Raw genomic sequence first — 57671 nt, 5'->3', positions numbered from 1 at the left:
TGTGTCTAGGCTAGGCAGCGTGCGAGGAATCGGGTCCCGCGGCGATACCCGGACCCGGGTACGGGCGGCGTCGGCGCTGGCGACGGCAATGGTCATGGCTCGGACCACCGGGGCGTTCTACGTCATGGGCGGGGTCCTGGGCCTGGTTCTGACTGCGGTCGCTCCGGGTGACGAGGGCAATCGGCCGCTGGTGGGTGCGGCGGCGTTCGTGGCGCTGCTGCTGGGTATCAGTCTGCTGATCTGGGGTCCGCGGCTGCCGCATTCGGTGCATCACGCGTATGTGGCGACCGCGACCGTGCTGGTGACCGTTGCGGTGCACTGGTTTCCGAATACGGTCGGCGCGATCAGTCTGGCGGCGTTCTATGTGTTCGTCGCCTGTGATGCCGCCATCTTCTTCTCCTGGCGCTGGCTGGGCGGGCACATAGCGTTCGCCATCGTCTGCTGTCTGTGGGTGGTGCCGTCGCGTGGGTTGCCGTGGTGGTCGGGCATCATTCCGGCGGGTATCACGTTCGGAATCGGCATCGTGGTCGGCATTTTGACGCGCATGGCGTCGGACGCCGATATCGATGTGCTGACCGGGCTGCTGAACCGGCGTGGTTTCGATCGGGCGCTGAGCAATGCCATCGCGCACGCCACCCGCACCGGCCAGGGCCTGGCCCTGGTGCTGGTGGACCTGGACCGCTTCCAGAAGATCAACGATCACCTCGGGCACCGGGCCGGTGACGCCGTGCTGCAGCGGGTGGCCGACTCCTGGTCGAAACTGCTTGCGCCGGAGCAGCGGCTGGCCCGCTATGGCGGTGACGCGTTCGCGCTGCTGCTGCCCGGGACCACCGAGCAGGCCGCGATCCTGCTGACCGAGGAGCTGCGCGCGGCCGTCACCACCGGCTGTTCCGCGGGTGTGACGTCCTGGCAGCCGGGCGAATCCGGGTCGCTGCTGGTGTCGCGTGCGGATGTGGGCCTGTACCGGGCCAAGCAGGCGGGCCGCAATCGCACCGTGCTGGAGTCCTCGCGGCAACTGCCGCTGGCGGTGGAGCTGCGGGAGGCCATCGATCGCGGCACCCTGGACGTGCAGTACCAGCCGATCGTGAGTCTCACCGACGGCGCGACCCGCGCGGTCGGCGTGGAAGCCCTGCTGCGCTGGTCTTCTCACGCGCAGCCCGATGTGACCACCGAGGGGCTGATTCGGGTCGCCGAGGAATACGACCTCATCTCCGATCTGGACGAGCTGGTGCTGCGGCGGGCCTGCGCCGATGCCGCCCGGTTGCAGGAGACCTTCGCCCAGCTGGATCTGACCCTGAACGTCAATGTGAGCGGGCTGGAGCTGGCCGAGACCGAGTACGCCGACCGGGTTTCCGGCATCCTCGCGGAAACCGGCTGGCCCGCCGAGCAACTCGTGCTCGAGGTGACCGAGAGCGAGCTGGCCGCCGAATCCGAGACGGCCATCGCGAACCTGCACAAGCTGCGCGAGTTCGGTGTCCGCATCGCCATCGATGATTTCGGCACCGGCTACTCCTCGCTCAGCCGGCTGGCCACGCTGCCGTCGGACATCCTCAAGGTGGACCAGTCCTTCGTGGCGTCGATCCAGTCGGATTCCCCCGCGCCGCCGCTGCTGGGCGTGATCGCGGCGCTGAGCAAGTCGCTGGACCTGCAGGTCATCGCCGAGGGCGTGGAGACCGAATACCAGGCCGCCGTGCTGACCGAGCTCGGTTTCGCGCTGGCCCAGGGCTACCACTACAGCGATTCGCACCCGGTGTCCGAGCTCATCAACGACCTCAATGACCGGCACGGTCTGGTCGGCGCGGCGGTGTCGGAGGGCGAGCCGTCCACCAATGGCTGGATACCGCTGGACAATCCGCTTGACGGTGGAGCGCCCGGCGCGCAGGGTTGATCTCATGCGGCTGCTCATCTACGCCTGTTGATTCGTACTCCGTAGTGCGCTGCCCCGGGCTCACGCCGAGCGCGTGGGTTCGACGCGCGCACCGACCCACTCGATACGGGTACCAACCCACTCGATACGCGCACTGACGCTGCGGGCGATGCTGTTCGCCGTCACGGCGGACCTGATCCCGCTCTACGCGATCTACGCGCTGTTGTTCGCCGACCACGGCCTGAACGCGGCGCAGATCTCGTCGCTGTTCGCCATCTGGTCCGGGACCTCGTTCCTGCTGGAGATTCCTTCCGGCGCCTGGGCCGACACGGTCTCGCGGCGCCGCCTGCTCGTGCTTTCGGGCGCGCTGCTGGCGGCGGGCTTCGCGGTGTGGACGCTGTACCCCTCCTACCTCGGATTCGCCGTCGGCTTCGTGCTCTGGGGTACTTCGGGCGCGCTCCGCTCGGGCACCTTCGAGGCGCTGATCTACGACGACCTGCACGCCCGTGCCGCGACCGCTGAATACCCGCGGCTGATGGGCTATGTCCGCGCCGCCACCGAATCGGCCGCGCTGGCGGGCATTCTGGTGGCGGCCCCGCTCTACGCGTGGGGCGGCTACGCGCTGGTCGCCTGGTCCAGCGTCGCGATCGCCGCCGTGCACACCGCCACCGCGGCCCTGCTGCCGACCGCACCGAAGTCGGTCTCCGCGGCACACGTCGAGGATCTCGAAGACACGGACGGTGGTGTCGAGGACCCGGATAACGATGCCGAGGACACAGCTGGCGGTGTGGCCGAGCAGGAGCCGGACAGCGTGCGAGCCGATGACCACGATCTCACGTCCGAAACCCGCACAGCCGCATCGGAATCCAGCGGCTACCTGGCCATGCTGCGCGCGGGTATGCGAGAGGCCCTGCGGGTCCGGGTGATTCGGCGCGGGGTCATCCTGGTGGCGCTGCTGAACGGCATCACCGCGTTCGACGAATACTTCGCCCTGCTGGCCGACCACGCCGGCGCCGGGCCGTCCCTGGCCGCGATCCTGGTGGGTGTCACGGTAGCCGGAGCCCTGGCCGGCGCGACATCGGCGGGCCGCACCGGGGGCATATCCGCCCGCGTGATGGCGTCGGCGCTGGCCGTAGCGGGTGTCCTGTTCATCGGTGGTGCGCTGCTGGCGGGCAGTGCCGCCGGCCACCCGCGAGCCCTGTATGTGCTGACCGCCGTGGGCTTTTCGGCGGTGGGCATCGCCTACGGCATCGACTACAACGCCGACGTCATCGCCTCGGCCCGCCTGCAGGACGCCATCTCGGGCCCGGCCCGTGCGACCGTGACCTCGGTGTCCGGCTTCGCCACCGAGGTGATCGCCCTGCTGGTCTTCGTTTTCGCCGCGGTGGCCACGACCTGGCTGTCCTTGCCGGTCATGGTCGCCCTGCTGGGGGTGCCGCTGCTACTGGCCGCGGCCCTGCTCCCCACCTGGCTGCCCCGGGCGGCAGCGGGCTCGGATCTGGTGCCGGGGCCTGCTGCACGAGATTCGGAGCAGCTCTGATCCGGAGCGGCAGGGCGGCGGAGGTCATCGGACGCTCGGGGTAGCGCCCGACCGTGGTTGCGGGTCGTCCTGTGCCGGAACGGGATCCGAGCTCAGTACGGTGCGGTGTGTCGGAGCGACGCGCGACATGATCCGGTCGGCCGGCTCTGTGCCGGGGAAGGCGGGGACAATCGGGCGGTGGCGATGCGGCAGTGGGCGGGGTTGGGGTTCGGGGGGTCCATCGGCGCGGCCGTGGCCCTGCAGGCGCGGATCAATGGGGAGCTGGGGCAGCGGCTGGGCGATGGGATTGCGGCGGCCACCATCAGTTTCGGGAGTGGACTGCTGATCCTGGCCGTCGTGTTCGCGGGCAGCGGGCGCTTGCGTGCGGGGGTCGGGCGGGTGCGGGCCGCGCTCGGTACCGGGGAGTTGCGATGGTGGCAGCTGCTGGGTGGGCTGTCGGGCGCGTATTTCGTTGCGTGTCAGGGGCTCACGGTGGCGACCATCGGGGTGACGGCGTTCACGGTGGCCGCGGTGGCCGGGCAGTTGGTGAGCAGCCTGGTGGTGGATCGACTGGGGTGGGGCCCGGGCGGACCGACGCCGGTGACGACCGGGCGGATCGGTGCGGCGGTGCTCGGGCTGGTCGCCGTGCTGCTCGCGGTGCTCGGCCGCAGCGGCACCGGCCCGGTCGCCGGGCATTCGACGGCCTCGATGCTGCTGGTGGCGTTACCGCTGGTCGCCGGCCTGCTGGTGGCTTGGCAGCAGGCGGTGAACGGCCGGGTGGGTGCGGTCGGCGGGCCGCTGTCGGCGACGCTGGGCAACTTCGCGACCGGCACGGCGGCGCTGGTGGTCATCGAGGCGGGCGTGCTGGTCCGGCGCGGTGGTCTCGGGTCGCTGCCGAGCGAACCGTGGCTGTATCTCGGTGGCCTGATCGGCATTTCGTTCGTGGCGCTGGCGGTGCTGGTGGTCCGCTGGATCGGGGTGCTGCTGCTGGGCCTGACCTCGGTGGCGGGCCAGCTGCTGGCATCCCTGGTGCTGGACGTGGTGGCGCCGACCGGGGTCGGGCTCTCGGTGTCGGCGATCATCGGCTGTGTGCTGACCTTCGTGGCGGTCGCCGTGGCCGCCCGATCGCGCGGATGAAATCTGTTCCCCGGATTCGTAATTCGCTGTCCACATGAGTGTGCGATGGTGCGATCATGGCTATCGACTACGTGGTGTGGGTCGCGCGTCTGGTGCTGGCCGTGGTGTTCGGCCTTTCGGCGTGGGGCAAGCTCGCCGATGGGCCCGGAACCCGGAAGGCGGTGGGGGAGTTCGGGATCCCGCTTGCCTGGATACCCGCGGTGGCCTGGGCGCTCCCGGCGGTGGAGGCCGTGGTGGCGGTGGCGCTGCTGCCGCCGTGGACCGCGGCCGGTGCGGCGCTGGTGGCGATACTGCTGCTGGGAATGTTCACCGGTGCGGTGGTGCGCCTGCTGCGCCAGGGAAAACGCCCCGTCTGTTCATGTTTCGGGGCCGCCAGCGCCGCCCCGATCGGGCGAGGCACGGTGGCGCGCAATATCGTGCTGATCGTCCTGGCCGGCGTGACGGCCGTGGCGACGCTGGCGGAGCCGCAGGTGCCGGGCGGCCTGCCGGTGGACCATGTGGTCGCGATGGGGGTGGCGGCCGGATTCGGTGCGGTGCTGGTTTCCCTCTGGGGTGAGCTGCGAGCCGTGCGCCGCCGCCTGGACGAGAAGGGGCTGCCGCCGGGTGCGGCCGCGCCGGAATTCGAGGTGCTGAAGACCGCGCGCGCCCGGGCCGGAGACCGCGCTGCGGTATCGCGTGCGCGGGACTCCCTCCGGCGTCCGCAGCACTGAGCAGGGCCGGTGGCGGCCGATGCACCGGGCATCGGCCGCTACCGGGTCAGACCAGTTTCTTCGAGCGCAGCTCGTGGCCCTTGGAGGTCTTGCAGCGGCCGGATTCCAGATCCCACTGCCAGCCGTGCAGGTTGCAGGTGAGCGTATTGCCCTCGACCACACCGAATTTCGACAGGTCGGCCTTGAGGTGGGGGCAGCGGCGCTGCACCTCCCAGCCGTCGAGCTCGGTGGAGGCGGAATCGTCGTGTGCCTCGGCGAACCAGCCGTCGGCGTAGGCGATGCGCTCGTCGGTGAGGCACTTGAAGAAGGTGTAGAGGAATTCGTTGTAGCCGCCGATGCGCCAGGTGGTGAAGCGCGTCGACAGGAAGATGGTGTTCACCCAGTCCGGCTCGTCGTCGCGCAGCACGGTGCGCACCAGCTGCGGGTCGATGCGGAATCCGTAGCGGTACTTGCCTTCTCCCTCGATGGGCTCGCGCACCACCCGCTTGGGGAAGTCGAGCACCACGGTCTCCTCGCCCATGACCAGGCCGACCGGGTAGCCGATGCCGTCGCAGATGAGGTCGCTCTGCGCCATGATCGGCTCGAACTTGGCCTGGAGCGCGGGCAGCAGCGGCTCGCCCTCGGCCGGGGCCCAGGTGGCCTTCTCGGCGGCCAGCACCGGCGCCATGCGCTGGGCCATGGCCTCGATGTAGGCGGCCTTGTCGCCGTAGATGGTGTCCGGGTGGACCGGGTGGGTGAGCGAATTCAGTTCCTTGCCACGCAGATCCGCGGTCGAGCCGGGGATCATGAGCAGCCCGCCCTCGTTGCCGTGAATCTTCATCTGATCCAGGAAGACGATCTGGTCGGGGAAGATATTGCCCTCGTCGCCGCGGTCGTCGTTGAGGTAGCGCAGCTCGTCGTCGAGGAAGACCGGCGGGCCGGCCGACGGGACGACCCAGGTGGCCCCGACCTGTTCGATGTAGGAGCGGCAACGGTCCATGCCGCGCTGACGCTTCTGCTTGCCGAAGTTGGCCTTGGTCTTGGTCGGAATGTCGTACACCATCGGATACCAGATGGCGCCGGAGTACTGCAGCAGGTGGATGTCCACATGCCCGAAGGCGTCGTGCAGCACGTCCATGTCGACGGGCCGGGCGTCGTTCATGTTGAAGCACACGGTTTCCCCGTCGGCGACGACCAGGGCGGAGTCGCCGATCGGGCCGTCGGCGGGCGCGCGCAGCGCGATGATCATGATGTCCAGGTCGCCGCCGGGACCGGTGACGGTGGTCTTGACCGAGTCCTCGGTCTCCACGAACTTGGTGAAGCCGAGCTTCTCGAGCTCCCGCTTGAGGTCCGGCACCGGGTAGTCGGGCAGCAGGACGGTGGCGTCCTTGTTGACCTTGTCGGCCAGGTGCTTGGCGTCCCAGTGGTCACGGTGCAGGTGCGAGACATAGAGGAAATCGCAGTTGCCGAGCTCGTCCCAGTCCAGCTGGGTGTTGTCGGGGAACGGGAACCACGATCCGAAATAGGCCGGATTGACCCACGGATCGCAGAGGATCGTTCCGGCAGCGGTTCGAATGTGGAATCCGGCGTGTCCGACGCTGGTGATCTGCACGAGCTTCATTCCTCCCTGACCGTTACCAGCCACCCAGAGTACTGGCTAGCCGGAGACGTCGCCGATGCAGTAACCCTCGGAGCCCGACTTCAAGGTGTATATCTGCTTTGTCTGGTCTCCGGCGCCGGTGGTGACCGGTACCGACACCGTGATGTACCCGCCGCGCGGCCACTCCGACCTGATGGACTGGTCCACGAAGGTCCTTACCTCCCCCGGCTTCGACGGGTTCACCGCCAGCGGCGCGGTGGCCGGTTTCCCGGTGCCGTCCGGATCCCAGGTCCGGCCCGCGGCGCAGACCAGTGGATACGCGTCCTCCCGGTCCGTGGGATGCAGCGGCCGGCCCATGGAGCGAGAGAGGAAGCGCCGCACCGTGTGTCGCGCGTCGGCGTCATTGAAGCCGAGTTCGCCCCCGGTCGGGTAGACGTGCGGGCAGGCATAGCCGGTGGCGATGTCGCGGTCCTGTGCGGTCACCGTGACCGCGGCGTTCTGCCAGGTCACGGACTGGCCGCTGGGGACGCCCGGTCCGGCGAGCGCATCGATGATGGCCCGCGGCTCGGCGTACATGCTCTGAATATTGGGCGGCGCCATGGTCCAGCAGCGGTCGGCCAGTTCGTCCAGCCCCCTTCCCTGCAGGTCGGCCACCCAGCGCGCGACGGCCGACGCCGCGTTCGGTTTCCCGGGCGCCGCCCCGACGCCGCCGCTCACCGCCGCGATAGGGCTGGGGCTACTGCTGGTTTCACTGGACATATCGAGGTCGGCCCCGAAATCCGTGCCCTCGATCCCGGCTTTCGAATCGCAGCCGCCGGCAAGGCAGGCCGCGCCGACTATCAGCGTCCCGAGCAACCTCTGGTGGATTTGTGCACGCAACGCTGTCCGGCCGTTTTCCACTCGTGCGAACCTCTTTCAGTGTCGAGAAGTCACATCAACTGAATTGCTGTTACCGGGATCACTGGATGCCGCGCGGGCAGCGACTAGGCTAGCGGAACTGTGGAACCCGTCTATTACCCCGTCATCGGCCTGGCCCGCACGATCTTCGCGCTGCAGGGCCTCAAGTTCACCGTCAAGGGCGACGAAAACATTCCGGCGACCGGTGGCGCGGTGATCGCGATCAACCACACCGGGTACCTGGACTTCACCTACGCCGGTCTGCCCGCGCGCACCACCGGGCGGTACATCCGCTTCATGGCCAAGAAGGAAGTCTTCGACAGCTCCGTCTCGGGGCCGATCATGCGTGCCCTCAAGCACATTCCGGTGGATCGTGCGGCGGGAGCGGAGTCCTACCACGAGGCCGTGAAGCGGCTGCGCGGCGGCGAACTGGTCGGCGTCTACCCCGAGGCCACCATCAGCCGCAGCTTCGAACTCAAGGAGTTCAAGTCCGGCGCGGCCCGCATGGCCATCGAGGCCGGCGTCCCCATCATCCCCATCGTCATCTGGGGCGCCCAGCGCGTGTGGACCAAGGGCTTCCCGAAGCGCCTGGGCCGCACCAACACCCCCATCTCCATCGCGGTCGGCAAGCCCATCCAGCCCTTCGAGCCCGCCGCCGCCCTCACCGACGAGCTCCACGCCACCATGTCCGACATGCTCCTGGACCTGCAAAAGGACTACGTCCACGAGCCCGGCGCGTACTGGGTGCCCGCGCGCCTGGGCGGCAGCGCCCCCACCCTCGAAGAGGCCAACGCCATGGACGCCGCCGAGGCCGAGGAGAAGGCCGCCCGCCGCGCACAGAAGCCGACCGAATAACACAGCCCTGCGTTCAACGGCCTGCTACGGGGAATCGGAGCCCCCGGAGCAGGCCGTTTCCGGTTCGGGCACGGAGCCCGGACGGCTTCGGCTCAGCTCGGGTCGGAGCCGCGAACAGCCGCCAGCCAGGTGGCCGCTGCCGCCGCCACCAGCGTCGCGACCGCGAAGGCCGGCCAGCCGCCGCCGGAGGAGTACACCCACAGCAGTCCCGCAAACGGCCCGACCACCGCGGACTGCGCATCCAGCAGGAGCCCGCGCCCGATCCCCGTCCGCCCCATCGCCTCCGGATCCGGCCGCACCGGATTATCGATCAGTTTCCCCACCGGCTCCGAATCCCGCAGTCGCCCAGCCGGATACATCCGGTGCGCCCCGACATGCACCGCCCGCCCGGCCAATTCGGCCGTGCCCGGCGTGAGCGTCACCAACATCGGATCGAAATACACCGGCAGCCAGCGATTCTTCCCCTCGATCGTGAACTCCAGCCACGACCGGCTGACCAGCCGATGCTGCTGCCGCACCCGCCGCACCGCCACCTCCCGCCGCTCCGGCCCGCCGGGCAACCCCGCGGGCAGCCACCCCAGCGCGACAGCGAACCGAAACCCGCTGTAGCCCAGAATGATCACGGCCACCGTGCCCAGCATGGCCACCTGCTCCGGATCGGCGAACGGGACCCAGGCGAGGGTGATCGCCAGGGTCCCGATCGTCATGAGCGCCGGATAGGCCAGGGGGTGGCCCGTCCGGGAATTCACTTCAGGAAGCCGATTTTGGTGTAGTCGAGGCTGGCCAGACCGGCCGCGCCGTAGTTGGCGAGGTTGGCGCGGACGCCGATGTTGGCGGGCGACTGGATGAGCGGCAGGGAGTGGCCCTCCTCGAAGACCTTCTTGTCGACCTGGTTGGCCATGCCGATGGCCTTCTGCGGGTCGAGCTCTGAGACGGTCTGCTCGATCAGGTTGTTGAGATCGTCGGAGCCGATACGGCCGTAGTTACCCTGGACGTCATCAGGGTGGTAACCCCAGATCTGGTCGAGGCTGCCGAGCGGGAACAGGTCACCCACCCAAACAAACTGCGCCACATCGAAATCGCCAGTCTTGATGTACTTGGGGAAGAAGTCCTGACCCGGCTTGGTGTCGATGGTCAGCTTCACGCCGATCCGGTCGAGATTCTGCTGAATGATCTGCGCCAGCTGCACCCAGTAGTCTTGGTTGTACATGACATCGCGGATCTCCAGCTTCCGGCCATCCTTCTCACGGGTGCCGCCGCCCGGCGGGACCTTCCAGCCGAGCGCGTCGAGTTCCTTGGCCGCGGCGTCGGGGTCGAAGCCGAGCGAATTGTCCTGGTAGCCCTTCTGGTTCGCCAGGTAGACGTGGTTGTTCAGCGCCTTGGGATCGATGACGAGACCGTTCTCCATGGCCGTCGCGATGCCCTGCCGGTCGATGGCCTTGCCGATGGCTACCCGCAGCGCCGGGTCGGCCAGGATGGAGCCGGGTGCACCATTGAAGGTCAGATGGGACCACTGGCTGCTGTTGGCCCGCCGAATGGCGATGCCAGCAGTGCCCTGGGCGGACTTGAGCTCGTCGCGGCTGGACAGTCCCACCGCGTCGATCTCATTGTTCTGCAGCGCGGGCACCGTGGCCGCGGCGTCGAGGATGCTGAAGGTGATGGTGTCCAGCTTCGGTGTGGCGCCCCACCACTTCGGATTGCGGCCCAGCGTGATTCGCCCCTGCGCGCGATCGACGGACTGGACGATGAACGGGCCCGCGCTGACGCCCATGGCGTTCACGAAACCCTTGTTGAAGGCATCGGGGGTCGCCGTCACGGACTTCGGGTAGAGGAAGCTGTTGCCCGCGAACTGGCCCTTCCACTCACCGAAATGCTTGTTGAAGGTGACGATGGCCTGCCGGTCGTCGACGCCGCGCTCGACCTTCTCGACCCGGTCCCAGCCCTGCGTGTTGCCGATCAGGAAGTCCTTGTTCCGACCGCTCAGCGCATTGGCTTGCGACGCGATATCCTCCCAGGTGATCGGGCTGCCGTCCGACCAGACCGCCTTGGGATTGATCGTGTAGACGACCGTCTCGGGGTTGGTATTGGTGAGCTGGACGTCGGTGAAGTAGTCGGTGTCGACCGAGAGATTGCCCGCCGCATCGGATTTGAACGCGCGCGGCATCGTCGGCCGTTCGACGCCCATGACCTCTGCGTCGTTGCCGTCGACCTCGAGGGTGTTCCAGTTGGACGGGAACGAGGAGACGGCCAGCCGCAGGTTGCCGCCGTCGCGCAGGTCCGCGACATTGTGCGGATTGATGTCGCTGGTGGCTCCGAGGTCGGACGCCACCGCATTGGAATTGTCGTTGCCGCCGCCACAGCCGGTCGCCATTATCGACACGGCCACCAGTGGGACCGCGAGCTTGATGCCGATCGAGCGAATCCTCACCGGTTGCTCCTTCCGTCGGAGTTCTGCTGGAACATTGTTCGCCCTATCCCGAGACGACCGGGACAGGTACGGCGTCGATGAGGGCACGGGTGTACTCATGCCGAGGATCGGTGAAAATCTGTTCGGCCGCACCGTATTCGACGATCTGACCGCGATACATGACGGCGATGTCGTGCGCGAGGTTGCGCACCACGGACAGATCGTGGGAGACGAACAGATAAGACAACCCGCGCTCGGCCTGCAAGTCGCGCAACAGGTTCAGCACACCTGCCTGGATGGAGACGTCCAGCGACGAGACCGGCTCGTCGAGCACCAGGATCTCCGGGTCCAGCGCAAGGGCCCGCGCGATATTGATGCGCTGTTTCTGCCCACCGGAGAAATCGGCAGGATATCGATCGGCGTGTTCGGGGCGCAAGCCGACCAGGCTCAGCAATTCCTTGACCCGGCGCTCGATTTCGTGGTTGGGACGGCTGTTCACGCGCAGCGGCTCGGCCAGGGCGTCGAAGATCGGCAGCCGGGGATCCAGCGACGCGGACGGGTCCTGGAATACGATCTGCATCTTGCGGCGAATCTCGCGGCGACGGACCTTGGTCAGCGTCGCGACATCGCTGCCGAGCACCTCGATGATGCCGCTCTCCGCTGGGATCAACTCCATGATCTGGGTCAACGTGGTCGATTTCCCGGAACCGGATTCGCCGACCAGGGCCAGGGTGCGGCCCGACTTGATCTCGAAGCTGACCCCGTCGACCGCCTTCACCTCACCGGTACGGCGTTTGAAGACCACGCCCTTGGTGAGTGGGAAGGTCTTCTTCAACTCCGAAACCCGCAGCACCACAGCTTCATCGGTGGGTTGGGGTTCCTCCGCGGGCGGCACCTCGTGGCGGTAGGCGGCGAACAGTTCCGCGGTTCCGATTTCGGCGACGCGGATGCACGCGGCTCGATGGCCCGGCTCGGTGTCCCGCAACGGCGGTTCCGCCGCGTGACAGTCGTCGATCGCGACCGGGCAGCGGGGCGCGAACGGGCAGCCGGGCGGCAGTGCGTGCATGGCGGGCGGCGCGCCCACGATCGGGACGAGCGGTGCCCGCGCCGGACCGTCCAATCGCGGAATGGAACCCAGCAGACCGACCGTGTACGGCATCCGAGGTGCGTTGAAAAGCTCTGCGGTGCGGGCAGTTTCGACAATCCGTCCGGCGTACATGACGGCCACCCGATCCGCCAGAGTGGCCGCGATACCCATGTCATGGGTGATGAAAACGACGCCCGCGCCCGTGATGTCGCGCGCCTTGCGCAGCAGATTCAGGATCTGCTTCTGTACGGTGACGTCCAATGCGGTGGTCGGCTCGTCGCAGATGATGAGCTCGGGGTCATTGGCGATGGCCATGGCGATCACCACGCGCTGGCGCATGCCGCCCGAGAACTCGTGCGGAAAAGCCTTGGCCCGAACCGAGGCATCAGGGATACCGACCAGATCGAGCAGCTCCACCGCTTTCTCGGCGGCTTCGCGCTTGCTCATCTTTCTGTGCGCGAGCAGGGCTTCCGCGATCTGGTCGCCGACCCGGTAAACGGGTGTCAGGGCCGAGAGCGGGTCCTGGAACACCATGGAGATCTTGCTGCCGCGCAAGGCGGACAGTTGCCGGTCGCCCATGCCGAGCAGTTCCTGCCCGCGCAGCCGGATGGAACCCTGCACGCGGGCCTGATCTGGGAGCAACCCCATGATCGCCATCGACGAAACCGATTTGCCGGAACCGGATTCACCGACGATGGCCAGCACCTCACCGTCCTGGACGGTGTAGTTGACTCCGCGCACCGCCTCGACGCGGCCTTCTTCGCTGGGGAAGCTCACCCGCAGATCGGAGATCTCGAGCAGCGGCGCGGTGGTGGGCCGGATTCCCTTGTCGGACATGCTTGCCTTGTCGGTCATGCCGCGGCCTTTCCGGCGGGCTTCGCTACCCGGTCCTTGCGGCGCGAGCGGGCGCGTTGTGAGCCGGGGTCGAAAGCATCGCGCAACCCATCACCGACCAGGTTCGTGCACAACACGGTCAGAATCAGAAACCCGCCCGCGAACAGGAACAACCAAGGGTAGGTGAGCGCAGACTTGGTGCCCGAGGCGATCAGCGTGCCCAACGAGACATCGGGTGGCTGCACACCGAATCCCAGGTAGCTCAGGCCGGTTTCGCCCATGATCGCCGCGCCCACGGCCAGCGTGGTGTCGATGATGAGGATGGAGGCGATGTTCGGGAGAATGTGGGTGGTAATGATCGTCCAGGTGGACGCGCCCATATATTTAGCGGCCCTGACGAATTCACGTTCCCGCAGACTGAGGGTCAGGCCGCGTATCAGCCTGGCGCTGATCATCCAGCCGAATCCAGCGAGCAGCACGATCAGCAATACGATGCTGCCGCTGCCCTTGGCACGCGGCGCGAACAGCGCGACGATGATGAAGCTGGGCATCACCAGCAGCAGGTCGACCAGCCACATGATGGCGGTATCGGTCCAGCCGCCCAGCAATCCCGCCACCGAGCCCGCGAAGGCCGCGATGAGGGCAGATATGAACGCCACGGAGAAACCGATGATCAGCGACTTCTGCAAGCCGCGCAGCGTCTGGGCGAGGACGTCCTGCCCGATCTGATTGGTGCCGAACGGATGCCGCCCGCTGGGTGGCTTCAGCAGCGCCGTGTAATCGAGCTGCTGGTAGTCGTATTTCAGCAGCGGTGGCAGCGCGAAACTGAGCACGAGCATCAACAGCAGAATGCTCAACCCGATCACCGCGGGCTTGTTGCGGAGGAACCGCCGCCACACCAGTTTGCGGCGTCCCGCGGCCGTGGGCTCCGGCGCGCCCTGAACGATCATTTCGGTTTCAGTCATCACGCACGCACCCTGGGGTCGAGAATCGCGTAGACGATGTCGGACAACAGGCCCGACAGCAGAATCACCAGTGCGACGAACGCGGTGATGGTCACCACGGGGTACAGGTCCTGGGCGTTGATCGAATCCACCAACCACTCACCGACGCCGTGCCAGCCGAAGATCTTCTCGGTGAAGGTCGCGCCGGTGATGAGTGCGCCGAAGCTGTACGCGAACAGCGTCGCCATTGGAATGAGCGCGGTCCGCAAGCCGTGCTTGTAGAGAGCCCGGGAGCGAGTGAGGCCCTTGGCGCGCGCGGTTCGGATGAAATCGCTCTGCAGGACGTCGAGCATGGCATTGCGCTGGTAACGGCTGTATCCGGCGGCGGCACTGAGGATCAGGCCCAGGGTCGGGACGATCATGTGCTGGAGGCGGTCGACGAACTGATTCCATGCCCCGTGGATCGCGTTCGCCGAGGTCTCGCCCGTGTAATAGAAGATCTGCTGTCCGGTCGCCGTATTGATCTCGAGCGCACCGTATTTCAACAGAGTCGCGAGCAGGAACACCGGCGTGCTGAGGATCAGCAGGGATAGCACCGTGGTCAGATAGTCGCTGATCTTGTATTGCCGGATAGCCCCGGCTGCGCCGACCATCACGCCCAGCGCCGTGCCCACGATCGAGCCGACGAGCAACAGCCGGAGACTGACCCCGATGCGACGCGGCAATTCCTGATTCACCGGCTGCCCGGCGAGGGTATGACCGAAATCGCCGTGTGTGACGATGCCTCCTACCCACTCCGCGTACCGCTGCGGGATCGGCACATCCAGCTTCAGCTCATCGCGTTTGGCGTCGATCACCGACTGCGGCGGCCGAGGATTGCGCTGCTCGAGGCTGTCCAGTGGATGAAACGTGAGCGACGCGAGACTGAAGGTCAGGAACGACGCCAGCACCAGCAGCACGACATAGTTCAGCGCACGTCGCAGCAGAAAACCGGCCATCATTCCCTTTCGGGGTCGAGTACTGACCCAGATCATAGGGAGTGAGAAGCGTAAACGCGGGGTACGGACCCCGGACGCCACGGCAATCCGTGTGTTATTACGCGCGTCCTGGTGGGTCTGGGGGTGCGGGGTGGTGCGGTGCGGAACGGTGTCCGAAAGGTCTCTTTTGTACGGCGAGGTCCGGAATCCACGGGCGCACCGGTTGTGGCTCGAGGCAGGATGGAGTAGGTGACGCTCTTTCACCTGCCCAAACCCAAGATGGTCGCCTCCGATGTGGACGGCACGCTCATCGACCACCGTGAGCAGGTGAGCGCCCGCACCAAGGCGGCGATCAACGCCCTCATCGCGGACGGGGTGCCGTTCGTGCTCGCCACCGGAAGGCCGCCGCGCTGGATCGATCCGGTCGTCGATGGGCTCGGCTTCTCGCCGCTGTGCGTGTGCGGCAACGGTGCGGTCATCTACGACAGTGCCGCGGATCGGGTGCTGGACACCCGCACCCTGGATATCGAAACCCTCACCTGGGCCGCCGATCTGGCCGAGCGCCTGCTGCCGGGCTGCGGCCTGGCCGCGGAACGGGTCGGTTCCAGCGCGCACGACGCGGCCACACCGCAGTTCGTCAGTTCGCCCGAATACGAGCACGCCTGGCTGAACCCGGACGACACCCAGGTCTCCCGCGCCGAAGTCATCTCCGCGCCCGCGATCAAGATGCTGATCCGCCTACCCGGCGCCGCCAGCGCGGACATGCGCGCCGTGCTGGACCCGCACCTGGCCGGCCGCGCCGACCTCACCTACTCCACGGACAACGGCCTGATCGAACTGTCCGCCCCCGGCGTGACGAAGGCCACCGGCCTCGCGACCATCGCACAGCGCCTGGGCGTCCAGCACAGCTCCCTCATCGCCTTCGGCGACATGCCGAACGACGTCCCCATGCTCCTCATGGCCGGTCACGGCGTCGCCATGGCCAATGCCCACCCCGAGGCCATCGCCGCCGCCGACGAGGTGGCCCCCTCCAATATCGAGGACGGCGTCGCCCGCACCCTCGAACGCTGGTGGTCCTGACCGTCTAGTTGGGCGCGGCCGCGGGAATGGGGGCGGCCTGGGCGGGCGTGCCGGGGGCGGGGATGGACTTGCCGGGGATGGGGTCCTGGACGGCGCCGTAGTTCTTCAGGACGGTGGTGACGATTCCGGTGAGCTTGTTGAAGATCAGGGCGCCGTTCTGGAAGTCGGTGCGGAGGCCGTCCTGGACCGGATATTCATTACTGGTGGGCAGGCCGAGAAGGCCTGTGCCCGCACCCAATTGCAGGAAGCGCTCCAGAATCTTCCCGACCACCGAGAAGATCTGACCGGTCGGCGAGGAATACACGTAGCCATTGGTGAATTGGCCGTACTGGCCGCCGTCCGCCAAGTCGATCGGTTCCGCTTTCGGTTGTCCCAGTGGGCCGTTCGCGCCACCCTGATCGTTCCAGTAGCGAGCCACCGGGCTGCGGTCGAGCATGTTCAGGATCTTCTGGGTGAGATCGGCCAGGGCGGCCAGATCCGCCTGACTGTCGGCGTCGGGAGCGGGGGCGGGCTGCGGATTGCCCGCGTTCTGGCCGGGACGGACCCGCGTCGGACCGGGATCCTCGGGCGTGTTCGTGCCGGCCGCCACGTCCTCGGCGATCTGCCGGATCTTGTCCATCAGGGCGTAGGCGGCGTCACCCGGGCAGGTGGTGTTGCCGACATCGCGGTGCGCGAAGATGTTCGGCAGCTTGACCGCCTGTCCCAGAGCGTATTTCGTGTAGTCACTGCCCTCGGAGTACATGGTGGTCTGACCCTCGGGATCGATGCCCGCCACCTTGGCCCGCCAGCCGATGTACTTGCCGATCGCCTGGATGGACACGTCCGTCGGCGCCTCGTCCTCGTAGTCGCCCATCAGCGCGACGCCCGCGGTATTGATATTGAAGCCGCCCGCGTGCGCGCCCTCGACCGGCCGGTCCAGGCCCCCGTAGCGGCCCTCGAAGATCTGCCCGTACTTGTCGACCAGGGCGTTGTAGCCGATGTCGCACCAGCCCAGCGTCTTCGCGTGATACGAGTAGATGGCGCGCACGATGCCCGCGGACTCGGCCTTGGTGTAATCGTTGCGACCCGCGGTGTGGTGCACCGTGATCGCGGAGACGCCGTCGTCGTAGGTGGGCTCCTCGCAGCGCAGCGATTCGTCCGCGCCCCACTGCGCGCGGGTGATCACCTTGGGCCCGCCGCCGGGCAGCGGCGCCGCCACCGTCTGCAGGTTCTCGTCGATGCTGCCGCGGCCCGGATCGATCAGCACCGCGGCCAGCTTCTCCAGATTGATCTGCGCCGGATCGGCCGATCCGTCGTCCAGCGGTTTGGGTTCGGCGGGCGCGGCGGCCGGCTTGCGGGTCACCAGCATCTGCACGGTCTTGGTATTGCCGACGTAGATCGGCTCGGTGCCGGTGCGCTTGCCCGGCGCGGGATGGTCCTTGCCGTTCTCGGTTTCGGCGTCGTACCAGGGTCCCCAGGTGCCGTCGGGACGCTGGGCGCGGAGCATGGTGGTGGTGCCGGCCAGGTCCGGCGCGGTGAGCGCGACCATGCTGAACGGGGTGTCCCGGGTCAGCTCCTTGACCTGTGCGCCGACCTTGTCGACCAGGTCGGCGGGCACCGCGCCCGCGTTCAGCGCGGGGGTGCGCAGGTCACCGGTGAGACCGGGCACGGGATGCGGGCCGGGCGCGGCCGGATTGTCGGCGGTCGGGATCGGCGCCGGAACCCCGGAATCGGCCGGGGCGACCGGTGTTCGACTGCCGGGAGCCGGTGTGGCCGCGGGAGCCACTGGCGCGGAAGGGGTTTCGGCGCCCGGCGGCCCGGAGACCTCGGGCCCGGGTTCGGCGATGAAGCCGGGCGCGCCCGCGGCCGGGCCGGTCGGCCGGGCGGAACCGGGGGTGACGATGGTGGCGTTGGGGAGCGAGCCCGGGAGGGTGGGTCGGGTGACGTGCGGCCCGGTGTCGGATGCGGGCCCGACGGGCTGCTGCGGCGAGTCGTTCAGCCGCGGTAGTGGAATCTCGCTGGGTAGTTGGACGCCCGGAATGAGATTCGGCGGGATCGGAATCGATTTGGGCAGCGGCAACATTCGCAGATCGGACAGGCGTAGGTCGGGCAGGTCCAGCCCGGTGAGCTCACGCAGCGGCAGCACGATGTCGGGCGCCGAGTCCAGGGCGAGTTCTGCCATTTGTGCAGGTATAGCTGCCCAATTGCTTTCATCGGTGTTCCGGACGTCCCGGGAATCGCTCAGCGCCAGAATGCCGACGGGAGCGGACAGCGCGAGGACGGTGATGACCGGGAGCGTATAGGCAGGTTTCGGTTTGCGATACGGCACAAGCATCTCCCATTCAGGTAAATCCGTCCAACCGCGCCCGGAGCACAGGCTTGCTACTTGGCGCATCAACGATCACACTAGTCCCTACTGTCACATTCCCTGAACGTATGGTTGAGGCTTAGCTTCGGGGTAACTCGAATGTAGCTTCGGCTCTCGACAGAACGGGTATGACATGCCGAACGGGTACCTAGCCAAGCGCCGTAGCCGGCGCGGTCTGCTCACCCTCTCCCTCGCCGTCGCGGCCACCGCCGGCGGCACCGCAGTACTGGTCTGGGCCTGGCCCGACAATGCCTTCCTCTTCACCGCCGGCGCCGGTCACGGGCGCGGCCTGAGCCAGAACGGCGCCTTCGACAAGGCCGTCGCGGGTTGGAACGCCGACCGCATCCTGGCCACCTACTACTCCGGAGCCGATCTCGCCGACGTCGGCCGGACCACGGTCCGCGTCCGCCTCATGGAGCAGGACGACAAGACCCTCGATCTCGCCTCCGACTCCGTCTTCTACGTCGCCGGCCGCCGTGTCATCCCCGGCCAGGCCGCGCATCTGACGCCCACCGCCACCGGCGCCGACGTCACCATCACCCAGGGCTGCGACGGAAACACCCTCTGGGAGGGCAGCACCGACGACCCGTGGGCCTACCCCGTCACCGACGGCACCGACCGCCCCGCCGGCGAACAACTCGAGATCTGCGGCGGCAACGCCTACCGTGGCGTCCTCGGCGTCGCCCTGGAGAACGGCTCCCCCCGCACCGTCAACGAGGTCGACCTCGACGACTACCTCAAGGGCGTCGTCCCCGCCGAAATGGTCCCCGGCTGGGCCGACCAGGGCGGCGCCGAGGCCCTGCGCGCCCAGGCCATCGCCGCCCGCTCCTACGCCCTCGCCGAAGACCGCTACTCCTACGCCCAGACCTGCGACACCACCGACTGCCAGATGTACCTCGGCACCGACAAGGAAGATTCCCGCACCACCAGCGCCGTCGAGGCCACCTCCGGCCGAGTCCTGGTGCGCGACAACCACATCCTGCGCGCCGAATACTCCGCCGCCCCCGACGGCGGCCTCCCCACCCCCGCCTCCGCCATGGAGGTCGGCCCCGCCCTCACCGACTTCCCCGCCGCCGCAACCCCCGCCGACCCCAACCTCCCCTTCCTCGACCCGCAGTCCACCCAAACCCAGCCCACCCCAACGGAATCCGACCCGGCAGCCCCCGCAACCCCGGACGCCACCACCACGAACCCCATCACGCCGGGCGCTGCGGCCCCGGACGCAATGGTCCCGACCTACACCGACCCGACCAACACCGTCCCCGGCACCCGAACTCCCGTCACCCCGGGCAATGTCCCCCCGGCGATTCCGCTGCGCCCCACCCCCGACGACCGCTCACGGATCACCATCCCCCTGCCGTCCCCCGGCAGCGCCGACCCCAACTCCACGCCTTCGAACCCCCGTACCGCCCCGGCACCAGCGAGCTCGGGCCCGGTCAACCTGGTGATCCGGACCGCGACTCCGGCCCCCCGGACCGCCTCCACACCCAACCCGCCGACCTCCCCGGCCCCTGTCCCGGCCGACGCTCCGGCGCAACCGATCCCTCCTGCCTTGGCGCACTAGCGGTTTCGGCCAGTAGTTCAGTCCAGGGTGAGGTCGCCGAGGGATTCGGCGAACTTGCGGAGTAGAGGGATCAGGGCCTTGCGGTCGGCCGGGGAGAGGTCGGCCAGGAGGCGTTGTTCGTTTTCCATGTGCAAGGGGAGGATTCGGTCGATCAGGGCTCGGCCGGAGTCGGTCAGGTGGACTTGGATGGCTCGGCGGTCCTTGGGGTCGGGGACGCGTTGTACCCAGCCTTTGGCGGTGAGGCGGTCGATGCGGTTGGTGATGGCGCCGGAGGTGATCATGGCGGCCTTGTTGAGGGCGCCTGCGCTGAGGCCGGATTCGTTGCCCGAGCGGCGGAGGGTGGCGAGGACGTCGAATTCCCAGCGTTCCAGGCCGTGGGTGCGGAAGAAGTCGGAGAGCTCGCGGTCGACGATGCGGCCCAGGCGGGCGAGGCGGCCGAAGATCTCCATGGGGGAGGTGTCGACGTCGGGGCGCTGCTGACGCCAGGCGGCGGTGATCTGGTCGACGGCGTCGGGCACCGGCGGTCTCCTCTCGGGGCGGAATAAATCTCAACATTGAGATACTTGACGGTGAGGTATCTGGATGGTGTTATCTCAACGTTGAGATTATCAATGAGGAGCTATCGATGACCACCACACGCGCCGGAGCCGCCGGACTCGCCGGGACGCTCGCCCTCACCGGGCTCGCGCCACTGGTCTGGGGGTCGACCTACGCCGTCACCACGACGTTCCTGCCGCCCGAGCGGCCCATGTTCACCGCGCTCATGCGGGTGCTGCCCGCGGGGCTGCTGTTGCTCGCCATCACGCGGAAACTGCCGCACGGGCAATGGATTCCACGCGCGCTGGTGCTGGGCGGGCTGAACATCGGAGTCTTCACCGCGCTGTTGTTCGTGGCCGCCTATCGGCTGCCGGGCGGGGTGGCGGCGGTACTCGCAGCGGCCGCGCCGCTGTTCGCGGTCGGGTTCGCCGCCCTCGGCCTCAATGAGCGGCTCACCGTGCGCAAGGTGGCGGCGGCGCTGATCGGGCTGGCCGGCGTGGCACTCGTAGTACTCAGGGCCACCGCCACTCTCGACACGCTCGGCATCATCGCCGGGCTGGTGGCCGCCATCGCCATGGCGGGGGGCACGGTGCTGACCAAGCGCTGGGGACGGCCCGAGGGCATCGGCCCGCTGGCCATGACGGGCTGGCAGCTCACCGCCGGCGGACTCCTGCTGCTGCCGGTCGCCGCCATCGCCGAGGGCGCGCCGCCCGCGCTGGACGGCCGGGCCATCGGCGGCTACCTCTACCTCGGCCTGATCGGCACCGCCGCTGCATACGCGCTGTGGTTCCGCGGCATCGCCAAGGCCAATGCCACCTCGGTGGCCTTCCTCGGTCTGCTCAGCCCGCTGTCGGCGGCCGTCATCGGCTGGGCCGCGCTCGGTCAGGCGCTGGCCCCGCTGCAGATCCTGGGCATGGCCATCGCGCTGGGCGGCACCCTGCTCGGCCAGACCGGATCCGCGCCCCGCACAACGGAACCCGCGCCGCAGACCGATGACGACACTCCCAAGAACCGCGTCGCGGCTTGATTCGAACCCTCGATAAGGAGCGAAAGACCATGCAGATCACAGTGTTCGGAGCGAGTGGAGACGCCGGGAGCCGGGTCGTGGCCGAGGCGCTGAGCCGGGGTCACCGGGTGCGGGCGGTCGCTCGCACCGCCGAGCGGCTGCGGGAGCTGCCCGCGCAGGTCGAGGTGTGGACCGGCAATGCCGCCGATCCCGCCGATGTCGAGAAGGCGGCGGCCGGCAGCGATGTCGTGGTCAGCGCGACCCGCCCGGCCCCGGGTCGCGAACACGAACTGGTCGAGGTCGCCGCCGCGCTGTTGGAAGGCTTGGCGGACAGCGGGATTCGGCTGCTGGTGATCGGCGGCGCGGGCAGCCTCACCGTCGCGGGGACCGGCAAGACCCTCACCGAGCAGCCGGGCTTCCCGGCCGAGCTGGTGCCCATTGCCGAGGGCGGCAGCCGCCAGCTCGAGGTGTTCCGGACGACCCCGCACGCGGTGAACTGGGCCTATGTCAGCCCGGCGGCACTGTTCGAACCCGGCGAGCGCACCGGCGCCTACCGCCTCGGCCGGGACGACCTGCTCACCGACGACCAGGGCAATTCGGCGATCTCCATGGAGGACATGGCCATCGCCCTGCTCGACGAGATCGAGCAGCCCGCGCACCACCGGACCCGGTTCACGGTCGGCTACTGAAGATTCACCGTCGGCTACTGAAAAGCCGCACGGCACAACCGAATACCTGTCGAACGCGCCGCGGGGCGTGACCGGAGTACCCGGTCACGCCCCGCGGCGTAGAACTGTCTCGGAGATCAGGCGACGTGGAAGCCCGCGCCCGCCCCGCCGTGGCGGTCGATATCCGCCAGCACGGTGCTGATATTGGTGGCCAGCTCCGGCTCGTGGATCAGGTTGCCGCCGCCGGTGCACAGCGGCAGCTCGATGCTGACCGGCCCGGCGTCGAAGTCGGTGCCCGCCACCACCATGCCGATCAGCTGGTCGCCGCGCAGCACCGGCGCGCCGGAGTCACCGTGGTTGGCGCACACCTGGCTGCGGAAGTAGGTGGACTTGGTCTCCCAGACCGGGCCGCAGGTGAAGCCGGTGGTGCGGCCGTTCTTGCAGACGTTCTCGCCGATCTGCGGCGGCGCGCCGACCGAATTGATGACCGACTGCGCGACCTGACGGGTCGGGTTCACCCGGTCCGGGTTGAACACGATGATGCCCCAGTCCATCTCCTCGCCCTTCTCGGCGACGACGCCGATGCCCCCGGAGCGGGTGTACTCGGCCGCGACGCGTGCGCCGACCTCGCCGCAGTGGCCGGCGGTCAGGCCCACGAGCTGGTTCTTGTTGTCGTAGCCGATGGCGGTGATGGTGCAGTCGTTGACCGAGCTGGAGTCGGTGAGGTCCTCGACGTAGACGCCGGAACCACCGCCGAGCACCACCGGTGCGGCCGCGTCCGCGGGCCCGGCGAACAGGAGCGTGGAGCTCACGGCGGTGGCGGCCACGGCCGCCCAGGACAGAACTCGGGCGCGGCCCGCAGACAACATTGGGTTTTCCTCATCCCCCGAATATCGAAATTCGTGCGCGCGCGGAAATCGGGAGTCCGGTTGCGCGCGCGTGGAGCATGTCACGCCCGTCTACCCGGCGCAAGTCACGTCCGGGCCGACCGATTCGACGGCCTATTCGGAACGCTTTGCGCGGCAGCGCGTTCCGGCGCGAAACCGACTTGGCCGTGTCGGTGGCCCGTGATAGAACTCCGGCAGTGGTGATCGCACCACGGGAGTGCAACCGGAGCGGCCATTTTCGCCGCTGCCGAATGGGGAGAATTTCCAATGGCTTTTTCGGGCAAACTCGCCCTGACCATGTTCGTTTCCGCCGCCGCGGTGCTGGTTTCGACGGTGGGGGCCGGCACCGCGAGCGCCGAGCGCGGACCGGACGGCTCGCTGTACGGCTCGCTCGCGATGAGCACCGACGGCGGCACCTTCTACGGCGCGGCCTGGAACTACCCGAGCTGGGGCCGCTCCGACGCCGACGCGCTGGGCCAGTGCGGGCACCGCGGCTGCAAGATCATGGTGCAGTTCCGGGACGGCTGCGGCGCCATCGCCGAGAGCGACGACCACACCTACTACTACGGCGGTTCGGGCAGCAACCGCGCCGACGCCGAGCAGGACGCCATGACCCGGCTGACCAACTGGCTGCCGTCGCCGCCCGCCATGTTCGGCAGCTCGGCCCCGGCGAAGCAGGGCGTGCACATCCGCTACTCCCAGTGCACCGACGGCGCCTAGGCTTGACCTTGACGCAACGTCAACTTGCATCCTGAATTCGTCGAGGAGAACGAGGGGAAACGAAAGGCCCGAACGTGGCAGCCGAATGGTCCATCCAGGAATTGGCCAAAATGGCCCGAACCACCAGCCGCACCCTGCGGCATTACGGTGACCTCGGGCTGCTGCCGCCCAGCCGGATCGGATCCAACGGCTATCGCTATTACGACCAGGAATCCCTCGTACGGTTGCAGCGCATCCTTTTGCTCCGGGAACTCGGCCTGGGCCTGCCGGCCATCGCCGAAGTCCTCGCCGGGCAAAAGGACACCGCTGCCGCCCTGCGCACCCATCTGGAATTGCTGAAACACGAGCAGGACCGGATCGCGCGGCAAATCACCTCGGTGCAAACCACATTGCGCAAAACGGAAGCAGGTGAGCAACTGATGGCGAACGAGGTATTCGACGGATTCGACCATGCTCGGTACCGGGACGAGGTCATCGAACGCTGGGGCAAGGACGCCTGGGAGAGTGGCGACCGCTGGTGGAACTCCATGAGCGAGGCCGAGAAGAAGGCCCACCTCCAGACCCACGTGGATATCGCCGCCGACTACGGCCGCGCCCACGCGGACGGAGTCCCGGTCGACAGCGACGAGGTACAGGCGATCGTGCAACGCCACTACGACTGGCTCGGTACGACTCCGACGGGCGGACCCGTCAATGCCCAGTACTTCAACGGTCTCGGTGACATGTACGTGGCCGACCCACGATTCGCGAAGAACTACGACAAGCACGGCGAGGGAACCGCCGAGTACGTCCGCGACGCGATGCGCGTGTACGCCGCACGACTGTGATCGGGCGACGCCGAGCCGGAAAACCAACAGCCGCCCGGTCCTTCGGCCGGGCGGCTGTTCCGTGTCGATGCCGGGTCAGGCCGCGCACACGGACTGCATGACACCGCGCAGGATCGGCGCACCGTAGGTGGCGGGCGCGAAGGCGATGGTCTGGGCGATGCCCAGCGGAGTCGTGATGGTCGAGGCCACGCCGGTGAATCCGGCGATCGTATTGCCGACGGTGAGCAGCAGGCTGGTGGTGTCGAGCGCGAAGGTGATGAGCGCGAAGACGTTCTCCACCTTCACATCCGCCAAGGGCACGGTGTTGAGGGCGCGGCCCTCGTAGATGTCGAAGCCCAGGTTGGCCAGGAAGGTGAGTGGGCCGTAGTCCAGCGCGTCCACGATCGGCCCGAGCTGCTCGGTGCGGCGCAGCATCATCACGTCGGCGACCCGGTTGCTCTGCAGGAAGCCTTGCAGCGCATCGGCATTGGCGTTCACGGCGGCCGGGTCGACGGGCAGCCCGGCGGCGGTGGTGAGGAAGTTGCGGGTGCGCTCGACCAGTTCGGAGGTCTTCAGCTCGGCCAGCGGGGTGCAGCTGCCGTCGGCCTTGATCAGCTGGTTGGCCAGGTCGATGAGCGGCTGCGGCACATCCACGTGCTCATCGGGCAGGTCGAGTTGCAGCTTCTGGTAGACGCCGTTGGCTCCGCAGCCCACCGACAGCTGCGACTGCACCGCGCGTGCCAGCGACTTCACGCCGTTGAACATGGCGCCCACGATGGGCTCGAGCACGAAGCCCACGGTCGGCACCAGGCTGGAGGCGAACTGCGCCGGAATCTTCACGATCCGGGTGGCCAGGATGAAGACCTCGACCACGTCGCGAACCTTCAGCTGCGAGAGCGCGATGGTCTGGTGCACCTGCCCGGTCTTGATGGCGTCGAGGTTGTTGACGATGTAGGTGACGATCGGGTCGTCGAGGAACTGGGTGCGATCGTTCACCTCGTCCGGGCTCAGCGGCAGGAAGCCGTGGCGGTGCACGTGGATCGCGGCGACGTTCTGCCGGAAGTCGTCGACGGACCGGTCGTAGGCGGTCTGCTGCTCGGCCGGGACCACCGTGCGGATGGCGGTGGCCGCTGCGGTGATGACGTCGTCGAAGGTGGCTGCGCCGGGCTCGCCGCAGACATCGCCGGCGTCGGCGATCTCGGCGGCGGCGAGGGTGGTGTCGCCGTCGCCGTCGTCGGCGCGGGCGGGGGCGGCGGCGGGGATCAGGGCGGCGGTGCCCAGCAGGGCGGTGATGGTCAGCGCGCCCACGAGCGGGGCGAGGCGTGCGAGGCGCATGTACGTGGTCTTCCGGGTCGAGCGAACGGCACGCGCGCGAAGCACACGGCACGGAACTGGTCAGACGTTCAATTTCGAGTCGATATGTAATACAGCTCCCGTGACGCCGCTGTCTGCGATTACGTGAACTCTGCGCAAAAACCTTGCGACCTTTCGCGCTCGCCGGGATGGCGCACGCCACTGAACCGAGCCCGCTGCACAACAGCCCACAGAGGGGCAAAGGCCCACAGAGGGGCAAAGGCCCACAGAGGGGCAAAAGCCCAAAGAGGGGCAAAAGCCCAAAGAGGGGCAAAACTGATGGTTCGCGGCCCGGCTCGGTCTGGACTGACGGAGCGGGGAGCGAAGCGGAGGAGCGGAGGAGGGAAGACCGAGCTTGCAGGGCCGCGAACCGCCCGGAGCGAAGCGGAGGGCAATTGGACACAGTAGTCTGGGCACCCGTGACCGTCGCATCCCCGTTCGATCTCATCGTCGTCGGCTCCGGCTTCTTCGGGCTGACCATCGCAGAACGCACCGCCAACCTGCTCGGCAAGCGAGTTCTGGTGGTGGAACGCCGCTATCACCTGGGTGGCAATGCGTACTCAGAGGCGGACCCGGAAACCGGCATCGAAATCCACAAGTACGGCGCCCACCTGTTCCACACCTCGAACAAGCGCGTGTGGGATTACGTCAACCAGTTCACCGAGTTCACCGGCTATCAGCATCGCGTCTTCGCCATGCACAAGGGCCAGGCGTACCAGTTCCCGATGGGACTGGGCCTGCTGTCGCAGTTCTTCGGCCGCTACTTCACCCCGGACGAGGCCCGCGCGCTGATCTCGGAGCAGTCCGCCGAGATCGAGACCCAGGGCGCCACCAATGTCGAGGAGAAGGCCGTCTCGCTGATCGGCCGCCCGCTCTACGAGGCGTTCATCCGCGACTACACCGCCAAGCAGTGGCAGACCGACCCGAAGGAGCTGCCCGCCGGGATCATCACCCGCCTGCCGGTCCGCTACACCTTCGACAACCGCTACTTCAACGACACCTACGAGGGCCTGCCGAAGAACGGCTACACCGCGTGGCTGTCGAAGATGGCCGAGAACGACCTCATCGAGGTCCGAGTGGACACCGACTGGTTCGAGGTGCGTGACGAGATCCGCGCCCAGAACCCGGACGCCCCGGTCGTCTACACCGGCCCGCTGGACCGCTACTTCGACTACGCCGAGGGCGAGCTCGGCTGGCGCACCATCGATTTCGAGTCCGAGGTGCTGGAAACCGGTGATTTCCAGGGCACCTCGGTCATGAACTACAACGATGCGGACGTCCCGTTCACCCGCATCATCGAGCCGCGCCACTTCCACCCCGAGCGCGACTACCCGACCGACAAGACGGTCATCATGCGCGAGTTCTCGCGCTTCGCCCAGACCGGCGACGAACCGTACTACCCGATCAACACCCCCGACGACCGCGCCAAGCTGCTGGCCTACCGGGAGCGCGCCAAGACCGAGACCACCGAGGCCAAGGTGCTGTTCGGTGGCCGCCTGGGCACCTACCAGTACCTGGACATGCACATGGCCATCGGCGCCGCGCTCAGCATGTTCGACAATGTGCTGCGCCCGCACCTGGAATCCGGTGCGCCGCTGGTGGACGTCGCCGAATGACCGCCCAACTCACGCGGGAAGACATGACCACCGAGACTCGCGCCGTATCCCTGCTCCAGCGCATCATCCTGCCCCGGCCGGGTGAACCCCTGGACGTGCGCAAGCTGTACCTCGAGGAATCCGAGACCAATTCCCGTCGCGCGCATGCCATTACGCGCACCGCGCTGGCCATCGGCGCGGAGTCGGAGGTTTCCTTCTGCACCTACTTCAACGCGGTCCCGGCCAGCTACTGGCGGCGCTGGAGCGTGCTGAAGTCGGTGGTGCTGAAGCTGGAGCTGTCCGGCCACGGTCGCGTGGACGTGTACCGCTCCAAGGCTGACGGTTCGCGAATCCACGTGCAGGGCAACGAGTTCAGCACGCCCGGTGAGGGCGCGGCGGCCGCCGCCTTCGTGGAGTTCGAGGTGGATCTGGGCCCGTTCGAGGACGGCGGCTGGATCTGGTTCGACATCACCACCGACAGCCATGTCGAAATGCGCAGCGGCGGTTGGTACGCGCCGATCGAGGCGCCGGGTGAGGGCAGCATCGCCGTCGGCATGCCGACCTTCAACCGCCCCACCGACGCGGTGAAAACCCTGACCGCCCTCGGCTCCGACCCGCTGGTGCTGGAGAAGATCAAGGCCGTCATCATTCCCGACCAGGGCACCCGCAAGGTGGTCGACGAGCCCGGCTTCACCGAGGCCGCGGCCCGCCTGGCCGGCCGGCTGGCCATCCACGACCAGCCCAACCTGGGCGGTTCCGGCGGATACAGCCGGGTCATGTACGAGGCGCTCGAGACCACCGACGCCGAATACATCGTCTACATGGACGACGACATCGAGATCGAGCCGGACTGCATCCTGCGCGCGCTGGCCTTCTCGCGATTCGCCAAGTCGCCCATCCTGACCGGTGGCCAGATGCTCAACCTGCAGGAGCGTTCGCACCTGCACGTCATGGGCGAGGTGGTGGACCGCTCCATCTTCATGTGGACCGCGGCCCCGAACGTGGAGTACGACCACGACTTCGCCAAGAACCCGCTGCGCGACCGCGACAACTCCAAGCTGCTGCACCGGCGCATCGACGTCGACTTCAACGGCTGGTGGACCTGCGTCATCCCGCGCCAGGTGGCCGAGGAGATCGGGCAGCCGCTGCCGCTGTTCCTCAAGTGGGACGACGCCGAATACGGTTTGCGCGCACGCGAACACGGCTACCCGACCGTCACCCTGCCGGGTGCGGCGGTGTGGCACATGGCCTGGTCCGACAAGGACGACGCCATCGACTGGCAGGCCTACTTCCACCTGCGCAACCGCCTGGTGGTGGCGTCGCTGCACCTGCCCAACGACGGCCGGCCGATGGTGGTCAACACCATCAAGGCCACGCTGAAACACCTGCTGTGCCTGGAGTATTCGACGGTCGCCATCCAGAACGAGGCGATCCGCGACTACCTGGCCGGACCGGACAAGCTGTTCGAGCTGCTGCCGACCGCGCTGGGCAAGGTGCATGCCATGCGCAAGGAGTACCCGGACGCGGTGATCGTGCCGTCCTCCACCGAACTGCCGCTGGCCTCGCACGCCGAGGTGGGCGCGGTCGGCGAGCCGGGCAATCCGATCGCCAAGGTGGCCCGGCTCGGCAAGGGTGTGCTGCACAACTTCCGCAAGGCCAACCCGAAGCACCATGAGACCCCGCAGCTGAATGTGCCCACGCTGGACGCGCGCTGGTTCCTGCTCTCGCAGGTGGACGGTGTCACCGTTACCACTGCCGACGGCCGCGGCGTCGTCTACCGTAAGCGGGATCCGCGAAAGGCCATGGAGCTGTTCAAGGAAGCGATGCGCCTGCGCAAGGAGCTGGCCGAGCGCTTCCCGGAGGTGCGCGAGCAGTACCGTCGCGCGCACGCGCAGCTCACGAGCAAGGCCGCGTGGGAGAACGTCTTCGGTATCGATACTGAATCAGGAAACGAACCCAAATGACCGCTGCTCATACTGCTTCCGGCCCGGACCGCGGCCTGCACGTGGTCCCGGACGCGCCGGCGGCCCCGGTCGCGTCGCCGGCCGAGGTCAAGATCATCAACCTGGTGCAGGGCACCATCGGGCAGCACCCGGCGGTCGTCAAGGCCGCGCGCGGTATGTCGCATTTCGGTGAGCACTCGCTGGGCTGGCTGGGCATCGCCGCGGCCGGAGCGCTGCTCGACAAGCCGCGCCGCCGCCAGTGGGCGGGCGTGGCCGTCGGTGCGTTCGGCGCGCACGCGGCCTCGGTGGTCATCAAGCGCATCGTCCGCCGCCCCCGCCCGCACGATCCGTCCGTGCAGGTCAACGTGTCGACGCCGTCGAAGCTCAGCTTCCCGTCCTCGCACGCCACCTCCACCACGGCGGCGGCTGTGTTGCTGGGCAGGCTCACCGGGCTACCCTTGCCTGCGGTGCTCGTCCCGCCGATGCTGCTCTCCCGGGTCGTCCTCGGCGTGCATTACCCCTCCGACGTGCTCGCGGGTTCCGCGCTGGGCGCAGCATCAGCCGCAGCCGTGCTCGCCGCCGAAAAGAGACTCGCCAAGTGACAGCCCAGGAAAGAGCCACCGTTGACATGAGCGAAGAGCCGACCACCACCGACCTGGCCGAGGCGGTCATCAAGGGACCGCCGAAGACGTTGGGCGGCGGCTTGATCAAGGCCATGCGCCCCCGGCAGTGGATCAAGAACGTGCTGGTGCTCGCCGCGCCGCTGGCCGCCGGGAAGACCGCCGGCGGCACGCTCGTGATCACCGACCTGTCGGTGCTCGGGCACGTCGCCATCGCCTTCGTGGTGTTCTGCATGGCCGCCTCGGGCATCTACCTGGTCAACGACGCGCTCGACGTGGAGGCCGACCGGGCGCACCCGACCAAGCGTTTCCGGCCCATCGCGGCCGGCGTGGTGCCGGTGAACCTGGCCTACGGGCTGTCGGCGGTGCTGCTGCTCGGCTCGATCCTGTTGTCCTTCACCGCGAACTGGCATCTGGCCGTGGTGATGGCGGTGTACATCGGCATCCAGCTGGCCTACTGCTTCGGTCTCAAGCACCAGGCGGTACTGGACATCTGCATCGTGTCCTCGGGCTTCCTGCTGCGCGCGGTCGCCGGTGGCGTCTCCTCGGATATCCGTCTCTCCCAGTGGTTCCTGCTGATCATGGCGTTCGGCTCGCTGTTCATGGCGGCCGGAAAGCGCTACGCCGAGCTGAAGATCGCGCTCGACACCGGCGCCAAGATCCGGAAGTCGCTGGAGTACTACACGCCGACCTACCTGCGTTTCGTCTGGACGCTGTCGGCCACCGCGGTTGTCGTGTTCTACGGTCTGTGGGCGTTCGAGCAGGATCGCGCCAAGGACACCATCTGGTTCGCCATCTCCATGATTCCGTTCGTCATCGCCATCATGCGGTACGCGGTGGACGTCGACGGCGGCGAAGCGGGTGAGCCGGAAGAGATCGCCCTGGGGGACCGTGTCCTCCAGTTCCTCGCAGTCGCCTTGATCGGAGCCCTGGGTGTCGCTGTCTATCTCACCTGACGTGGTAGAGGGAGAAGAGCGAGAGACGGGCGCACCGACGGCACAATTGCCGGTCGGTCGCGCCCGTCGGCGTGCGGATGCCTCCGCACGCTTCTCGCGACTATCCCGCGTCACGTTCATCGGTGGGATCGTGCTGACCACGACACTGTTCGCGGCCGGCGCGTGGCAGCGGCGCTGGATCGCCGACGACGGCCTGATCGTCCTGCGCACGGTGCGAAACCTGATGGCGGGCAACGGTCCGGTCTTCAATGCGGGCGAACGCGTCGAGACCAATACCAGCGCGGCCTGGACCTACGTCGTCTGGTTCTTCAGCTGGCTGACGCACATGCGGCTGGAGTACGTGGTGCTCGGCATCACGCTCACGCTCTCGGTGCTGGCCATGGTGTTCGCCATGCTGGGCGCGGCCCGGCTGTGGGGCGGCACCCGGTCCGCGCTGCTGGTGCCCGCGGGCGCGCTGGTCTACATCGCGCTGCCCCCGGCCCGCGACTACGCCACCTCCGGACTGGAGAACTGCCTGGTCATCTTCTGGCTGGCGGTGCTGTGGTGGGGGCTGATTCGCTGGAGTCAGGCCGAACGGGTGCGTCCCGCAGGCTTTTTCGGCCTGGTGTTCTTCGCCGGGCTGGCGCCGCTGGTGCGGCCGGAGATGACGGTGGTCGGCGCCCCGGCGCTGCTGATCCTGTTCTGCGCGCCGGTGCCGCAAACCCGGCTGCGGCCCTGGGTTTTCCGCTCCCTGGTGGTGGCGGTGGCCGGCCTGGTGCCGCTGGGATACCAGATCTGGCGGATGGGCTACTACGGCCTGCCCTATCCGAACACCGCCGTGGCCAAGGACGCCGGTGGCGCGAAGTGGCACCAGGGCGTCATCTACATGTGGGACCTGGTGGGTCCGTACTGGTTGTGGCTGCCGCTGCTGGTGCTGGCGATCGCCGCGATCGTGCTGGTCCGGCAGCGCCGGGCCGAGCAGCCGGCCGCCGCAGACGCGACCGCCGGCGCCGGAGACAAGAACTGGCGCGCCCGGATTCACCGTTTCAGCGTGTGGCTGCGCACCCCCGCCGCGATCGTGACGCTCATGGTCGGCAGCGGTGTGCTGCTCACCGTCTACGAGATTCGCGTCGGCGGCGACTTCATGCACGGCCGCATGCTGCTGCCGCAGCTGTTCCTGCTGCTCCTGCCGGTGTCGGTGCTGCCACTGCGGCCCGCGCGGGGCTTCGGCCGGGGTGAGTCCGGAATGCGCGGCCTGGACTGGGCTTTCGTACTCGTGGCGGCCGCCTTCGTGGGCACGGCGGGCTGGGCGCTGTTCGCGGCGAACACCACCGCCATCACCACCGGGACCAAGATCCGCGCCAACGGCATTGTCGACGAGCGCATCTACTACGTGCTCAATACCGGGCACGACCACCCGATCCGCGCCGAGGACTACCTGGATTATCCGCGCATGCGCGCCATGGTCCGGGACATCGCCAACTCGCCGGACGGTGCGCTGCTGATCAACTCGCCTTCGTTCATGAACTGGTATCTGGTGCCCGCGCCAGTGCCGGAGGGCAATGGCGAGCACGTGGTCTTCTTCCTGAATCTGGGCATGACCAGCATGAACGTCCCACTGGACGTGCGTGTCATCGACCAGATGGGTCTGGCGTATCCGCTTGCCTCGCATACCGATCGGCTCACCGACGGCCGCATCGGACATGACAAGAACCTCTACCCCGACTGGGTGGTCGAGGACACCGGCATGGTGGACCGGCACCCGTGGATGCCGTGGTTCCTGGACGAGAAGTGGAGCGACCAGGCCCGAACGGCGCTGTCCTGCCCGGATACTCAGGCGATGCTGGCCTCCTCGCGGGCGCCGCTGACCTTCGACCGCTGGCGGCACAACCTGATGCAGGCGTTCGACTTCGCCAAGTACCGCATCGACCGGGTGCCGAAGTACGAGATCCAGCGCTGCCATCTGGAGGATCCGACCCAGCCGGCGCCGCCCGCGCCGCCCAGGTGATCGGCGCGCTGCAGGTGTGAAAAGACCCCGCATCCTGTCCGGATGCGGGGTCTTCGCTTGTCCGTGCGGGGGTTTGACCGAAACGTCACGTTCAGGGGTGCGAGTTGTGGTTAGCTATCTCGATTTGGTAACACCCCGGCGTGGGTTTCGCGATAGGCTCCGCGAGTACTCCCGGCGCCGACCAGAAACCCGCTGTGCGGCAACGGTTGTCGCAATACGAACCCGGGCGGGTGGACAGTGAGGCCCGGGGCGCACGGACGGAAGGCCGAATATGCGGGGCGTGACGGTTCAGGGTGGGGCGCGGAGCTGGTTGCGGAAGTCGGTGCTGGCCTTGGCATTGGCGACCATGGTGCCGATGGGGCTGGCGGTCCTGGGCGCGCCCGCCGCGCAGGCCGCGTTCGGTCCGGACGGAATGGATTTCTACGTCGACTCCAGCATGGGCCCGATCAAGTCGCGCGTATTCCGTGCGGCAGACGGCAATACCAACCGAGTGGTCTACGCGCTGGACGGTGAACGCGCGCGCGAGGACGACAACGGCTGGGAGATCAATACCGATGTCGCCCACGCGCTGACGGCCGCCAATATCAATGTCGTCATGCCGGTCGGCGGCCAATCCAGCTGGTACGCCGACTGGAACTCGCCGAGCACCTTCCTCGGCGTGCCGGCGGGCACCGCCTCCGTGCAGTCCGGATCCGGTGCCACCCAGGTACTTTCCGGCGGTCCCGGCAAGTCCTACACCTACAGGTGGGAAACCTTCCTCACCACCGATCTGCCCAACGCGCTGCGGGATCGCCTGGGCTTCAGCACGACTCGCAACGGCATCTTCGGCCTGTCCATGAGTGGCGGTTCCGCGCTGATGATGGCGGCCTTCCACCCGAACCAATTCGCCTACGCCGGTTCGCTGTCCGGTGCGCTGGACCTGTCGCTGCCCGAAATGCGCACCGCCGTCCGGCTGGCCATGGTGGACGCCGGCGGCTACAACATCGATGCGCTGGCCGGGCCGAAGGACCTCAAGTGGCAGCACCTGGATCCGTTCCAGTTCGCGCCCAAGCTGAAGGCCGACGGCACCAAGATGTTCATCTCGGCGGGCAGCGGCCTGCCCGCGTCCACCGACGCCATCAATGCCTCGACCATCGAGGCCATGGGTATCGAGGCGGTGGCGCTGGTCGGTACCAAGGCCTTCCAGGCCCGCTGGGCAGCGCTGGGTGGCGGCAATGTCGTCTACGACTTCCCGGCCGTCGGCGTGCACAACTGGCGCAATTGGGAAGCCGAGCTGAATCGGATGCTCCCGGACCTGTCCGCGAACATCGGGTGAACCGGGCCGGCCGGCGGTGAGTTCTCTGAGAGTTTCGAGAATCGCAGCGCGCCTTCGGTATTCGCGTTGTGTTATCGGGGATGCTGAAGTCGCGCAGAGTGGTTCGCGCAATTTGGAGTGATAGTTGATGTGCATGAGTCTGTGGGGGCGGAATTCGACTCTCGAGTCGCAAGCTGGCGCTGATGTGCGCCACATTCCTCGCCGACAGTGGCGCTCGTCACTTTTGTCACGATCCGATAACGTCTCGTTGGCCCAGACACGATAGGGTCGCCGAGACCTCAAACGTGGTTACGAGCACACGGTGAGACCGAACGACCGGAAAGGCCGGACAAATAAATGCGAGGCGATAGACGTCACAGATCCCGCGGTTGGCTCAAGAATTCCGTGGTCGGATTGGCGCTGGCGATTGCACTGCCGTTCGGGGTGTCGGCGGTCGGCGTCGGCACAGCGAACGCGGCACTGGACCCCGACGGGTTCGACTTCTACGTCGACTCGGCATCCATGGGCCCGGTCAAGTCGCGCGTCTTCCGCGCGGCCGACGGCAATACCTCCCGCGTCGTCTATGCCCTCGACGGCATGCGCGCCCAGCAGGACCTGAGCGGCTGGGAGATCAACACCGACATCGCGCACGCGCTGACCGCGGCGAACATCAATGTGGTGATGCCGATCGGCGGCCAGTCCAGCTTCTACGCCGACTGGAACGCGCCCAGCAGCGTGCTCGGCGTGGGTGACGGCGCCGGCTCGTCCTCCGGCTCCTCCAAGCTGGCCTCCGGCTCGGCATCGGGCTCGTCCTCGGGCTCGGGCGCCTTCCAGATCCTGGGTGGCGGCCCCGGCAAGAGCTACCGCTACACCTGGGAGACCTTCCTGTCCCAGGACCTGCCCAACGCGCTGCAGAGCCGGCTCGGCTTCAGCCGCACCCGCAACGGCGTCTTCGGTCTCTCCATGGGTGGTTCCGGCGCGCTGACCCTGGCCGCCTACCACCCGGATCAGTTCAGCTTCGCGGGCTCGTACTCCGGCTACCTGAACATCTCCGCGCCCGGCATGCGTGAGGCCATTCGCGTCGCCATGATCGACGCCGGCGGCTACAACGTGGATTCCATGGCTCCGCCGTGGGGGCCGCAGTGGCTGCACATGGACCCGTTCGTCTTCGCGCCGCGCCTGAAGGACAACAACACCCGGCTGTGGATCTCGGCCGCGAGCGCGCTGCCCGGTCCGGGTGACGTCTCGGGTGTGATGTCGGTGCTCCAGGGCATGCCGCTGGAGGCCCTCGCGCTGGTGAACACCCGGGCGTTCCAGGCGCGGATGGCGTCCCTGGGCGCCGGCAACGTCACCTACGACTTCCCGGCGACCGGTGTCCACAACTGGAACAACTGGAACGCCGAGGTCTACCGGATGCTGCCGGATCTCTCGGCCAATATCGGCTGACACCGCCGGCTCTCCACGCTGCAGAAAGCCCCCGCCTTCTCGGGCGGGGGCTTTTCGCATGTCTTGACATCCTCTCATTGAGACTATAGTTTCGTGCCAGAGAAACGGTATCAATGAGATTATGGAGCGATCGTGAACAGTCTGGCCGTCCATCCCGAACTCGCGGACGTCCTCGCCGCGATGCCCGAGCGCCCGAACTTCTTCGATGACCTCGCGGCCACCCGCCGCAACTTCGAGGCGACGATGGATCGGTTGCCGCTGGACAGCTCGCGGGTCGAGATCGAGAACCTCGAAATCGACGGGCCCGACGGCAATCTCGTGCCGATCAGCGTGTACCGGCCGAAGGGTCTGGCGGACGTGCTGCCCGCGGTGCTGCACATCCACGGCGGCAGCTTCGCCTTCGGCCGATCCCGGCCCGGCGAGGATCGGACCGCCATCGCCATCGCGGAACAGGTTGGCGCGGTGGCCGTTTCGGTGGACTACCGGCTCGCTCCGGAGCATCGGTACCCGGCGGGCATGGAGGACTGCTACGCGGCGCTGGAGTGGATTGCCGAGAACGCCGATGACCTTCGCGTGGATCCGGAGCGGATCGCGGTCACCGGGAAGTCGGCGGGCGGCGGTCTGACCGCGGCGCTGGCGCTGCTGTCCCGGGATCGCGGCGGGCCGGCCATCGCCCACCAGTCGATGTACATCCCGACTGTCGACCACCGGCACGACACCGAGTCGGCCCGGGCGATCACCGACCGCCGGTTCCTCAACAACACCGATATGACCCAGACCTACGCGCACTACCTGCCGCAGCCGGTCGCCGACGCGGTCCCGGTCTACGCCAGCCCGGCGCAAGCGACCGATCTGTCCGGTCTTCCGTCCACCTTCGTCCTGGTCTGCGACCTGGATCCGCTCCGCGACGAGGCGCTGGGATATGCCCGCCGGCTCATGGATTCCGGCACTTCGGTTACGGTGTGCAATGTGCCGGGCGCCTGGCACATGTTCGAACTTTCGGCCCCCGATTCCGCGCTCGCCAGGGATGCGCAGCGGAAATGGCTGGGAGACCTGCGCGTGGCTCTGGATCGCTGAGGGCGCGGTACCGAATCGTTGAGGATCGATTCGCGACTCGCCGCAGCGACCGCACCGGACACGCCCAGTTGGGCATCCGATACTCAGGTTGTACCGAAGATCTGTTCTGCGTGATCAATGTTCTGCTCAAACCGAGAAGGGCTGGGTCGATGCGGGTTCGAGGCTTCACACGGAAGGTATTGGGCGTCGCCGCTGCCGCCCTGCTGGCTCCCCTGATGGCGGTGATCGAATCGCCACCGGCCACCGCGGCGTTCGACCCGGCCATCTTCGATTTCTGGGTCGATTCCCCGACCATGGGCCCGATCAAGACCCGCGTCCTGCGCGCTCGCGACGGCAATACCCAGCGCGTCGCCTACGTCCTGGACGGGATGCGCGCCCAGCAGGATCTGAGCGGCTGGGAGATCAACACCAATATCGCCGAGGTGATGGCGGACCAGAACATCAATGTGGTGATGCCGGTCGGCGGCGAGTCCAGCTTCTACGCCGACTGGGATGCGCCCAGTTCGTTCTTCGGAGCCGCGCCGGGCACCGGATCCGCGGCCTACGGCACCGGGTCGGGCGTCACCGAGTCCATGGGCGGCGGCCCGGGCAAGAGCTACCGCTACGCCTGGGAGGACTTCCTCGCCAACCACCTGCGCTGGGAGCTGCAGAACCGCCTGGGCTTCAACCCGTATCGCAACGGCGTGTTCGGGTTGTCCATGGGCGGCAGCGCCGCGCTCACCCTGGCCGCGTACCACCCCGACTTCTTCAGCTACGCCGGTTCGTACTCCGGCTACCTGAACATCTCGGCACCCGGTATGCGCGAGGCGATCCGGAGCGCCATGCTCGACGCGGGCGGCTACAACGTGGACTCCATGGCTCCGCCGTGGGGGCCGCAGTGGCTGCGCATGGACCCGTTCGTCTTCGCACCCACCCTGATCGCCAACAACACCCGGCTGTGGATCTCCGCCGGCAGTGGCGCGCCCAGGCCCGACGATCTGAACATCCCGCTCGGCGTGGCGGCCGACCGGCTGATCCGCGGCGCGCCGCTGGAAACGTTGGCGCTGGCCAATACTCGCGCCTTCCAGGTCCGCATGCTCTCCCTGGGCGCGCAGAACATTGTCTGGGACTTTCCGGCCACCGGGCTGCACGCCTGGACGAACTGGCAGGACGACGCCTATCGAATGATCCCGGATATGTCCGCGCACATCGGATAGACCCGACTCCCGGATGCGGCCGCCGTCCGCGCGGACGGCGGCCGTCGGGTGTTTCGCACCAGGGCGGTGATCCATCACGGTTTGGTCGCGGGGGGTGTTTCGCCGCCTGTCGACTCCGAATATGCGCCTAAGAAAGATCCTGCGACAACAGCTTCTGCATTTCGGATGTGGTCATCGGAGACCACGCTCGTGAAAGGCGAGTCGATGCGGTCTGTTCGGGTACGCGAGTGGGTGCAGCGGTCAATGGCCGGTTCGGTCCGGGCGGTTTTGGCGGTTTTGGCTGTGGCGGTGACGGTTCCGCTGGCTGGGACAATCGGGGGGATGGCGCCTGCGCATGCGTCATTCGATCCGGGTGGTTACGACTTCTGGGTCGATTCCGACATGGGCCCGATCAAGTCGCGCATCTTCCGCGCCCATGACGGCAATACCCGCCGGGTGGTGTACGCGCTGGACGGATTGCGCGCCCGCAACGACCTTTCCGGCTGGGAGCTCAACACCGATATCGAGCGGGCGCTCACCGCGTGGAACATCAATGTGGTGATGCCGGTGGGCGGCCAGTCCAGCTTCTATTCGGATTGGGTGGCCCCGTCCGATACCAATGGCCAGACCGTGCCGTATGCCTGGGAGACCTTCCTGACCCGGGACCTGCGCCGAGCGCTCGCCGCCCGGCTGGGCTTCAATCCGCGCGGGAACGGGGTGTTCGGGCTGTCCATGGGCGGTGGTGCGGCTCTGGTGCTGGCGGCCTATCACCCGGATCAGTTCCGTTATGCCGGATCGTATTCCGGCTATTTGAACATTTCAGGTCCGGGTATGCGGGAGGCCCTGCGGGCGGCGCTGCTGGACGCGGGCGGCTTCAACATCGACGACATGTGGGGGCCGCCCTGGAGCGAATTGTGGCTGCGCAACGATCCTTTCGTAATCGCGCCGATGCTGCGGGACAACGGCACCAGGATGTGGATCTCCAGCGGCAGCGGTGTTCCGGGTCCGCGGGATGTCGTGGAAACCCCGCTGGACGCGTACAACGTGACGGTCGGGATGGGTCTGGAATCCATAGCGCTTACGAATACTCGCGCGTTCCAGGCGCGCATGGACTCCCTGGGCCCCAGCAATGCGGTGTTCGACTACACCGCCGAGGGTGTGCACGCCTGGCCCTACTGGTCGGATCAGGTCTACAAGATGCTGCCCGACCTGAGCGCCAACCTCGGCTGAGCGAAACCGCCAAGGTTGCTTGCGGCGTAAGGGATTTGCACGTTGCCGCGACATCACGAGGGATTCGCGATATGGTCACCGCACCATTACGGTCGTATGCGATAGTGACTGAGTTGATTCACTGAACCAGCCACTCATTAGCGTGGCCTTGCCAACCGCTCGGAGCGTCGAATACCCTCCAGCGAGCAAGTGTGACCAACCCGTGGTAGCGCTTCACTCACAGGGAAGTGTCGGGATTCGCTGTGAGCGGTGATTGCGTATGTCCGCGCATGGCTTTGTCATGCCGGGGGTACGCGATTGACAACTTAAGACACCGCAGCAGCGCAGTGCTGCGGTAGAGAAGGAGCAATATCCATGCGTTTCGGCAGGTCTGCCGTGCCGGGAGGAGTTTCGTCGCGACGCCGTGCGCAGAGTGCTTGGCGCACACGGCTTGTCGCGGCCACCGTCACCGCGGCGGCGCTCGCGGTCCCGACCGCCTCCCTGGCCGTCCCGTCCATCGCCTCGGCTGCCCCGGCGTTCGGCCCGATGCACCGCGGTATTCCGGGCAGCTTCGAAGAGCTGATGGTGCCGTCCAGCATGGGCCCGATCAAGGTCCAGGTGCAGTGGGCCAAGAACGGTGGCAGCTCCGCGGTCTACATGCTCGACGGCATGCGTGCCCGCGATGATCGCAATGCGTGGGCCAATGCCGATGAGGGCGACGCCCCCGGCATCTTCGCGAACGACGACGTGAACGTCATCATGCCGGTCGGCGGTCAGTCCAGCTTCTACGCCGACTGGGTGTCGCCGTCCAACACCAACGGTCAGAAGTACACCTACAAGTGGGAGACCTTCCTGACCAGGGAACTCCCCGATTTCCTTTCCGGCTACGGTGTTTCGCGCAACAACACCGCCATCGCGGGGCTGTCCATGGGTGGTTCGGCCGCCCTCATGATGGCCGCCTACCACCGCGACATGTTCAAGCAGGCCACCTCGATGTCGGGCTACCTGAACCTGTCCGCGCCGGGCATGCGTGAGGCCATCCGTCTGGCCATGCTGGACGCCGGCCGCTTCAATGTCGACTCGATGGCCGCGCCGTGGAGCCCGGCCTGGCTGCGCATGGACCCGTTCGTGTTCGCGCCGCAGCTCAAGGGTCTGCCGATGTACATCTCGTCCGGTAACGGTATCCCCGGCCCGTACGACGGCGTCGGTTCCGCCGCAGACGTTTTCAACACCGGTAACGCCATCGCGCTGGAGGCGCTGGCGAGCGTGAACACCCGTGCCTTCCAGGCGCGGCTGGGGCAGATCAGCATTCCGGCCCAGTTCGACTTCACCGCGACCGGTACCCACAAGTGGCGCTACTGGCACGACGAGCTGGTGAAGGCCCGCCCGCAGATGCTGAGCGCGCTGGGTCTCGCCTAGTAGGAACCACCGCTGCTCGCCCCGGGCGATAGCGTGAACGAATGAACCGGCCATCCGACAGGGTGGCCGGTTCTTTTATGCCTCCCCATCATTCGCCGCGACGCGGTAGAAACCTACTGTGACAGCTGTGGCAATTGGTAGATGGGGGAGGGGCGGCCGCAGAGGGCTGGTCGCGCTCGCGGTAGCCACGACAGCCTTGCTGACGGGTGGGGTTGCCGGTTGGGGCGCAACGGCATTCGCGGAACCGGGGGCCGCTCCACCAGCGGGTGAACCGGTGAAGCCCACCAAACCCGATATTCGAAATGTGGTGTGGCTGAGCGACAGACGCGTGGCCCTGTGGGTGGATTCCCCCGCCATGGGCACCCAGATCCAGGTGCAACTGCTGCTGGCCAGAGACTGGAAAGCCGAGCCGGACAGCAAATTTCCCGTGCTCTACCTGCTCGACGGTCTGCGTGCGGGCGACGATCAGAGCGGGTGGACCAAAGACGCTGGGGCGGAAGGCTTCTACGCCGACAAGAACATCACCGTGGTGCTGCCCGTCGGCGGCGCGGCCAGCTTCTATTCCGATTGGAAGCAGCCCGACAACGGCAAGACCTACAAGTGGGAAACCTTCCTCACCAGGGAATTGCCGCCGCTGCTGGACCGCGACTGGCGAACCACGAATGTGCGCGGCCTGACCGGGCTCTCCATGGGCGGCACCGCGGCCATGATGCTGGCATCCCGCAACCCCGGATTCGTGCGCTACGCGGCCTCCTTCTCCGGCTTCCTCGCGCTGACGACTCTCGGTATGCCGCAGGCGATCGCGTACGCCATGCGGGACGCGGGCGGCTACAACGCCGACGCCATGTACGGTCCACCCACCGACGCGGAATGGGAATCGCACGATCCGTACGCTCTCGCGGAAAAACTGAAGGGCCTCAGCCTGTATGTGTCCAGCGGCAGCGGCCTGGCAGGCGTCCACGACATTCCGGCCGGGGTTCCGGGCGTGAGCACCAACTGGGTCGGCATGGCGCTGGAAGTGTTGTCGCGCTTCTCTTCTTAGCAGTTCGTGGCCAAGCTGGACAAGCTCAGCATTCCGGTGCAGGTGAACTACCGGCCCTCCGGCACGCATTCCTGGCCGTACTGGGATTTCGAGATGCGGCAGTCCTGGTCGCAGGCGGCGGCCGCGCTGGGCGTGGAGGCGAGCAAGCCGGACTGCGCCGCGGCGGGCGCGATTCAGACTGTGGCGCTGGCGAAGTCGTGGCTCGGTGACTGCCTGACCGCGGAGTATCCGCTGGCCGGTGGTGCGGCGCAGGACTTCCGGGGCGGGCGGGTGGTGTGGTCGGCTGCCACCGGCGCGCATCCGGTGGGCGGCATGATCGGCGGCGCGTACCAGGGCGCGGCGGGACCCGCTGGCGCACTCGGTTTTCCCACCTCCGATGAAACGCCCATACCGGGCGGAGCGCAGCAGGCTTTCCAGCACGGCACCATCGTTTTCCACGACGGCAGGGCCGAGATACACGCCAGCTGAACCGGATACCCGCCGATTACCTCCGGATCGACGGTAGAGTGCACCGTTGTCCGTGACTCCCGTCACGTCGGTGTGGTTCCCCCTGCGGTTCAGGAGATCGATCTCTATGGCAGTACAGGGCGCTTCGTCATGCCCGCAGCACGGTTCGATTCGGATGTCCGGACGCGCCCGCGTCAGACGCGGCTGGCGGCGCGCCCTCGCGGTCGTCGCGGCCGTGCTGGCGCTCCCGGCGCTGGCGGCGCCCGCCCTCGCCGCGCCCGCGCATCCTCAGCACCGCGCCCGCGAGGGCGGCTTCGAGGAGCTGATGGTGCCCTCCAGCATGGGCCCGATCAAGGTGCAGGTGCAGTGGGCCGCGCACGGCGGCGACGCGGCGCTGTACCTGCTCGACGGCCTGCGCGCCCGCGACGACTTCAATGCCTGGAGCTTCGAGACCAATGCCCTGCATCAATTCGCCAATGACAATGTCACCCTGGTGATGCCGGTCGGCGGGCAGTCCAGCTTCTATACCGACTGGCGCTCGCCCTCGAACACCAACGGGCAGAAGTTCACCTACCGGTGGGAGACCTTCCTGACCGACGAGCTGCCCGCCTTCCTCGAGGGCTACGGCGTCTCCCGGACCAACAATGCGGTGGCCGGACTGTCCATGGGCGGGTCGGCGGCACTGGCGCTGGCCGCTTATCACCGCGACCAGTTCAAGCACGCCTCCTCGTTCTCGGGCTACCTGAACATCTCCGCGCCCGGCATGCGCGAGGCCATCCGCATCGCCATGCTCGACGCCGGCCGTTTCAATGTCGACTCCATGGCCTGGCCCTGGAGCCCGCAGTGGCTGCGCATGGACCCGTTCGTCTTCGCACCGCAGCTCCGCAACCTGCCCATGTTCATCTCCGCGTCCTGGGGCGTGCTCGGCCCGCACGACCACCCGGACTCACCAGTCGGCATCTTCAACACCACGAATGCCGTTGCGCTGGAGGCCCTGTCGATGGTGAACACCCTCTCGTTCGTGGGCCGGATGACCCAGCTCGGCATCGGCGCCCACTACAACCTCCAGGTCGCGGGCACCCACTCCTGGCCCTACTGGCAGGACCAACTGGCCACCGCCCGCCCCGACATCCTCGCCGCACTGGGGGTTTGACTCTGGACGTATGCCAACGCAGCAGCTGATTTCGTGGCGGTCGGGGTAACTCCTGGGGCACGCCCGAAATCGGTTTGCCACTTGACCGCCGGCACGCGTGTGGGACGCCGACGGATCTCAGCTGTGCGCTGAAGGCGCGGGGAGGCGGGAAAGAAACTGGACGTTTGCTGTGGAACGGTCCGTTTCCGTGTGTCCTGCCGGGACTGGCGGGCTTGCGGAGGTACAACACTTGTGTGGCTAGAGTTGTCCGTGGGATCAAAAGAAGGCGCATGCGCTGGATGGCATGTGCTGTAGCGGCGCTGTTTCCGCTGGCCGCGGGCACTTTCGCGCAGTGCGGACCGGCAAGCGCGGCACCGGATGCGCCCGCCGCTCCCGCGGCGTCCATCCAGAAGATGTCGTGGCTCAACGACCACCGGGTCGCCCTGTGGGTGAATTCGCCGGCCACCGGCGCACCCGTCGAAGTCCAGTTGCTGCTGCCGCGGGACTGGAACGCCAAGCCGGACGCCAGGTTCCCCGTCGTCTACATGCTCGACGGTCTGCGGGCCACCGACGACGAGAACGGCTGGACCAAGGACGCGGGCGCGGCCGGCTTCTACGCCGACAAGAATTCCCTGGTGGTGCTGCCGATCGGCGGCCAGTCCAGCTTCTACGCCGACTGGCTGGCCCCCGACAACGGCCACAACTACCAGTGGGAGACCTTCCTGGTGAAGGAGCTCCCGCCGTTGCTGGAGAGCCAGTTCCGCGCCACCGATGCGCGTGCGGTGGAGGGACTCTCGATGGGCGGCACCGCGGCCATGATGCTGGCCGCCCGCAATCCCGGCTGGGTGCGCTCGGCCGCCTCCTACTCCGGCTTTCTCACCCTGACATCGCTCGGTATGCCGCAGGCGGTCGATTTCGCCATGCACGACGCGGGCGGCTTCGACTCGGCGAAGATGTTCGGCCCGCCGGGCAGCCCGGCCTGGAAGGAACACGACCCCTACGAGCTGGCCGACAAGCTCAAGGGCGTGGCCCTCTACGTCTCCAGCGGCAACGGCGTCGCGGGCACGACCGACCCGCTCTCCGACATTCCGGGCATAACAAGCAATTACGCGGGCCTGAGCCTCGAGGTGCTGTCCCGGCTGAGCACCCAGAACTTCGTGGCCAAGCTCAACAAGCTGAACATCCCCGTCTCGGTGAACTACCGCCAGTCCGGCACCCACACCTGGCCGTACTGGGATTTCGAGATGCGCCAGGCCTGGCCGCAGACGGCCACCGCGCTGGGCGTGGACGCGACCCCCGTCGACTGCAGGACCGGTGGCGCGATCGCGCCGGTGGCGCAGGGCAACTCCTGGCTCGGTGACTGCCTCACCGCGGAGTACCCGCTGCCCGGCGGCGTGGCCCAGGACTTCCGCGGCGGCAAGGTGTTCTTCTCGCCGGCCACCGGCGCCCAGACGGTCGCGGGTGCGATCGGCGGCAGCTATGGCGGACTGGGCACGGCGGCAAGCGCTCTGGGCTTCCCGATCGCGGGCGAGGGCGGCCTGCCCGACGGCCGCGGCCGACTGCAGCCGTTCCAGCACGGGTCGATCTACTGGACTCCGCAGACCGGTGCGCAGGCGGTGCGCGGGGCCATCCTCGACGAATGGGCCAGGCAGGGCTACGAGCGGGGCCCGGCCGGGTACCCCACCGGCCAGGAGGCCCGGACGCCCCAGAAGGACGGTGCGGTACAGGGTTTCGAGAACGGGCCCATGTACTTCAGCGCCAGGACCGGCGCGCACCTGGTGCAGGGCCTGATCCTGGGCAAGTACGCGCAGCTCGGATTCGAGAACAGCCCTTACGGATTCCCGACCTCGGGTGAGCAGCCGGTGCGCGACTTCGGCCGCTGGTCCGGCTTCGAGGGCGGCAATATCTACTGGAGCCCGCTCTCGGGCGCCTGGGGCGTGCGGACCGGTCCGATCATGGACGCCTGGGGCGCAACCGGATTCGAGAACGGACCGCTCGGCTACCCGATCTCCGACGAGAGCCCGACCCCGGGCGGCACCCAGCAGACCTTCCAGGGCGGCACCATCACCACCCGCGACGGCCGAGCCGCCGCGGCCACCCACGACGGCCGCCCGATCGCCATCCCCGGCGCCGAGCAGCCCAAGCCGGACCCGGCCAAGCCGGCCGCCCAGCAGCCCGCACTCCCGCTGCCGGGCCTGCCCGTCCTGCCGCAGCCGGTGCCGCCGGCCCCCGCCCCCGAGGCTCCGGTCCCCGTGCCGGCGACCCCGGCCGCCGCCCCTGCCGCGCCGGCCCCGGCCGCGACCCTTGCACCTGCTCCGGCACCCGCCACGGCTCCGGCACCTGCACCCGGCATGGCTCCGGCCCCTGCACCCGCCGCGGCCCCTGCACCTGCTGCGGCTCCGGCACCCGCCACGGCTCCGGCCCCGGCATCCGTGCTCCCACCTGCCGATCCGGCGCAGCCCGCGCCCATTCCGGCGCTGGGTCCGGAGGTCCGTCCCAACTGAGACTTTCCGGCCAAACAGCCCTAATCGGCCCTAAGAAGTAGATGTGGTTCCGTTGTGGCCCGGGACTCCGTCCCGGGTTGCGGCTAGCCTGGGGGCGACCTCTTGCCCCTGGACAGATATAGGAAGCGAATTGATGCACGGTACCCGTGGAAAGGTATTCGGCGTGGTGGCCGCCATCGCCGCCGCTGGACTGCTCGCCGCTTGCGGTAGCAATGACTCGACCGCCAAGAGCACGCCCACGCTGACAACAACCAAGACCACGGCCGCCGCGCCCGCCACCCCGGGCGAGGCGACGCCGTCCACGGATCAGCAGGCTCCGCAGGCCACGCCGGATGCCGGGACCCCCAGCTCCACGGCCGAGCGCCCGGCTCCGGTGCCGAGCCAGTTCATCACCACCCCGAACGGCTCCCCGGCGCTGTCGGACAAGGAGAAGAGCTTCCTCGACGACCTGAAGAAGGCCGGTATCACCCCGGGTTCCCCGGATATCGCCGTCACCGCGGCCAATCTGGTGTGCCAGGGTAAGTCGGAGAACGCCCCGCAGGATCAGATCATCACCTATGTGACCGCGATCGCCGGTTCCGATCCGTCCTTCGATCCGTCCAAGATGACGGTCGAGCAGGCGGGCAAGATCTACTACGACGTCGCCTCGAAGAGCTACTGCAACAAGTGACGACGCGACGCCGAATCGGACAGACCCGGTCGCGGCCAGTGGGTTGCCTGCTGCTCGCCATCGCCGCGATCGTGATCGTGGTCGTGGTGGCGCTGCTGTTGTGGTACCTGCTGGCCGGCCGGTTGCGGCTGCCCGGCCCCAAGCCGCCGGCCCCGCCCCGTCCGAGTTCGCAGCCGGCCACCTGCCCGGACGTGTTCATGCTGTCCGTGCCGGGCACCTGGGAGTCGAACAGCCACGACGACCCCTACAGCCCGGCCGCGAACCCGGCGTCGCTGATGCTGAACATCTCCAACCCGATTCGGGCCAAGTTCCCCGATGAGCGGGTCGAGGTCTACACCGTCCCGTACGTCGCGCAGTTCTCCAATCCGGTCGCCATTCCGCCGGACGGGCAGTCCTCCTACAACAACAGCCGTTCCGAGGGCGCCAAGCGGGCCACCGACAAGCTCGCGCAGACCGCCGCTCAATGTCCGCTCACCACTTACGTTCTGGCGGGTTTCTCGCAGGGCGCGGTGATCGTCGGTGACATCGCCGCGCAGATCGGCGCGGGCAAGGGCCCGGTGGCCGAGGACCTGGTGCTGGGCGTGACCACCATCGCCGACGGGCGCCGCGATGTCGGCGATCCGGGCGAGGCCGTCGAGATCGGCCCGACCCCGCCCGGCGTGGGCGCGGAGGTGGCGCTCAAGGGCCTGAACGTCCCCGGTATCACCATGACCGGACCGCGTGGCGGCTACGGCAAGCTCACCGGCCGCACCTTCACCATCTGTGCCGCAGGCGATCTGATCTGTGATTCCCCTCGCCAGGCACTGAGCCCGAACAATATCCTCGGCAGCCTGAACATCCTGGTCCGCGCCGCGGGCAATCCGGTGCACAGCCTCTACAACGGCTACCAGGTGGACGACAACGGCACCACCGCCACCGAGTGGACGGTGAACTGGGCGTCGGGTCTCATCGAAAACGCTCCGCACCCTGCACATACGTAAGCCGTTACTCAGCGAACCTTATGCGTTCGGGCGCACCCTGGTCGATGGGTACTTCACCGGCGGTGTGACCCCCACCGACCGACCCCCCAGTTTCGGGGTCACCCGGTAAAGTGCTCCGGGTTGCGACACTGCCGAGACCCGGTGCGTGCGGCAACTCACATCCAGTCCTAGTTGTGTCCTATGTGGGGCGCTCCCCACCCATTTGGAGGCATTCGCGCCGGTGAAGCACTAGTCCAGAGGTGTGAGCTGGGAGATGTTCGGCCGCTCCGAAGCATGGCCGGGCGGCTCCTCTGTAACATGTCCCTGGTTTGAGAACATCTAGCCATTAGACGGTCACCGCGCAGACCGCAACACAATTCTGCAGGTTGGCTCTCGCATGGAGCTCCCGCGGGCGAAGAGAGTCGGGGCCTCACAGGTAACAGCGGCAATGCATGCCGTCTCATGCCGCGTGTGCCTCGGAGGAGAAGAAGGAATGGACGAGACTTTCGACGATTACCTCGACGAAACGGGGAACATCACGATTCCCGAGGGACGCACCCTCGTCGACTACGTCGAGAAGCACACTCACGGTAACGACGCCAATGACTTGGCCTACCGCTACATCGACTACTCACGCGAGCGCGACGGTGAGTACCAGGACCTCACTTGGAGTCAGTTCGGTACGCGGCTGCGCGCGGTGGCCGCCCGACTGCAGCAGGTGACCAAGCGGGGCGATCGGGTCGCGATCCTGGCTCCGCAGGGCCTGGATTACGTCATCTCCTTCTTCGCCGCCATCTACGCGGGCACCATCTCCGTGCCGCTGTTCGATCCGGACGAACCGGGCCACACCGATCGCCTGCACGCGGTCCTCGGTGACTGCACGCCCGCCGCGATCCTGACGGCGAGCTCCTCCGCCGCCGGTGTCCGCCAGTTCTTCCGGTCGCTGCCCGCGGCCCAGCGCCCGCGCATCATCGCCGTCGACGCGATTCCCGACAGCGTCGGGGAGTCCTGGATCCGCCCCGACATCGTGGTCGACGACATCGCCTACCTGCAGTACACCTCCGGCTCCACCCGGGTGCCCGCCGGTGTCGAGATCACCCACCGCGGTGTCGGCACCAATGTGCTGCAGATGGTGAACGCGCTTGATCTGAACGAGAATTCGCGCGGCGTGACCTGGCTGCCGCTGTACCACGACATGGGTCTGCTGACGGTGATCCTGCCCGCCGTGGGCGGCAAGTACATCACCATCATGTCCCCGGCCTCGTTCGTGCGCCGGCCCTCGCGCTGGATCAACGAGCTGGCCGCGGTGTCCGACGGCGCCGGAACCTTCGCCGCCGCACCGAACTTCGCCTTCGAGCACGCCGCCGTGCGCGGCCTGCCCAAGCCGGGCGAGTCGCTGGACCTGTCGAACGTGCTCGGCCTGATCAACGGCTCCGAGCCGGTGACCACCACCTCGATGAAGAAGTTCAACGAGGCGTTCGCCCCGTACGGCCTGCCCAAGACCGCCATCAAGCCGTGCTACGGCATGGCCGAGGCCACCCTGTTCGTGTCGGCCACCCGGCACGAGGACGAGGCCAAGGTCATCTACGTGGACCGGCTGGAGCTCAATGCCGGTCGCGTGAAGAAGGTCGAGCAGGGCACGGAGAACTCCATCGCCCAGGTGTCCTGCGGTTACATCGCGCTGTCGCAGTGGGCGACCATCGTGGACGGCGACTCCATCGACTCGCCCGAGGGCGCGCGTGAGCTGCCCGACGGGCAGGTCGGCGAGATCTGGCTGCACGGCAACAACATCGGCATCGGCTACTGGGGCCGCTCCGAGGAGACCCAGAAGACCTTCCGTAACCAGCTCGCGCATCGACTGTCCGAGGACAGCCACGCGGAGGGCGTGCCGGCCGACGGCATCTGGCTGCGCACCGGTGACTACGGCGTCTACGTGGACGGCGAGCTCTACATCACCGGCCGCGTCAAGGACCTGGTCATCGTGGACGGCCGCAACCACTACCCGCAGGATCTCGAGTACTCCGCCCAGGAGGCCTCGACCATGCTGCGCCCCGGTTTCATCGCCGCCTTTGCGGTGCCCGCCAACCAGCTGCCCGCCGAAGTCTTTGCGCAGGACAGCCATTCGGGCCTGCAATACGACGCCGACGACGCCAGCGAGCAGCTGGTCATCGTGGCCGAGCGCGGCCCGGGCGCGGGCAAGGCCGATCCGGGGCCCATCGCGGATGCGGTCCGCGCGGCCATCTCGTCCCGGCACGGTGTCACCGCGCGTGACATCCTCCTCGTTCCGGCCGGTTCGATTCCGCGTACCTCCAGCGGCAAGATCGCCCGTCGCGCCTGCAAGGCGGAGTACATCGGCGGCACGCTGCGTGGTGGTTACACGCAGCAGGCCTTCCCCGATGCACCGGACGAGGAGTGAGACGACCGTCTCGAAGTTGGATGGCGCGAGCCCGTTCGGTTCGCGCCATTCATGCATGAAAGGCAGTGCCGTTCCGGCACGCGAAGACAGAGCCGTTCGGGCAGGGAACGGCGAGAGTCTCGATAAGAACGCCGCGCACCGTGAGCAGACAGGTAGCTTGAGGAACTGATGGCTGAGAACGAGGGCACGGACCCCACCCAGACGACCGAGAACGCACCGGCGGCCGAAGGTGCGGCCACGCAGAAACCTGCCGCGGCCGACATGTCGGTGGCCGACCTGCGGGAATGGCTGCGCCGCTGGGTCGCCGATGCGACCGGGCAGCCGATCGAGAACATCACCGTGGACCGGCCGATGGAGGAGTTCGGCCTGGCCTCGCGCGATGCCCTCGCACTCGGTGGCGATATCGAGGAGCTGACGGGGGTCCTGCTGAACGCGACAATCGTCTACCAGCACCCGACCATCGCCTCGCTGGCCGAGCGAATCATCAATGGGGAGCCCGACCTTCCTGCCGACGTGGCCGACGACTCGTTCTACACCCAGGGTTTCCAGCCGGGCGAGGCGCACGATGTCGCCATCGTCGGTCTGTCCACCCGCCTGCCGGGTGCGGGCGATACGCCCGAATCCACCTGGGACTTCCTGATCAACCGCGGTGACGCGATTCGCGACCTACCCGAGGGCCGCTGGGCGGAGTTCCTCGACGATCCGCGCCTCGTGGAGCAGATCGCCAAGTCCAACACCAAGGGCGGCTACCTCGACCAGGACGTCCTCAAGAACTTCGACGCCGAGTTCTTCGCCATCTCCCCGGTCGAGGTGGAGCGCATGGACCCGCAGCAGCGGATGGCGCTCGAGCTGACCTGGGAAGCGCTGGAGCACGCCAGGATTCCCGCCAACACCCTCAAGGGTGAGCAGGTCGGCGTCTTCATCGGTTCGACCAGCACCGAGTTCATGATCATCGCGGGCATGGCGGTCGGGAACACCGATCCCGGCACGCCGCTCTCGGCCGAGGGCTACGGCATCATGGGCAGCGTCTCGGCCATCATCCCCAACCGGGTCTCGTACTTCTACGACTTCCGTGGCCCGTCGGTGGCCGTCGACACCGCGTGCTCGTCCTCGCTGGTAGCGGTGCACCAGGCCGTTCGGGCGCTGCGCAACGGCGAGGCCGATCTGGCGCTGGCCGGTGGCACGAACGTGCTGCTGTCCCCGGCCGCGACGCTGGCCTTCGACGCCAATGGCGGTGTGTCGAAGGACGGTCACATCAAGGCGTTCTCGTCGGACGCCGACGGCATGGTCCGCTCCGAGGGCGGCGGTCTGGTCGTGCTCAAGCGGCTGGCCGATGCCGAGCGCGACGGCGACACCATCTACGCGGTCGTCAAGGGCTCCGCGGTCAACAGCGACGGCCGGTCCAACGGCCTGCTGGCCCCGAACCCGGACGCGCAGGCCGATGTGCTGCGCAGCGCCTACCGGGATGCCGGAATCCCGCCGTCCCAGGTCGACTACATCGAGGCGCACGGCACCGGCACCCCCATCGGCGACCCGATCGAGGCGGATGCGCTCGGTCGCGTCATCGGCCGGGGCCGTGAGGCCGACAAGCCCGCCCTGCTGGGTTCGGCCAAGACCAATTTCGGTCACCTGGAGGCCGCGGCCGGCGCCGCGGCCCTCGCGAAGGTCATCATGGCGTTGCAGCACAACGTCATTCCGCCGCACCTCAACTTCGCGGGTCCCAGCCCCTTCATTCCGTTCGACCAGGCGCATCTGAAGGTCACCGACCAGCCCACCGAATTCCCGCGTTACAGCGGCAAGGCCACCATCGGCGTCTCCGGCTTCGGCTTCGGTGGCACCAATGCGCACGTGGTCATCCAGGAGTACGTGCCGGCCCTCGCCGCAGCGGGGGTTTCCGAGACCACCGGCCTCGACAACGAGACCACCGACGTGGTCGCCGAGGCCATCACCGAAACCGTTGCGCCGGAACCGGAGTGGGGCAATCGCGAAGAGCCGATGCCGCTGATCCTCCCGGTGTCGGGTTACCTGCCGTCGCGGCGCAAGCGCGCCGCCAAGGATCTGGCCGACTGGCTGGAATCCGAAGCGGGACAGGCGACTCCGCTGGCGGATGTGGCCCGGACGCTGGCCAAGCGCAACCACGGCCGTTCGCGCGGCGTGGTCGTGGCCAAGACCCATGACGAGGCCATCGCGGGCCTGCGGGCCATCGCCGAGGGCAAGCCGGGCAATGGCGTCTGGACCGCCGATTCCCCCGCCGCCAAGGGCGCGCTGTGGGTGATGGCCGGTTTCGGTGCGCAGCACCGCAAGATGGGCAAGCAGCTCTACACCGAGAACTCGATCTTCCGTAAGGCCGTCGATCAGGTCGACGAGCTGGTCATGGACGAGGCCGGGTACTCGGTCAAGGAGATGATCCTCGACGACTCCATGGACTGGGACATCGGCACCGGCCAGGTCGGTACCTTCACCATCCAGGTGGGTCTGGCCTCGATCCTGCGCGCGCACGGCGCCGAGCCCGAGGGCGTGGTCGGCCACTCCCAGGGTGAGGTTGCGGGAGCGTACATTTCGGGCGGTCTGCCGCTCGAGGACGCGGTCCGGGTGATCTGCGCGCGCTCGCGGCTGATGGCCGAGGGCGAGGCCATGCTCACCGACGACCAGGTCCGCAATATGGCGCTGCTGGAGTACTCCGCCGAGGAGATCGCCAAGCTGGTCGAGACCGAGTTCCCCGAGATCGAGGTCGCGGTGTACGCCGCGCCCAACAACACGGTGATCGGCGGCATGCCGGACCAGGTGCACGCGATCGTGGCGCGCGCCGAGGCCGAGGGCAAGTTCGCCCGCGTGCTGCAGACCCGCGGCGCGGGCCACACCTCGCAGATGGACATGCTGCTGGGCGAACTCGCCGCCGAGCTGGCCGGCATCGAGCCCACCAAGCTCAAGCGCGACCTCTACTCGACCGTCCACAAGGACACCGTCTACCGCGCCGGGCACCCCCCCGTGCAGGACGTGGACTACTGGGTCATGAACATGCGCGGCTCGGTGTACTTCACCAACGCCATCCGGCAGGCCGTCGACACCGGTATCACCACCTTCCTGGAACTCGCGCCGAATTCCGTTGCGCTCATGCAGGTCCTGGGCACCACCTTCGCGGCGGGCGTGCACAATGCGGCACTCATCCCGACCCTGAAGCGCAAGGAGGACGAGGCCGCGGGCGTCATCTCCGCGCTGGCGCAGCTGTACGTGCACGGCCACAAGGTGGACCTGCCCTCGCTGCTGCCCGCCGGTGACTACGCCGCCGCGCCGCGCACCGCGTTCCTGCGCAAGCAGTACTGGCCCAAGGTGACCGGCGGCTTCGGCGGCGGCGCGGGCAATGCTCGTGTCCCGGGCGCGCATGTCGCGCTGCCGGACGGCCGCCACGTCTGGGAGGTGCAGGCCCCGGCCGTCACCGACCTGGCCGCGCTGGTGAATGCCGCTGCCGCGCAGGTGCTCTCGGATGTCACCGTCGGCGCCTCCATCGCGCACGGCGCGGTCCCTGCCACCGGCACGCTGACCACCACGCTCACCCCCCACCCGGGCGGCGCGTCGGTGTCGGTGCACGCCAAGGAGGGCAATGCCTTCCGCCCCCTCTTCGACGCCGTCGTCACTGCGTCTCTCCCCACTCACGCACCCCTGGCCGCGCCGCTGCCGGAATCGGCTGTGGCGCAGCCGGTCGCGGCCGTCCAGGCGGCTCCGGCGGTCGAGGTGGTCGAGGCCGCCCCCGGCGAGCGCTGGGATCCCAAGGGCACGCAGACCATCGAGCAGCGCCTGGCCATCATCGTGGCCGAGTCCATGGGCTACGCGGTCGAGGACCTCCCGATGGAGATCCCGCTGATGGAGCTGGGTCTGGATTCGCTGATGGCCATGCGCATCAAGAACCGCGTGGAATACGAGTTCGACATTCCGCAGCTGCAGATCCAGGCCGTGCGCGATGCCAGCCTGCTCGAGGTCGGCAAGGTGCTGCGCTACGCCATCGAGCATCGCGATCAGCTCGCCGACATCGCCGCGCGGCAGGCCGCCGGTGAGGACATCACCGTCGACGCCGACTTCATCTCCGCCGCGCGGGCCGCCATGGCCGCCGGCGAGGATCCGGCCGCGCTGCTGCCCGAGGCCGAGACCACCGATGTGGTGGCCGAGGCCGAGGAGATCGTCGCGGAGCACGAGTCCGCCGCGCCGATCGCCGAGACCGATGCCGACAATGTGCCCCCGCGCAACGGCGAGGAGCGACTCGCCTTCGCCACCTGGGCGCTGGTGACCGGCAAGACGGCGGGCGGCATCTTCAACCGGCTGCCCGAGATCGACGACACCACGCTGGAGAAGCTGGTGGCCCGGCTGTCGGAGCGGGTCAAGGCCGAGGTCGATCCGGCCGAGGTGCGGGCCTGCAAGACCATCGAGCAGCTGTCCGAGGTCGTTGTCCGCTATCAGGGCAAGAGCTCCGATCTGGAGGGCTTCGTGCGCACGCTGCGCGCGAAGGAGGCCGGTTCGAATGCGGTGCCGGTCTTCGTGTTCCACGCTTCGGGCGGCAACACCCTGGTGTACGAGCCGCTGCTGAACCGGCTCCCGGCCGGGACTCCGATGTACGGCCTGGAGCGGGTCGAGGGCACCATCGAAGAGCGTGCGCACCAGTACATTTCGGAGATCCGCAAGCGGCAGCCGGAGGGCCCGTACATTTTCTACGGCTGGTCGCTGGGCGCGGTGTTCGCGTTGAAGGTCGGCGAGATCATGCGCGCCGAGGGTGCGGACGTCCGGCACGTCGGCCTGATCGACCTGGCCATTCCGGTCGAGCCCTTCAGTGACGCCCCCGAGGAGCGGGTGGAGCGGATCCGCCGCTACCAGGCGTTCGCGCAGAAGACCTACGGCTTCAATGGCGAACTCGATCAGGAGCAGCTCGAGGAGCTGGCCGCGGCGTCCGACGCGGAGCAGATCGACATCATCATGGAGCTGCTGAAGTTCGCCGGGGTCGACATCCCGGGCGGCGTGATCGAGCATCAGCGCACCTCATGGATCGACAGCAAGGAGCTGCAGAAGATCGAGCCGTCGAAGTACGACGGCGCCGTCGCCCTCTACCTCGCCGATCGCTACCACGACGGAATGATCGAGCTGGAACCGCGTTTCGCGGACCGGCGGCCGAACGGCGGCTGGCAGGAACACATTCCGAATCTGGAGATCATCCACATTCCGGGCGATCACATCCAGATCATCGACGAGCCGCGGATCGCCACCATCGGCGCCGATCTCGCCAAGAAATTGTCGGAGATCGACACCACAACGAAATAGCACCACGACGACACGAGTTCTGCGAAAGTAGGTTTTGCCGAGAGGAGTGTCCAAGTGAGCACCACCGCCGACAAACTCGCCGACCTTCGACACAAGCTCGACATCGCGAGGGAACCGGCGGGAGACGCGGGAATCGCCAAGCGGGCCAGGAAGGGAATTCCCTCGGCCCGCGACCGCATCGAGATGCTGCTGGATCCCGGCACTTTCGTGGAAGTCGGTGCGCTGGTGCGCAATCCGGGCGACAAGGCCGCCCTCTTCGGGGATGGCGTGGTCACCGGCCACGGCCTGGTGGAGGGCCGCCCGGTGGCCGTCTTCTCGCACGACCAGACCGTCTACGGCGGTTCGGTCGGCGAGATGTTCGGGCGCAAGGTCGCCGGCATCCTGGAATTCGCGGCCAAGATGGGCTGCCCGGTGGTCGGCATCAACGACTCCGGCGGCGCCCGCGTGCAGGAGGCGGTGACCTCCCTGGCCTGGTACGCCGAGCTGGGCCGGCGTCAGGAACCGTTGTCCGGCTTGGTGCCTCAGATCTCCATGATCCTGGGCAGCTGCGCGGGCGGCGCGGTCTACGCGCCCATCAATACCGACGTGGTGGTGGCCACCGAAGCGGCCTACATGTTCGTCACCGGGCCCAAGGTGATTCGTGAGGTCACCGGTGAGGACGTCAGCCTCGAGGAGCTCGGCAGCGCGAAATCCCAAGCCCAGTACGGCAATATCCACCATGTGGCCCCGGACGAGGCCGCTGCCTTCGAGTGGGTGCGCGAGTACCTCGGCTATCTGCCGTCGAGCTGCACGGAGCTGCCGCCGGTGGTGAATCCGGGGCTGGAACCGGAGATCACCGACACCGACCTGGAACTCAACGGCATCGTGCCCGATTCCGACAATGCCGGCTACGACATGCACGAGATCCTGCTCCGGATCTTCGACGACGGCGCGTTCCACGAATTCGGTGAGGCCGCGGGCAAGAACGTCATCTGCGGCTTCAGCCGCGTGGACGGCCGCACGGTCGGCGTGGTGGCCAATCAGCCCCTGGTCTACGCCGGTGCGCTCGATGCCCGCGCCTCGGACAAGGCCGCCCATTTCGTGCGGCTCTGCGACGCCTTCGAAATCCCGCTGGTCTTCGTCGTCGACACCCCGGGCTTCCTACCCGGAGTGGAGCAGGAGAAGATCGGCGTCATCAAGCGCGGCGGCCGGTTCATCTTCTCCTTCGTGGAGGCCACCGTCCCGAAGGTCACCGTGGTCATCCGCAAGTCCTACGGCGGCGGCTATGCCGTCATGGGGTCCAAACAGCTGGGCGCGGATGTGAATCTGGCCTGGCCCACCGCCCGGATCGCGGTCATGGGCGCGGAGAGCGCGGTGTCGCTCATCGGCGCCAAGACCCTGGCGGCGGCCGCGGAGCCGGAGCGCGCGGCCATGCGCAAGCAGATGATCGAGTTCTACAACGCCACCGTCGCGACGCCCTGGGTGGCGGCCGAACGCGGCTATATCGACGCGGTCATCGAGCCCGCCACCACCCGCCTGGAAATTCGGCGCGCCCTGCACCTGCTGCGCGACAAGAAGGCTCCGGGCAATCCCCGCAAACATCATCTGCTGCCGTTGTAGCGGCGCCTGTTTCGGCGGGTTCGGCGCGCGCCATTGCGGGATTCGACGCCGGCCATTGCGACCCGACCTCGTGTGTGAAAACATCTCATTTCAATTTCGCAAATGAGAGCTTGGGAGCGAAGCAGTAATGGCTACCCTTCGAATTCGGCACACGATCATCGGCGGCGCGGCCACCGCCGCGACCGCCCTGGCGGTCCTGTCCGCCGCACCGGCCGCCTCCGCACAGGTCACCGGGCTGTCGGCCGGGACCGGGCTGGCGCACACCAATACGACCTACACCCTGACGGCGTCGGTCGGCGGCTCGAACGCGGGCAGCCAGGTGGGCTTCTGGATCGGAAGCCCGTCCGGCGGCGCAGCCGTGTACATGGGCGCCTCTCCGGTGGATTCCACCGGTCACGCGACCTATCAGTGGACCCCGACGACGGCGGGTACGTACACGCTCATCGCGAGTGACGACGGCAGCAGCACCAGCAGCAACGCCCAGACCATCGGCATCAGCGTCACCGCGGTTCCGGTGGGCGGCATGGGCACCGGCAGCGCCTCGAAGATTCCGATCATCGGCGGCCTGCTGAGCGGCCTGCTGAGCCAGTTCGGCCTCGTCTGACACCGATTCGCCCCGTCTGGAGCCGGCCTCGCCCCGCTCACGGGCGGCTTGTTCAGGCGGCTCGCCGATTGCGCTGAATCTATCGGGTGACCCGTACAGATGTGAGAGCCTTCAGCTATGAGTACCTCACCCTTGGCGCTACTCGAAGGCGGGCCGGATGGCCTCGAAACGCGGATCGTCCCGATCACGCCACCGGGCGTCGAGTTGCGAGTGGCGTTCGGGGACGGGTACGAGCGCTACAAAGTGACGTCACGCTGGCAGGACACTCCGGAGGGGAGTCTGCCCGTCTACGAGTGGGTGGCACACGTGGACGTCAAGAAATAGCAACTGGAATTCGATAGGACCCGAAAGAGCAGTGGCCGCCCCCCCCCGCGCGGGGGGGCCCCCCCCCGCAACGGTGCCCGGGGCCGACACGCGCCCCGTACCCCGGGGCCCCCAACCCCCGCCGGGGCCCCCCGGGGGGGGGGCCAGCGCGGGGGGGGGGGGCATGGG

Annotated in this window: 41 protein-coding genes and 2 pseudogenes; 32 read left to right on the top strand and 11 right to left on the bottom strand. The window is 67.7% G+C overall.

Annotation, left to right across the window (positions count from 1 at the left end):
- Positions 1 to 19 precede the first annotated feature (19 nt).
- The 4 genes from ACFXIV_RS08680 (at position 20) to ACFXIV_RS08665 (ending at position 5233) form a co-directional block, all read left to right on the top strand.
- The gene (locus ACFXIV_RS08680) at positions 20 to 1888 is read left to right on the top strand and encodes a putative bifunctional diguanylate cyclase/phosphodiesterase (protein WP_379393053.1); all 1869 of its coding nucleotides are present in this window, start codon (positions 20 to 22) and stop codon (positions 1886 to 1888) included.
- Between the two features lie 148 nt (positions 1889 to 2036).
- Positions 2037 to 3407 (top strand): MFS transporter, encoded by a 1371-nt coding sequence (locus ACFXIV_RS08675; RefSeq protein ID WP_379393055.1) that lies wholly within the window; start codon positions 2037 to 2039, stop codon positions 3405 to 3407.
- A 183-nt stretch (positions 3408 to 3590) separates the two neighbouring features.
- A complete protein-coding gene (locus ACFXIV_RS08670; protein ID WP_379393596.1) occupies positions 3591 to 4523 on the top strand; it encodes a DMT family transporter in 933 nt (310 codons plus the stop codon).
- Positions 4524 to 4579: 56 nt separating this feature from the next.
- Positions 4580 to 5233, top strand: a complete 654-nt coding sequence (locus tag ACFXIV_RS08665; RefSeq protein WP_379393057.1) for a MauE/DoxX family redox-associated membrane protein — start codon at positions 4580 to 4582, stop codon at positions 5231 to 5233.
- 46 nt (positions 5234 to 5279) lie between these two features.
- On the opposite strand, the gene ACFXIV_RS08660 is transcribed toward ACFXIV_RS08665, so the two are convergent.
- Together ACFXIV_RS08660 and ACFXIV_RS08655 are read right to left on the bottom strand one after the other, a co-directional pair.
- Complete coding sequence (locus ACFXIV_RS08660; protein ID WP_379393598.1) at positions 5280 to 6824, bottom strand: Rieske 2Fe-2S domain-containing protein; 1545 nt, start codon at positions 6822 to 6824, stop codon at positions 5280 to 5282.
- Between the two features lie 45 nt (positions 6825 to 6869).
- Positions 6870 to 7712 (bottom strand): hypothetical protein, encoded by an 843-nt coding sequence (locus tag ACFXIV_RS08655; RefSeq protein WP_379393059.1) that lies wholly within the window; start codon positions 7710 to 7712, stop codon positions 6870 to 6872.
- A 99-nt stretch (positions 7713 to 7811) separates the two neighbouring features.
- Here ACFXIV_RS08655 and ACFXIV_RS08650 point away from each other — a divergent pair, with 99 nt between their 5' ends.
- Positions 7812 to 8564 carry a lysophospholipid acyltransferase family protein gene (locus ACFXIV_RS08650; protein ID WP_379393061.1) on the top strand — a complete coding sequence of 251 codons (753 nt, stop codon included), beginning with the start codon at positions 7812 to 7814 and terminating at the stop codon, positions 8562 to 8564.
- A 92-nt stretch (positions 8565 to 8656) separates the two neighbouring features.
- On the opposite strand, the gene ACFXIV_RS08645 is transcribed toward ACFXIV_RS08650, so the two are convergent.
- The 5 genes from ACFXIV_RS08645 to ACFXIV_RS08625 are packed head-to-tail and all read right to left on the bottom strand — an operon-like array spanning position 8657 to position 14834.
- Positions 8657 to 9271, bottom strand: coding sequence for a hypothetical protein (locus ACFXIV_RS08645; protein ID WP_379393600.1), 615 nt, complete (start codon positions 9269 to 9271; stop codon positions 8657 to 8659).
- Positions 9272 to 9309: 38 nt separating this feature from the next.
- Positions 9310 to 10992, bottom strand: coding sequence for an ABC transporter family substrate-binding protein (locus ACFXIV_RS08640; protein ID WP_379393063.1), 1683 nt, complete (start codon positions 10990 to 10992; stop codon positions 9310 to 9312).
- Between the two features lie 43 nt (positions 10993 to 11035).
- Positions 11036 to 12913: an ABC transporter ATP-binding protein gene (locus tag ACFXIV_RS08635; protein ID WP_379393065.1), complete on the bottom strand. Its 1878-nt coding sequence runs from the start codon at positions 12911 to 12913 to the stop codon at positions 11036 to 11038.
- Entirely contained in the window at positions 12910 to 13857 is a 948-nt protein-coding gene (locus ACFXIV_RS08630; protein ID WP_379393067.1) for an ABC transporter permease, read from the bottom strand. The genes ACFXIV_RS08635 and ACFXIV_RS08630 overlap by 4 nt, the downstream gene beginning before the upstream one ends.
- Positions 13857 to 14834: an ABC transporter permease gene (locus ACFXIV_RS08625; protein WP_379393069.1), complete on the bottom strand. Its 978-nt coding sequence runs from the start codon at positions 14832 to 14834 to the stop codon at positions 13857 to 13859. Before ACFXIV_RS08625 ends, ACFXIV_RS08630 begins: the two co-directional genes overlap by 1 nt.
- Before the next feature lie 258 nt (positions 14835 to 15092).
- Here ACFXIV_RS08625 and ACFXIV_RS08620 point away from each other — a divergent pair, with 258 nt between their 5' ends.
- A complete protein-coding gene (locus tag ACFXIV_RS08620; RefSeq protein ID WP_379384777.1) occupies positions 15093 to 15893 on the top strand; it encodes an HAD family hydrolase in 801 nt (266 codons plus the stop codon).
- Between the two features lie 4 nt (positions 15894 to 15897).
- Here the strand turns inward: ACFXIV_RS08620 and ACFXIV_RS08615 are convergent, their stop codons facing one another.
- Positions 15898 to 18054 (bottom strand): N-acetylmuramoyl-L-alanine amidase, encoded by a 2157-nt coding sequence (locus tag ACFXIV_RS08615; RefSeq protein ID WP_379393071.1) that lies wholly within the window; start codon positions 18052 to 18054, stop codon positions 15898 to 15900.
- Positions 18055 to 18373: 319 nt separating this feature from the next.
- Here ACFXIV_RS08615 and ACFXIV_RS08610 point away from each other — a divergent pair, with 319 nt between their 5' ends.
- Complete coding sequence (locus ACFXIV_RS08610) at positions 18374 to 19804, top strand: SpoIID/LytB domain-containing protein (protein ID WP_379393073.1); 1431 nt, start codon at positions 18374 to 18376, stop codon at positions 19802 to 19804.
- 17 nt (positions 19805 to 19821) lie between these two features.
- Here the strand turns inward: ACFXIV_RS08610 and ACFXIV_RS08605 are convergent, their stop codons facing one another.
- A complete protein-coding gene (locus ACFXIV_RS08605) occupies positions 19822 to 20322 on the bottom strand; it encodes a MarR family winged helix-turn-helix transcriptional regulator (protein WP_379393075.1) in 501 nt (166 codons plus the stop codon).
- 107 nt (positions 20323 to 20429) lie between these two features.
- Between ACFXIV_RS08605 and ACFXIV_RS08600 the strand changes: the two genes are divergently transcribed.
- Together ACFXIV_RS08600 and ACFXIV_RS08595 are read left to right on the top strand one after the other, a co-directional pair.
- Positions 20430 to 21368 carry an EamA family transporter gene (locus tag ACFXIV_RS08600; RefSeq protein WP_379384734.1) on the top strand — a complete coding sequence of 313 codons (939 nt, stop codon included), beginning with the start codon at positions 20430 to 20432 and terminating at the stop codon, positions 21366 to 21368.
- A 29-nt stretch (positions 21369 to 21397) separates the two neighbouring features.
- A complete protein-coding gene (locus tag ACFXIV_RS08595) occupies positions 21398 to 22036 on the top strand; it encodes an NAD(P)-dependent oxidoreductase (protein ID WP_379393077.1) in 639 nt (212 codons plus the stop codon).
- A gap of 116 nt (positions 22037 to 22152) precedes the next feature.
- On the opposite strand, the gene ACFXIV_RS08590 is transcribed toward ACFXIV_RS08595, so the two are convergent.
- On the bottom strand, positions 22153 to 22884 hold the full coding sequence (locus tag ACFXIV_RS08590) for a S1 family peptidase (RefSeq protein WP_379393079.1): 732 nt from the start codon (positions 22882 to 22884) through the stop codon (positions 22153 to 22155).
- Positions 22885 to 23169: 285 nt separating this feature from the next.
- Between ACFXIV_RS08590 and ACFXIV_RS08585 the strand changes: the two genes are divergently transcribed.
- Together ACFXIV_RS08585 and ACFXIV_RS08580 are read left to right on the top strand one after the other, a co-directional pair.
- Entirely contained in the window at positions 23170 to 23622 is a 453-nt protein-coding gene (locus ACFXIV_RS08585) for a DUF4189 domain-containing protein (RefSeq protein WP_379393081.1), read from the top strand.
- 74 nt (positions 23623 to 23696) lie between these two features.
- Positions 23697 to 24449: a MerR family transcriptional regulator gene (locus ACFXIV_RS08580; protein WP_379393083.1), complete on the top strand. Its 753-nt coding sequence runs from the start codon at positions 23697 to 23699 to the stop codon at positions 24447 to 24449.
- A gap of 75 nt (positions 24450 to 24524) precedes the next feature.
- Here the strand turns inward: ACFXIV_RS08580 and ACFXIV_RS08575 are convergent, their stop codons facing one another.
- Entirely contained in the window at positions 24525 to 25763 is a 1239-nt protein-coding gene (locus ACFXIV_RS08575; RefSeq protein ID WP_379393085.1) for a hypothetical protein, read from the bottom strand.
- 437 nt (positions 25764 to 26200) lie between these two features.
- On the opposite strand from ACFXIV_RS08575, the gene glf reads away from it, so the two are divergent.
- The 21 genes and pseudogenes from glf (at position 26201) to ACFXIV_RS08470 (ending at position 57503) form a co-directional block, all read left to right on the top strand.
- A complete protein-coding gene (glf, locus tag ACFXIV_RS08570; protein ID WP_379393087.1) occupies positions 26201 to 27397 on the top strand; it encodes a UDP-galactopyranose mutase in 1197 nt (398 codons plus the stop codon).
- Entirely contained in the window at positions 27394 to 29340 is a 1947-nt protein-coding gene (locus tag ACFXIV_RS08565; protein WP_379393089.1) for a glycosyltransferase, read from the top strand. The genes glf and ACFXIV_RS08565 overlap by 4 nt, the downstream gene beginning before the upstream one ends.
- Positions 29337 to 29921 (top strand): phosphatase PAP2 family protein, encoded by a 585-nt coding sequence (locus ACFXIV_RS08560; protein ID WP_379393091.1) that lies wholly within the window; start codon positions 29337 to 29339, stop codon positions 29919 to 29921. The genes ACFXIV_RS08565 and ACFXIV_RS08560 overlap by 4 nt, the downstream gene beginning before the upstream one ends.
- 26 nt (positions 29922 to 29947) lie before the next feature.
- Positions 29948 to 30895, top strand: a complete 948-nt coding sequence (locus ACFXIV_RS08555; protein WP_379387520.1) for a decaprenyl-phosphate phosphoribosyltransferase — start codon at positions 29948 to 29950, stop codon at positions 30893 to 30895.
- Between the two features lies 1 nt (position 30896).
- On the top strand, positions 30897 to 32882 hold the full coding sequence (gene zomB, locus ACFXIV_RS08550) for a flagellar motor control protein ZomB (protein ID WP_379393092.1): 1986 nt from the start codon (positions 30897 to 30899) through the stop codon (positions 32880 to 32882).
- 271 nt (positions 32883 to 33153) lie between these two features.
- Entirely contained in the window at positions 33154 to 34197 is a 1044-nt protein-coding gene (locus ACFXIV_RS08545) for an alpha/beta hydrolase (RefSeq protein ID WP_379393094.1), read from the top strand.
- A 336-nt stretch (positions 34198 to 34533) separates the two neighbouring features.
- On the top strand, positions 34534 to 35622 hold the full coding sequence (locus ACFXIV_RS08540; protein ID WP_379393096.1) for an alpha/beta hydrolase: 1089 nt from the start codon (positions 34534 to 34536) through the stop codon (positions 35620 to 35622).
- Between the two features lie 132 nt (positions 35623 to 35754).
- Positions 35755 to 36699, top strand: a complete 945-nt coding sequence (locus ACFXIV_RS08535) for an alpha/beta hydrolase (protein WP_379393098.1) — start codon at positions 35755 to 35757, stop codon at positions 36697 to 36699.
- A 149-nt stretch (positions 36700 to 36848) separates the two neighbouring features.
- Positions 36849 to 37895 carry an alpha/beta hydrolase gene (locus tag ACFXIV_RS08530; protein ID WP_379393100.1) on the top strand — a complete coding sequence of 349 codons (1047 nt, stop codon included), beginning with the start codon at positions 36849 to 36851 and terminating at the stop codon, positions 37893 to 37895.
- 204 nt (positions 37896 to 38099) lie between these two features.
- Positions 38100 to 39104 (top strand): alpha/beta hydrolase, encoded by a 1005-nt coding sequence (locus tag ACFXIV_RS08525; protein ID WP_379393102.1) that lies wholly within the window; start codon positions 38100 to 38102, stop codon positions 39102 to 39104.
- Positions 39105 to 39458: 354 nt separating this feature from the next.
- Positions 39459 to 40502: an alpha/beta hydrolase gene (locus tag ACFXIV_RS08520; protein ID WP_379393104.1), complete on the top strand. Its 1044-nt coding sequence runs from the start codon at positions 39459 to 39461 to the stop codon at positions 40500 to 40502.
- Between the two features lie 118 nt (positions 40503 to 40620).
- A pseudogene (locus ACFXIV_RS08515) lies at positions 40621 to 41973 on the top strand (alpha/beta hydrolase-fold protein); the annotation flags it as partial.
- Positions 41974 to 42166: 193 nt separating this feature from the next.
- Positions 42167 to 43144 (top strand): alpha/beta hydrolase, encoded by a 978-nt coding sequence (locus ACFXIV_RS08510; RefSeq protein ID WP_379393106.1) that lies wholly within the window; start codon positions 42167 to 42169, stop codon positions 43142 to 43144.
- 269 nt (positions 43145 to 43413) lie between these two features.
- A pseudogene (locus ACFXIV_RS08505) lies at positions 43414 to 45210 on the top strand (alpha/beta hydrolase-fold protein); the annotation flags it as partial.
- Between the two features lie 550 nt (positions 45211 to 45760).
- A complete protein-coding gene (locus ACFXIV_RS08500; RefSeq protein WP_379393108.1) occupies positions 45761 to 46297 on the top strand; it encodes a DUF732 domain-containing protein in 537 nt (178 codons plus the stop codon).
- Positions 46294 to 47277, top strand: a complete 984-nt coding sequence (locus ACFXIV_RS08495; protein WP_379393110.1) for a cutinase family protein — start codon at positions 46294 to 46296, stop codon at positions 47275 to 47277. The genes ACFXIV_RS08500 and ACFXIV_RS08495 overlap by 4 nt, the downstream gene beginning before the upstream one ends.
- 472 nt (positions 47278 to 47749) lie before the next feature.
- Complete coding sequence (gene fadD32, locus ACFXIV_RS08490; protein ID WP_379393111.1) at positions 47750 to 49672, top strand: long-chain-fatty-acid--AMP ligase FadD32; 1923 nt, start codon at positions 47750 to 47752, stop codon at positions 49670 to 49672.
- A 168-nt stretch (positions 49673 to 49840) separates the two neighbouring features.
- Positions 49841 to 54976 (top strand): polyketide synthase Pks13, encoded by a 5136-nt coding sequence (gene pks13 / locus ACFXIV_RS08485; protein WP_379393112.1) that lies wholly within the window; start codon positions 49841 to 49843, stop codon positions 54974 to 54976.
- Positions 54977 to 55030: 54 nt separating this feature from the next.
- On the top strand, positions 55031 to 56575 hold the full coding sequence (locus ACFXIV_RS08480; RefSeq protein WP_379393113.1) for an acyl-CoA carboxylase subunit beta: 1545 nt from the start codon (positions 55031 to 55033) through the stop codon (positions 56573 to 56575).
- A gap of 127 nt (positions 56576 to 56702) precedes the next feature.
- Entirely contained in the window at positions 56703 to 57179 is a 477-nt protein-coding gene (locus ACFXIV_RS08475) for a hypothetical protein (RefSeq protein WP_379393114.1), read from the top strand.
- Positions 57180 to 57296: 117 nt separating this feature from the next.
- Positions 57297 to 57503: a DUF5988 family protein gene (locus ACFXIV_RS08470; protein WP_354851037.1), complete on the top strand. Its 207-nt coding sequence runs from the start codon at positions 57297 to 57299 to the stop codon at positions 57501 to 57503.
- Positions 57504 to 57671: the final 168 nt, after the last annotated feature.

Origin of the sequence: Nocardia sp. NPDC059236 (assembly GCF_042754085.1) — a bacterium.
Classification (GTDB): domain Bacteria; phylum Actinomycetota; class Actinomycetes; order Mycobacteriales; family Mycobacteriaceae; genus Nocardia.
Note: the sequence above shows the minus strand (reverse complement) of the source record. Positions and strands in the feature narration are given on the sequence as shown.

What these genes read in the sequence shown, in the direction of transcription:
- ACFXIV_RS08620 (WP_379384777.1), top strand. Translation starts at nt 15,093, where the DNA reads ATGGTCGCCTCCGATGTGGACGGCACGCTCATCGACCACCGTGAGCAG.
- ACFXIV_RS08575 (WP_379393085.1), bottom strand. Translation starts at nt 25,763, where the DNA reads ATGCGCCTCGCACGCCTCGCCCCGCTCGTGGGCGCGCTGACCATCACC.
- ACFXIV_RS08615 (WP_379393071.1), bottom strand. Translation starts at nt 18,054, where the DNA reads ATGGCAGAACTCGCCCTGGACTCGGCGCCCGACATCGTGCTGCCGCTG.
- ACFXIV_RS08625 (WP_379393069.1), bottom strand. Translation starts at nt 14,834, where the DNA reads ATGGCCGGTTTTCTGCTGCGACGTGCGCTGAACTATGTCGTGCTGCTG.
- ACFXIV_RS08645 (WP_379393600.1), bottom strand. Translation starts at nt 9,271, where the DNA reads ATGACGATCGGGACCCTGGCGATCACCCTCGCCTGGGTCCCGTTCGCC.
- fadD32 (WP_379393111.1), top strand. Translation starts at nt 47,750, where the DNA reads ATGGACGAGACTTTCGACGATTACCTCGACGAAACGGGGAACATCACG.
- ACFXIV_RS08525 (WP_379393102.1), top strand. Translation starts at nt 38,100, where the DNA reads ATGCGGTCTGTTCGGGTACGCGAGTGGGTGCAGCGGTCAATGGCCGGT.
- ACFXIV_RS08555 (WP_379387520.1), top strand. Translation starts at nt 29,948, where the DNA reads ATGAGCGAAGAGCCGACCACCACCGACCTGGCCGAGGCGGTCATCAAG.
- ACFXIV_RS08530 (WP_379393100.1), top strand. Translation starts at nt 36,849, where the DNA reads ATGCGGGTTCGAGGCTTCACACGGAAGGTATTGGGCGTCGCCGCTGCC.
- ACFXIV_RS08635 (WP_379393065.1), bottom strand. Translation starts at nt 12,913, where the DNA reads ATGACCGACAAGGCAAGCATGTCCGACAAGGGAATCCGGCCCACCACC.
- ACFXIV_RS08560 (WP_379393091.1), top strand. Translation starts at nt 29,337, where the DNA reads ATGACCGCTGCTCATACTGCTTCCGGCCCGGACCGCGGCCTGCACGTG.
- ACFXIV_RS08590 (WP_379393079.1), bottom strand. Translation starts at nt 22,884, where the DNA reads ATGTTGTCTGCGGGCCGCGCCCGAGTTCTGTCCTGGGCGGCCGTGGCC.
- ACFXIV_RS08595 (WP_379393077.1), top strand. Translation starts at nt 21,398, where the DNA reads ATGCAGATCACAGTGTTCGGAGCGAGTGGAGACGCCGGGAGCCGGGTC.
- ACFXIV_RS08475 (WP_379393114.1), top strand. Translation starts at nt 56,703, where the DNA reads ATGGCTACCCTTCGAATTCGGCACACGATCATCGGCGGCGCGGCCACC.
- pks13 (WP_379393112.1), top strand. Translation starts at nt 49,841, where the DNA reads ATGGCTGAGAACGAGGGCACGGACCCCACCCAGACGACCGAGAACGCA.
- ACFXIV_RS08665 (WP_379393057.1), top strand. Translation starts at nt 4,580, where the DNA reads ATGGCTATCGACTACGTGGTGTGGGTCGCGCGTCTGGTGCTGGCCGTG.
- ACFXIV_RS08565 (WP_379393089.1), top strand. Translation starts at nt 27,394, where the DNA reads ATGACCGCCCAACTCACGCGGGAAGACATGACCACCGAGACTCGCGCC.
- ACFXIV_RS08600 (WP_379384734.1), top strand. Translation starts at nt 20,430, where the DNA reads ATGACCACCACACGCGCCGGAGCCGCCGGACTCGCCGGGACGCTCGCC.
- ACFXIV_RS08510 (WP_379393106.1), top strand. Translation starts at nt 42,167, where the DNA reads ATGTCCGGACGCGCCCGCGTCAGACGCGGCTGGCGGCGCGCCCTCGCG.
- ACFXIV_RS08670 (WP_379393596.1), top strand. Translation starts at nt 3,591, where the DNA reads ATGCGGCAGTGGGCGGGGTTGGGGTTCGGGGGGTCCATCGGCGCGGCC.
- ACFXIV_RS08675 (WP_379393055.1), top strand. Translation starts at nt 2,037, where the DNA reads ATGCTGTTCGCCGTCACGGCGGACCTGATCCCGCTCTACGCGATCTAC.
- ACFXIV_RS08520 (WP_379393104.1), top strand. Translation starts at nt 39,459, where the DNA reads ATGCGTTTCGGCAGGTCTGCCGTGCCGGGAGGAGTTTCGTCGCGACGC.
- ACFXIV_RS08500 (WP_379393108.1), top strand. Translation starts at nt 45,761, where the DNA reads ATGCACGGTACCCGTGGAAAGGTATTCGGCGTGGTGGCCGCCATCGCC.
- ACFXIV_RS08540 (WP_379393096.1), top strand. Translation starts at nt 34,534, where the DNA reads ATGCGAGGCGATAGACGTCACAGATCCCGCGGTTGGCTCAAGAATTCC.
- ACFXIV_RS08610 (WP_379393073.1), top strand. Translation starts at nt 18,374, where the DNA reads ATGCCGAACGGGTACCTAGCCAAGCGCCGTAGCCGGCGCGGTCTGCTC.
- ACFXIV_RS08470 (WP_354851037.1), top strand. Translation starts at nt 57,297, where the DNA reads ATGAGTACCTCACCCTTGGCGCTACTCGAAGGCGGGCCGGATGGCCTC.
- ACFXIV_RS08545 (WP_379393094.1), top strand. Translation starts at nt 33,154, where the DNA reads ATGCGGGGCGTGACGGTTCAGGGTGGGGCGCGGAGCTGGTTGCGGAAG.
- ACFXIV_RS08585 (WP_379393081.1), top strand. Translation starts at nt 23,170, where the DNA reads ATGGCTTTTTCGGGCAAACTCGCCCTGACCATGTTCGTTTCCGCCGCC.
- ACFXIV_RS08630 (WP_379393067.1), bottom strand. Translation starts at nt 13,857, where the DNA reads ATGACTGAAACCGAAATGATCGTTCAGGGCGCGCCGGAGCCCACGGCC.